This window comes from Niallia yueguangensis (genome assembly GCF_052663115.1).
In genome coordinates, this window is the sequence record NZ_JBQTCX010000002.1 from 230,686 (window position 1) to 288,356 (window position 57,671).

49 protein-coding genes and 3 pseudogenes (1 of these 52 running past the window's edge) are annotated in these 57,671 nt (G+C 36.1%); 34 read left to right on the forward strand and 18 right to left on the reverse strand.

What is annotated here, in order from left to right:
• Positions 1–14: 14 nt before the first annotated feature.
• The 7 genes from ACTYA4_RS02745 to adhP all read right to left on the reverse strand — a co-directional run bounded on the left by ACTYA4_RS02745 (position 15) and on the right by adhP (position 8,881).
• On the reverse strand, positions 15–1,640 hold the full coding sequence (locus ACTYA4_RS02745; protein WP_445505479.1) for an ABC1 kinase family protein: 1,626 nt from the start codon (positions 1,638–1,640) through the stop codon (positions 15–17).
• A 118-nt stretch (positions 1,641–1,758) separates the two neighbouring features.
• Complete coding sequence (locus ACTYA4_RS02750) at positions 1,759–2,910, reverse strand: cation:proton antiporter (RefSeq protein ID WP_443482106.1); 1,152 nt, start codon at positions 2,908–2,910, stop codon at positions 1,759–1,761.
• 259 nt (positions 2,911–3,169) lie between these two features.
• Positions 3,170–3,643: a GNAT family N-acetyltransferase gene (locus ACTYA4_RS02755; RefSeq protein WP_443482107.1), complete on the reverse strand. Its 474-nt coding sequence runs from the start codon at positions 3,641–3,643 to the stop codon at positions 3,170–3,172.
• 473 nt (positions 3,644–4,116) lie between these two features.
• Positions 4,117–4,803 (reverse strand): carbonic anhydrase, encoded by a 687-nt coding sequence (locus tag ACTYA4_RS02760; protein ID WP_443482108.1) that lies wholly within the window; start codon positions 4,801–4,803, stop codon positions 4,117–4,119.
• Positions 4,804–5,502: 699 nt separating this feature from the next.
• Positions 5,503–5,940, reverse strand: a complete 438-nt coding sequence (locus ACTYA4_RS02765; protein ID WP_443482109.1) for a hypothetical protein — start codon at positions 5,938–5,940, stop codon at positions 5,503–5,505.
• A 272-nt stretch (positions 5,941–6,212) separates the two neighbouring features.
• Positions 6,213–7,256: an RNA-guided endonuclease IscB gene (gene iscB, locus ACTYA4_RS02770; protein ID WP_443482110.1), complete on the reverse strand. Its 1,044-nt coding sequence runs from the start codon at positions 7,254–7,256 to the stop codon at positions 6,213–6,215.
• Between the two features lie 602 nt (positions 7,257–7,858).
• Complete coding sequence (gene adhP, locus ACTYA4_RS02775; RefSeq protein ID WP_443482111.1) at positions 7,859–8,881, reverse strand: alcohol dehydrogenase AdhP; 1,023 nt, start codon at positions 8,879–8,881, stop codon at positions 7,859–7,861.
• 332 nt (positions 8,882–9,213) lie between these two features.
• Between adhP and ACTYA4_RS02780 the strand changes: the two genes are divergently transcribed.
• From ACTYA4_RS02780 to ACTYA4_RS02800, 5 genes and pseudogenes are all read left to right on the forward strand, one after another.
• Entirely contained in the window at positions 9,214–10,062 is an 849-nt protein-coding gene (locus tag ACTYA4_RS02780) for an aldose epimerase family protein (RefSeq protein WP_443482112.1), read from the forward strand.
• A gap of 269 nt (positions 10,063–10,331) precedes the next feature.
• Positions 10,332–11,006 carry an ATP-binding protein gene (locus ACTYA4_RS02785; RefSeq protein WP_445505514.1) on the forward strand — a complete coding sequence of 225 codons (675 nt, stop codon included), beginning with the start codon at positions 10,332–10,334 and terminating at the stop codon, positions 11,004–11,006.
• Positions 11,007–11,175: 169 nt separating this feature from the next.
• A pseudogene (locus ACTYA4_RS02790) lies at positions 11,176–12,120 on the forward strand (LCP family glycopolymer transferase).
• A 492-nt stretch (positions 12,121–12,612) separates the two neighbouring features.
• Entirely contained in the window at positions 12,613–13,794 is a 1,182-nt protein-coding gene (locus ACTYA4_RS02795; protein ID WP_443482115.1) for a NupC/NupG family nucleoside CNT transporter, read from the forward strand.
• Positions 13,795–13,924: 130 nt separating this feature from the next.
• Positions 13,925–14,308 carry a hypothetical protein gene (locus tag ACTYA4_RS02800; RefSeq protein ID WP_443482116.1) on the forward strand — a complete coding sequence of 128 codons (384 nt, stop codon included), beginning with the start codon at positions 13,925–13,927 and terminating at the stop codon, positions 14,306–14,308.
• 24 nt (positions 14,309–14,332) lie between these two features.
• Here the strand turns inward: ACTYA4_RS02800 and ACTYA4_RS02805 are convergent, their stop codons facing one another.
• Positions 14,333–16,576 carry a methyl-accepting chemotaxis protein gene (locus ACTYA4_RS02805; RefSeq protein WP_443482117.1) on the reverse strand — a complete coding sequence of 748 codons (2,244 nt, stop codon included), beginning with the start codon at positions 16,574–16,576 and terminating at the stop codon, positions 14,333–14,335.
• Positions 16,577–17,096: 520 nt separating this feature from the next.
• Here ACTYA4_RS02805 and ACTYA4_RS02810 point away from each other — a divergent pair.
• From ACTYA4_RS02810 to ACTYA4_RS02840, 7 genes are all read left to right on the forward strand, one after another.
• Positions 17,097–17,798, forward strand: a complete 702-nt coding sequence (locus ACTYA4_RS02810; RefSeq protein ID WP_443482118.1) for a response regulator transcription factor — start codon at positions 17,097–17,099, stop codon at positions 17,796–17,798.
• The gene (locus ACTYA4_RS02815; protein ID WP_443482119.1) at positions 17,795–19,252 is read left to right on the forward strand and encodes a HAMP domain-containing sensor histidine kinase; all 1,458 of its coding nucleotides are present in this window, start codon (positions 17,795–17,797) and stop codon (positions 19,250–19,252) included. The genes ACTYA4_RS02810 and ACTYA4_RS02815 overlap by 4 nt, the downstream gene beginning before the upstream one ends.
• A 2-nt stretch (positions 19,253–19,254) precedes the next feature.
• A complete protein-coding gene (locus tag ACTYA4_RS02820) occupies positions 19,255–20,322 on the forward strand; it encodes a LolA family protein (protein ID WP_443482120.1) in 1,068 nt (355 codons plus the stop codon).
• 8 nt (positions 20,323–20,330) lie between these two features.
• Complete coding sequence (locus tag ACTYA4_RS02825) at positions 20,331–22,046, forward strand: M56 family metallopeptidase (protein WP_443482121.1); 1,716 nt, start codon at positions 20,331–20,333, stop codon at positions 22,044–22,046.
• A 23-nt stretch (positions 22,047–22,069) separates the two neighbouring features.
• Positions 22,070–22,216, forward strand: a complete 147-nt coding sequence (locus ACTYA4_RS02830; protein WP_443482122.1) for a hypothetical protein — start codon at positions 22,070–22,072, stop codon at positions 22,214–22,216.
• Between the two features lie 47 nt (positions 22,217–22,263).
• Positions 22,264–22,476, forward strand: a complete 213-nt coding sequence (locus ACTYA4_RS02835) for a hypothetical protein (protein WP_443482123.1) — start codon at positions 22,264–22,266, stop codon at positions 22,474–22,476.
• 515 nt (positions 22,477–22,991) lie between these two features.
• A complete protein-coding gene (locus ACTYA4_RS02840) occupies positions 22,992–24,050 on the forward strand; it encodes a glycosyltransferase family protein (RefSeq protein WP_443482124.1) in 1,059 nt (352 codons plus the stop codon).
• Between the two features lie 65 nt (positions 24,051–24,115).
• Here the strand turns inward: ACTYA4_RS02840 and ACTYA4_RS02845 are convergent, their stop codons facing one another.
• A complete protein-coding gene (locus ACTYA4_RS02845; RefSeq protein WP_443482125.1) occupies positions 24,116–25,234 on the reverse strand; it encodes a HupE/UreJ family protein in 1,119 nt (372 codons plus the stop codon).
• 384 nt (positions 25,235–25,618) lie between these two features.
• Between ACTYA4_RS02845 and ACTYA4_RS02850 the strand changes: the two genes are divergently transcribed.
• Positions 25,619–30,109, forward strand: a complete 4,491-nt coding sequence (locus ACTYA4_RS02850; protein WP_445505480.1) for a lamin tail domain-containing metallophosphoesterase family protein — start codon at positions 25,619–25,621, stop codon at positions 30,107–30,109.
• 426 nt (positions 30,110–30,535) lie between these two features.
• Here ACTYA4_RS02850 and ACTYA4_RS02855 read toward each other — a convergent pair whose 3' ends face one another.
• Entirely contained in the window at positions 30,536–31,348 is an 813-nt protein-coding gene (locus ACTYA4_RS02855) for a carbon-nitrogen hydrolase family protein (protein WP_443482127.1), read from the reverse strand.
• 551 nt (positions 31,349–31,899) lie between these two features.
• Here ACTYA4_RS02855 and ACTYA4_RS02860 point away from each other — a divergent pair.
• The 4 genes and pseudogenes from ACTYA4_RS02860 to hepT form a co-directional block, all read left to right on the forward strand.
• A pseudogene (locus ACTYA4_RS02860) lies at positions 31,900–32,151 on the forward strand (RNA-guided endonuclease InsQ/TnpB family protein); the annotation flags it as partial.
• Positions 32,143–32,463, forward strand: coding sequence for an FCD domain-containing protein (locus tag ACTYA4_RS02865; RefSeq protein WP_443482142.1), 321 nt, complete (start codon positions 32,143–32,145; stop codon positions 32,461–32,463). The pseudogene ACTYA4_RS02860 and the gene ACTYA4_RS02865, both read left to right, overlap by 9 nt.
• 255 nt (positions 32,464–32,718) lie before the next feature.
• On the forward strand, positions 32,719–33,126 hold the full coding sequence (mntA, locus tag ACTYA4_RS02870; protein WP_443482128.1) for a type VII toxin-antitoxin system MntA family adenylyltransferase antitoxin: 408 nt from the start codon (positions 32,719–32,721) through the stop codon (positions 33,124–33,126).
• Positions 33,116–33,520: a type VII toxin-antitoxin system HepT family RNase toxin gene (gene hepT / locus ACTYA4_RS02875; RefSeq protein WP_443482129.1), complete on the forward strand. Its 405-nt coding sequence runs from the start codon at positions 33,116–33,118 to the stop codon at positions 33,518–33,520. Before mntA ends, hepT begins: the two co-directional genes overlap by 11 nt.
• A gap of 105 nt (positions 33,521–33,625) precedes the next feature.
• Here hepT and ACTYA4_RS02880 read toward each other — a convergent pair whose 3' ends face one another.
• Positions 33,626–33,859 carry an aldo/keto reductase gene (locus ACTYA4_RS02880; protein WP_443482130.1) on the reverse strand — a complete coding sequence of 78 codons (234 nt, stop codon included), beginning with the start codon at positions 33,857–33,859 and terminating at the stop codon, positions 33,626–33,628.
• A gap of 89 nt (positions 33,860–33,948) precedes the next feature.
• Positions 33,949–34,734, reverse strand: a complete 786-nt coding sequence (locus tag ACTYA4_RS02885) for an SDR family NAD(P)-dependent oxidoreductase (protein ID WP_443482131.1) — start codon at positions 34,732–34,734, stop codon at positions 33,949–33,951.
• Positions 34,735–34,851: 117 nt separating this feature from the next.
• Between ACTYA4_RS02885 and ACTYA4_RS02890 the strand changes: the two genes are divergently transcribed.
• Complete coding sequence (locus ACTYA4_RS02890; RefSeq protein WP_443482132.1) at positions 34,852–35,313, forward strand: MarR family winged helix-turn-helix transcriptional regulator; 462 nt, start codon at positions 34,852–34,854, stop codon at positions 35,311–35,313.
• A 160-nt stretch (positions 35,314–35,473) separates the two neighbouring features.
• Here ACTYA4_RS02890 and hxlB read toward each other — a convergent pair whose 3' ends face one another.
• Both hxlB and hxlA read right to left on the reverse strand, forming a co-directional pair.
• Positions 35,474–36,031 (reverse strand): 6-phospho-3-hexuloisomerase, encoded by a 558-nt coding sequence (gene hxlB / locus ACTYA4_RS02895; RefSeq protein ID WP_443482133.1) that lies wholly within the window; start codon positions 36,029–36,031, stop codon positions 35,474–35,476.
• 6 nt (positions 36,032–36,037) lie between these two features.
• Entirely contained in the window at positions 36,038–36,670 is a 633-nt protein-coding gene (gene hxlA, locus ACTYA4_RS02900; RefSeq protein WP_445505481.1) for a 3-hexulose-6-phosphate synthase, read from the reverse strand.
• Positions 36,671–36,850: 180 nt separating this feature from the next.
• On the opposite strand from hxlA, the gene hxlR reads away from it, so the two are divergent.
• Positions 36,851–37,213 (forward strand): transcriptional activator HxlR, encoded by a 363-nt coding sequence (hxlR, locus tag ACTYA4_RS02905; RefSeq protein ID WP_443482135.1) that lies wholly within the window; start codon positions 36,851–36,853, stop codon positions 37,211–37,213.
• A 213-nt stretch (positions 37,214–37,426) separates the two neighbouring features.
• On the opposite strand, the gene ACTYA4_RS02910 is transcribed toward hxlR, so the two are convergent.
• Positions 37,427–37,792, reverse strand: a complete 366-nt coding sequence (locus tag ACTYA4_RS02910) for a cupin domain-containing protein (RefSeq protein ID WP_443482136.1) — start codon at positions 37,790–37,792, stop codon at positions 37,427–37,429.
• 479 nt (positions 37,793–38,271) lie between these two features.
• On the opposite strand from ACTYA4_RS02910, the pseudogene iscB (ACTYA4_RS02915) reads away from it, so the two are divergent.
• The 5 genes and pseudogenes from iscB (ACTYA4_RS02915) to ACTYA4_RS02935 all read left to right on the forward strand — a co-directional run bounded on the left by iscB (ACTYA4_RS02915) (position 38,272) and on the right by ACTYA4_RS02935 (position 45,375).
• Positions 38,272–39,506: pseudogene (gene iscB / locus ACTYA4_RS02915) on the forward strand (RNA-guided endonuclease IscB).
• A gap of 84 nt (positions 39,507–39,590) precedes the next feature.
• Positions 39,591–39,818 (forward strand): hypothetical protein, encoded by a 228-nt coding sequence (locus ACTYA4_RS02920; protein WP_443482137.1) that lies wholly within the window; start codon positions 39,591–39,593, stop codon positions 39,816–39,818.
• A 1,300-nt stretch (positions 39,819–41,118) separates the two neighbouring features.
• Complete coding sequence (locus ACTYA4_RS02925; RefSeq protein WP_443482006.1) at positions 41,119–42,321, forward strand: ABC transporter substrate-binding protein; 1,203 nt, start codon at positions 41,119–41,121, stop codon at positions 42,319–42,321.
• Positions 42,322–42,401: 80 nt separating this feature from the next.
• On the forward strand, positions 42,402–44,231 hold the full coding sequence (locus ACTYA4_RS02930; RefSeq protein WP_445505482.1) for an ABC transporter permease: 1,830 nt from the start codon (positions 42,402–42,404) through the stop codon (positions 44,229–44,231).
• A gap of 1 nt (position 44,232) precedes the next feature.
• A complete protein-coding gene (locus ACTYA4_RS02935; RefSeq protein WP_445505483.1) occupies positions 44,233–45,375 on the forward strand; it encodes an ABC transporter ATP-binding protein in 1,143 nt (380 codons plus the stop codon).
• 290 nt (positions 45,376–45,665) lie between these two features.
• On the opposite strand, the gene ACTYA4_RS02940 is transcribed toward ACTYA4_RS02935, so the two are convergent.
• Entirely contained in the window at positions 45,666–46,499 is an 834-nt protein-coding gene (locus ACTYA4_RS02940; protein ID WP_443482003.1) for a MurR/RpiR family transcriptional regulator, read from the reverse strand.
• Positions 46,500–46,624: 125 nt separating this feature from the next.
• Between ACTYA4_RS02940 and ACTYA4_RS02945 the strand changes: the two genes are divergently transcribed.
• The 8 genes from ACTYA4_RS02945 (at position 46,625) to ACTYA4_RS02980 (ending at position 54,472) form a co-directional block, all read left to right on the forward strand.
• Complete coding sequence (locus ACTYA4_RS02945; RefSeq protein ID WP_443482002.1) at positions 46,625–47,389, forward strand: PHP-associated domain-containing protein; 765 nt, start codon at positions 46,625–46,627, stop codon at positions 47,387–47,389.
• Positions 47,389–48,246, forward strand: a complete 858-nt coding sequence (locus ACTYA4_RS02950) for a Cof-type HAD-IIB family hydrolase (protein WP_445505484.1) — start codon at positions 47,389–47,391, stop codon at positions 48,244–48,246. Before ACTYA4_RS02945 ends, ACTYA4_RS02950 begins: the two co-directional genes overlap by 1 nt.
• Positions 48,247–49,263: 1,017 nt before the next feature.
• Complete coding sequence (locus ACTYA4_RS02955) at positions 49,264–50,031, forward strand: ABC transporter ATP-binding protein (protein ID WP_445505485.1); 768 nt, start codon at positions 49,264–49,266, stop codon at positions 50,029–50,031.
• A gap of 19 nt (positions 50,032–50,050) precedes the next feature.
• Positions 50,051–51,055: an aliphatic sulfonate ABC transporter substrate-binding protein gene (locus tag ACTYA4_RS02960; RefSeq protein WP_445505486.1), complete on the forward strand. Its 1,005-nt coding sequence runs from the start codon at positions 50,051–50,053 to the stop codon at positions 51,053–51,055.
• Positions 51,055–51,900, forward strand: a complete 846-nt coding sequence (locus ACTYA4_RS02965; RefSeq protein WP_443481999.1) for an ABC transporter permease — start codon at positions 51,055–51,057, stop codon at positions 51,898–51,900. Before ACTYA4_RS02960 ends, ACTYA4_RS02965 begins: the two co-directional genes overlap by 1 nt.
• 26 nt (positions 51,901–51,926) lie before the next feature.
• Positions 51,927–53,066 carry an FMNH2-dependent alkanesulfonate monooxygenase gene (ssuD, locus tag ACTYA4_RS02970; protein ID WP_445505487.1) on the forward strand — a complete coding sequence of 380 codons (1,140 nt, stop codon included), beginning with the start codon at positions 51,927–51,929 and terminating at the stop codon, positions 53,064–53,066.
• 266 nt (positions 53,067–53,332) lie between these two features.
• On the forward strand, positions 53,333–54,223 hold the full coding sequence (locus tag ACTYA4_RS02975) for a Brig3 family anti-phage DNA glycosylase (protein WP_445505488.1): 891 nt from the start codon (positions 53,333–53,335) through the stop codon (positions 54,221–54,223).
• Positions 54,224–54,298: 75 nt separating this feature from the next.
• Complete coding sequence (locus ACTYA4_RS02980) at positions 54,299–54,472, forward strand: hypothetical protein (protein WP_443481996.1); 174 nt, start codon at positions 54,299–54,301, stop codon at positions 54,470–54,472.
• A 219-nt stretch (positions 54,473–54,691) separates the two neighbouring features.
• Here the strand turns inward: ACTYA4_RS02980 and ACTYA4_RS02985 are convergent, their stop codons facing one another.
• Together ACTYA4_RS02985 and ACTYA4_RS02990 are read right to left on the reverse strand one after the other, a co-directional pair.
• The gene (locus ACTYA4_RS02985; RefSeq protein ID WP_443481995.1) at positions 54,692–54,826 is read right to left on the reverse strand and encodes a hypothetical protein; all 135 of its coding nucleotides are present in this window, start codon (positions 54,824–54,826) and stop codon (positions 54,692–54,694) included.
• 233 nt (positions 54,827–55,059) lie between these two features.
• Positions 55,060–55,350 carry an aldo/keto reductase gene (locus ACTYA4_RS02990; protein WP_445505489.1) on the reverse strand — a complete coding sequence of 97 codons (291 nt, stop codon included), beginning with the start codon at positions 55,348–55,350 and terminating at the stop codon, positions 55,060–55,062.
• A gap of 316 nt (positions 55,351–55,666) precedes the next feature.
• Between ACTYA4_RS02990 and ACTYA4_RS02995 the strand changes: the two genes are divergently transcribed.
• Positions 55,667–57,505, forward strand: coding sequence for a sensor histidine kinase (locus ACTYA4_RS02995; RefSeq protein WP_445505490.1), 1,839 nt, complete (start codon positions 55,667–55,669; stop codon positions 57,503–57,505).
• On the forward strand, positions 57,502–57,671 hold the beginning of the coding sequence (locus tag ACTYA4_RS03000; RefSeq protein ID WP_445505491.1) for an extracellular solute-binding protein. Its footprint extends 1,099 nt past the window's final position; only the first 170 of its 1,269 coding nucleotides appear in the window; its start codon is at positions 57,502–57,504; its stop codon lies off the right edge, out of view. Before ACTYA4_RS02995 ends, ACTYA4_RS03000 begins: the two co-directional genes overlap by 4 nt.

The following is a 57,671-nucleotide window of genomic DNA, read 5'->3' on the forward strand; positions in this document are numbered from 1 at the left end:
GATAATTCCATATCTCATCTATCTCTTCGTTTTTCATGCATGTACTTCATCCATTTTTTCAATTTATAACTAAAGAGAAAGTATCCGATAAAAGAGATGGCAGTTATTCCGGCAGACAGCTTCCAAATGAGAGCGTTAGAGATATAGATGCCTGCTATAACCCCTGCTAACCCAAATAATATTAATTGGAAAAGATGTTTTTTATTATTTTCATAAATCGTAAATTGAAATTGTCTTCTTTGCTCCATCTCCTTTAACTGTTCTAATTTTTGTGGTGTATTTAAAAATTCCGTAACAGAATGAAAAATTTTAAAGATCGGCTGCGACTGAATCCATTGCCAAACAAAGGCCCATTTCTGACTTCCTTGTTTGTTTAACCATTCCATAAAAACAGGTTTTCCTAAGTCGATGAGTTCTTCCTCTGGTGCTAGATTGAGGATAATTCCTTCAATCGTTACGAAGGAGCGGCCTAAAAAGACAAATCTTGTTGGAATCTGAATGGGCAGTGCTTGAATGATATCGTTCATCTCCAATTTTAATGCCAGTAGATCCATTTCTTTTAATTGGGAGGGCTCAAAGGACATAAATTCAGCTAATAATCGTTCCATCGTTCTTGATTCTGCTTCAGGGAGCAAAAATCCTAAATGTGATAAGCAATCAACTGCTTTAGCATAATTTTTTGAAAGAAAACTTTCTATTAATGCTTGAAAATAAATCGCATCCTTTTTGGTAATCTCTCCGATCATTCCAAAATCAAGTAAGATGATCTTTCCTTCCTTTGATACAAGAATATTTCCTGGATGTGGATCTGCATGAAATAAACCAGGCTCGAGCCATTGGGGAAGGAACACCTTGATAAGCCTTTGAGCCAACTCTTGTCGACTTACTGCTAGCTCATCTAAAGCTTCCGTATTGGTGATTCGTGTTCCTTCTACCCATTCCATCACAAGTATATTGGACGTGCTAAGTTCAGAATAAATAGAAGGAATCTGTACGATCTCCACCTCTTTAAATCGCTCTTTAAAATACAGGATGGTTTCGAGTTCCTTGGAATAGTCAAGCTCACGTTCAATTACTTCTTTTAGTTCCTTCAATAGGACTTTAAAATTAATAAACCCTTTTGGAATCGGAACAAGGTGATCAGCAAACCAAATGATTATACCTAAAATACGAAAATCCGTTTGTATAATGGAATCGATAGAGGGACGCTTTACTTTAATCGCAACTTCTGTTCCATCTGTCAAAATCCCTTTATAAACTTCTCCAATCGATGCGGAGGCAATAGCTGTTTTTTCAATGGAAAGAAAATGTTGATTAATGGATGTTCCCCATTTTGCTTCCAGAATTTCCTGAATCTCACTCCAGTTGGAAGGAGGAACTTTATCGGTAAGATCTTCGATTTGACGTATAAATGCCTTAGGAAGCAAATCAGCACGAGTGCTGAGAATTTGCCCGATTTTAATAAGCAAACCTTCTAACTCAAACAAAGTTTTTCGAAAGCGTTCTCCTATTTTCCCCCAAAGGTTTTCCCATTCCTCTTTCGGCTTTCTTCGGATTTTATACCAGTAAATTTGAAGGAAGATGATAAAGGACATAGAAAGCACCTTTGACATTCGCATCAGCTTATTTCTTGTTTTCATTATCAATCGTCTCTTTTCTTCTTGTTTTTTAAACGGTTAAGTAAATTCGTATTTCTAACTACGATTCATAATAATCTTTAGCAACTAAAACGGGCTAACTTTTGGGGAAAATTATTTGCTAAGCGGCACTAGTTCCCTTTTTCGTATTTAATTTAAAAAACCATTTCATCATTGGAGGGGTTACAATGGTTGTCACAAGCACCACCACAACAATCACGGCAAACATGTCTTGACTTAGCAGCTTTGATTCTAAGCCAATAGCTGCAATAATTAATGCTACTTCCCCACGGGAAACCATTGCTGCACCTATTCCCATTGAGCTGTTCCAGCCAAATCCAGCTGCTTTCGCACCAATAGCAGCACCAATTAACTTAGTTAAAATAGCTAATATACTAAGGATAATGATAAGCCCTATATTTTTTGTGATCCCAGTAAATTGTGCTGTAATACCGATTGAAGTAAAAAATACAGGAACAAAGATGGAATAACTGATTGTTTCCACTTTCTCAAAAACTTCATGTTTGAAATCTGTTACACTAATGGCTACGCCGGCAATATATGCACCAATGATCGCAGCAACCCCCGTAAATTCTGCTAAGTAAGCATAAACAAAACAGATAATAAGAGCAGACGAAATGACTGTTTCTGTTACTTTTAACGTGGAAAACTTGTTTAAAAACCAAGGAATTACTTTCCAGCCAATAAGGATGGCTCCTGCAAAGAATAAAACTTTCTTTAAAATAACAGTTGTTAATTGAACATCCCCACCAGCAAAACTCATTAAGAATGCCAATGCAATGATAACTACCACATCATCAATTACAGCTGCTCCTAATATAGTCATTCCTTCAGGTGTTTTTAATCGGTTCATCTCTTTTAGTGCCTGAACAGATATACTTACACTTGTTGCAGACAGCAATAGTCCTAAGAACCAAGATTCCATCGTTGTTAGATTTAATAGGGTACCAGCAAAATAACCTAAACCAAGTGGGATAAGAATCCCACCAAAACCTACAAAAGTAGAGGCTTTGCCAGTTCGCTTAAATTCATCTATATCCGTTTCCAATCCAGCAATAAACATTAATAATATAACACCTATTTGACTAAATTCAGCTAATGTTTCTGTCTCAGTCACTAATCCTAATATTGATGGACCAAGCACAATTCCAATTAGGAGTTTTCCAAGAACGGAAGGCTGCCCTAATCTCACACTAAGGCTGCCAGCTATTTTTGAGGCAATTAAAATAATGGCTAATTGAAGTATTAACACGTAAATTACCACCTTTCGCATGATTTTTTTATAAAAAAATACAAAAAGAGCCCGACAACCAAAGGACATAAAAATCCCTTGGTGACAGGCTCCTCCAAGTGCACTCTGTATTTTATTATTTATATTGTATCATATTTAGGGGCTAAAAGGGGAATTTTTTGTGATTTTTCATTTAAAGATAAAAAAGCATATATTTAGCTCAAAAGTATTAGTGAATGCTAGCAAAGGATAATAAGGAAGAAGCATAAGTAAGTTTATTTTATTTTTTTGCAATCTTTTTATAGATATCTTTTTGAGAAATTTCCATGAATAAATGTTGGTTTTCAATATAGTTAAAATTAAATTGACTATATAAGCCATGGGCATCCATAGTAGCCAATAATATTCTTCGTACTTCTTGAATTTCTGGATAGTTTATCATGGTATGCACTAGCCATTTACCTAAACCTAAACCTCTACATTCTGGTAATATGAATACATCCGCTAAATAAGCAAAAGTAGATAAATCTGTAATGATTCTTCCAAACCCTACTTGCCTCATTAACTTCTTTGAAGGATTTTCTTCTTCGAACACACCAAAAACAATGGAATTTTCAATCGATTTATTTACTAAATGTCTAGGTATTTCTTTTGACCAATAAGCTTCATTATGTAAATAATTAAAAATCATTTCTTTGTCCAAAGAATTTTTATCAGTCTCTATTTGAAACCCTTCTACACTGTATGGACACATAAATTTTCCTCCTTAAGCAAAGTGAGCAGCCGCTTATATAAATACAATCCTATCATATTTAAATTGAAATAAATACCAATATCAATTTGGCAAAAATAAAATAGTAATAGTTTATGTGAGAAATAAAGTTAAGAGGTGAAATAGTAGGATTGTATATAATGCAGCATTTGATACTTCCAAATGGCCTCCTTCATTTGCATTCGTTCAAGGGAGGCACGTAAGAAATACTTAATTAAGCGACCCATTATAAAAAGCGCAACGGCGGGGAAAAGGAGAGGCGGAGAAAAGAACTCCGTACCGCGGAAATAAAAAATATTGTAGCTCTTGTGCGAAAAGACTCAGTTTATTTGAAATGATAGGGTTCATTAAAAATATCATCCCTTTAAATGTTCATATTCTTTCTTTGTTTAGTGCTTGTCAAAAACAAAAGCCCCCTACTTAATTTTTGTTTAGTAGGGGAGTTTCAAGTATATTTATTCTTCGTGTTTTAATATTATACGTTCGTTTAATGGTTGAATGTCACGATTATTATTATTGTAATAGCTTTGGAAAGCTTCTATTTGTGCTTTTGAAACTTCTACTGGGTTTTTCATGATATACCATTCAACATTTTCTGAAAGTGGGGGAGTAGTCAATGAACCAAGGTAGTGATAATAACTTTTGTTGGAAGGAACCATTGTAGCAATATTGATTTCACCAACAGAAGTGTTTTTGTCCCCTTTTTTAATGCTATTTATCACTTTTTTAAATCCTTGGTTTTCTGCCCCTTCTTTGAAGAACACACCAATTACAGCTAGACGACCGTCTTGTGCTTTATTTACAAAATGAGCTTCAATTGGATATTCCTTACCATCAATTTTATGCTCACTAGGTGCATGAAAATGGAATTGTGTTAAATCAAAGTTGCGACCATCGATTTTTGCTGTCCCATTAACGTCTACTTGGATACTGTGGCCATTGTCCACTTCATCAAGTACAGCACTATTATAGTTAAGTTCGATTGCTCCACTGTCTTTCATTTTCTGTGTCTTAGTTGTGTCAATGTCGATTGGTGATTGTGTATCGCCTGATTCAAACTCCCAATTTTTTTGATCTTTGTAATTCACTTCATGTGCAGCAGTTTTCTTTTCTTCTTTTTCTTTTGTGTCTGTTGAAGTCATGTTACTACATCCTGTGATAAGTAGGGAAGATGTCAGTAAACATATCCATATAAATTTTACTTTCATGTTAAAGCCTCTTTTCTTAAAGATGATGATAGTATACTCTTTAGCAATAATTGTCACAATATGTTAATGTGAAATTAGGCCAAAAGATCCCCACACCTTCTAAAAACGCAATCATTTCCATAATGTCACTATAAATAGCGTTTTTTGAATAATTTTCCTTAGCTTGATGAGCATGGGGTTGGAGCATTCATTGGTAATAGGCATAGAGATTTTTGACCAGTCCCTAATTTAGTAGTTCTACGTCAATAATCTCTACTTTACCGGGATCTTTTGAACTTACTACTGCAGATTTCATGATAAACCCTCCTCTGAAGTTAAAAAATGTGATATATTTCACAATTTAATTATATAACTTTTTCCAAATAAACAACCCATATCCTAAATTGTTCAAAATTCTTTAACAAAACGGTTAGAAGGGTCGGACCCAATGTCATCAATCTAAACTTCAAAAAACAGGGGAATATGTAACTAAATAGGAAGTAAGGGTTTCCGTTCTGTTCTCCGAGGCTTCAAACAAACATTACTCTATCTTATATTTCCACTTATTGGTGCTGGGTTTATTGGTTGGCTGTTAACCCTTTAGTGCAGCAGCTAACTCTATGTATTAAATCAATTTTATGAAAAAAGTATATTTTATCCTTTAAATCTAGTTAGTTTTATATTTTCATCGTTCTCTTTTTTTTCTTTTTTTACAGAGTGGCCAATTGCAAAGCGTAATAGTCTTAGCGCAATATAAAATCCAAAAAACATAAGAAATCCATAAATGCCGACTACTGCATCAGCAAATTCCATATTGCCTCTACCTGTTATCCCTTGCTGTATTTCTATCGCAAATACTAAAACTAAAATTAACGTAAAAGTATAAATAAAGGAAATGCTTGTAATACTCCATTTTGCCAACTTTTTAAAAATAGCATGAACGATAAAAAAAGAAATGATTCCAATTACTCCAATTATCCATAGATGCAGATCCTTATCTGTAGCCTCCCAACCAATTCGAACTGCTATTTTCATAATCACATCATGCATAATATTTACTATTTCTGAAATAATCTTAATTATTTCTCTCATATTAACCTGGTCATATTAAAGTATAACAATTAATACCAAAACGTATTAAATTGACCAGGATTCACCTCCTTTTTCCGTGTTTTAATACCAATAAATTTTGTTGAATCTCCAAATTAATTTTAAAGGTTTTATCCCATATCTTTTCAGAATCTGCCCATCTATTGTTGTCATATTAAACTGTTTTCTTTCTGGGTATAAAGCGGTTATAAATCCAACATATTTTTCGCCATTTCTTTTGGTATAACAAACATAATCTCGATGCTTAAAACCTTCTACTTCTTTTGTTTTAGCTTGCTCTTTCTACGCATTGGTTTTATTACCCAGTCCTTTATTTCACACTTAGCCTTAGTGACCTCTAAATTTGTTGTAACAATGGCATCATTGCTGTGACTCTTTTCAATATTCCAATCAATCCGTTTATTCGCTGTGTCTCCTCCTGTTGTGAGGGTTAAAGGAGCCACCTTTTTTAATTCTTTCCGCAAATGCTTTTTCCCTTGCATCACATGCATAGCCGCTTTATAATCAATCTTTTTTCCATCAATGAGGGCATAAAATCGTTCGGCATGGTTCATTTCTTCCCCGTTAATCTGGTTATGGCAGGAGCTGCACAAAGTAATGAGATTTAAAATTGAATCCGCTCCTTTTAAACGTCTCGGTGTAATATGATGAACCTCTAATCTGCAATCGTTTTTCCCACAGCTTTGACATGTATACTGATCACGCATGAGGGCAGCGATCCGTAAACGTTCATCTAAACGGTTTGATTTTTGATAGTGCCATCGATATAGTTTTTTTCCTTCTCTTAATGCCCGAATATCGATTTGCACATCCTCTAAATAAATATGATCTATTTGGCACCATTGTGTTAATTTTTTGATGACACGAAGTGTGGCTTCTTTCTTTTGTTTAATACTAGGGGGGATTCTTCCTTTTCTTTTCGATACACAGCGATTATCGAATCGTTTTTTTCGATATTTTTTATGCGATCTTCTGTATTTTCGATGACCTCTCCTTACATCTATTTTGTCTTTGACATCTTGTCTATGCTCGATCGTCCCTTTAAACACTGGTTTGTTTTTGGTTGCACAATCTTGAACCAAAGCAATTCCTGTATACTTAGCTCCATCATCAATGCCTAGTGTAATCGGTGTTTTATCTATTTCCCCAAGTGGAATCTCTTTTAATAATTGAATCACCATTGGAAACTTATTGACTAGTTTCGCTCGATTTTTTCGAATTAAGTACCAGCCTTTGTTTTCTTTTGTCGGGCTCAAACGTTGACCGTTTAAGTCTAGTACAAAGCAATAAGAAGTCATCTCTGACCAACCTCCAAAAGGGTATTTTCCTTCTTGCTAAAGTCAAAGGGCGGACATGTGTTTTTGGTGTTTCGCTTCCATAACCTATGGCTAGCTTTCTTCCTCAACACTCACAGATCAGGAGACTGAAAGAACATCTCACCGGATACATTCCGTCAGGTGTGTTTTTACCGAACCCCTTCAACGTAGTTCATCGTGCTATCTTTCTTTCGAGAGACTACACTCACTTAAGCTGGAAAGCAATCAACCCTCCATAACCAAACCAAATGTTACGATTTGTTATGGTTTAATAATAGCTGTTGATAGCTCCTTTAAACCGTTGATTAATTATTGATTCATCCTTAGTTGTCAGTGAAAATTTAGGCTAGTTTTTTATATCATATCAAACAAGCGACATTTAGACAGTCTCGAAAAGGGGCCAAAGGACAAAATAGAGGTGAATATCCATTGAAGATGGACATTTTGTTATTGATGCGGTTACTGCAGTGTATGGAAATAGGGGGCTATGTATGAAGCGGGTCTCTCTAAACAGAAAATAATAACCGACTCCAAGATCAAAGGATGACGGTTATTATTTATCATAGGTGGTGACGGATGGGGGGTTAGATTTTATGCAGATCTATCACCATACGTCCATTTATTTTTCCTGCTTCCATTTCTTCAAAAATATCATTTATTTCATGTAGACATCTAGTTTGTACAATTGGAACTACTTTTCCTTCTGCACCAAACTGGAAAGCTTCCTCTAAGTCTTTCCTTGTCCCCACTAAAGATCCTACTATTTGAATTCCATCTAGCACTGTTTTCACAATTTCTAGATCCATCGTTTCTGGTGGCAATCCAACAGCGACTACTTTAGATGCCGCACGGACAGAGTTTACAGCCTCGTTAAACGCTACTTTTGAAACTGCTGTAACTACCGCCGCATGTGATCCCCCTACTTTTTCTTGAATCCACTCACCTGCATCCCCATCTTTTAGAGGGTTGCAAACAAGGTCTGCACCTATATTTTTTGCTAGTTCTAATTTATCGTCATTAATATCTATCGCAATCACTTTTGCATTAAATACATTTTTCGCATATTGAATAGCAAGGTTGCCTAATCCACCGCAGCCATAAATCGCAATCCATTGGCCCGGTTTAATATCAGAAACTTTAATGGCTTTATAACATGTTACACCAGCACAGGTTATACTGCTTGCTTGAGCAGGGTCTAATCCATCAGGTACTTTGACAGCATAGTCAGCGGCTACGATGCATTGTTGTGCCATTGCACCATCTACAGTAAATCCGGCATTTTTTACACTTCTGCAAAAGGTTTCTCTACCTGTCAGACAATATTCACAAGTGCCACATCCTTCATAGAACCAAGCGACGCTAACACGATCTCCAACTTTTAAGCTTGTGACATCATCTGCAATTTCTTTTACAATGCCAATGCCCTCATGTCCAGGAATTCGGCCCGGTACTTCTCCAAAATCACCCTTTACTACATGTAAATCTGTGTGGCAAACACCACAATATTCAATATCAACTAATGCTTGACCAGTCCCTAATTTAGGTAGTTCTACGTCAATAATATCCACTTTACCACGATTTTTTGAACTTACTACTGCTGCCTTCATCATAAACCCTCCTCTGAAGATAAAATATGTGAATAGTTTCACAAATTAATTATATATCCTTTTTTTAAATACACAATCCATATCCTAAATTGTTCAAAATTCTTTAACAAAGCGGTTAGAACGTAAAAAAAGATGATAAATATTTCTTTTGAGGCAGCTCTTTTTACCTTTCATTTTGTCTCTTTTTGTTGCAATTTGTCCTAAAGAAAAAAGCTGTATGGAGAAAATATATAGTAGAATAGTTCTGTAATAGTTTTTGGCAAATGTCCGCAATGGCAGGGGAAGATAAGGGAGAATCGTGCCCTTAAATTTAAAGTAAGGGGAGAAAAAGGTTGGATAAAACACAATTTCCTATATTTAAATTACAGGAGAAGCATACTAATTCATGGTTTTGTATTGCTCCAAAACGTGGAGGCATTGTTACTAGTATTGGCATAAGCGGTGAAGAGGTACTTTATTTAAATGAAGAAACTTTCCACAATAGCGAAAGTAATGTGCGTGGCGGTATACCTATTCTTTTTCCTATTTGTGATCGTCTAAAAGATGAAACATATACGTTGAATGATAAGGAATATAAGATGAAGAATCATGGTTTTGCTAGGAATTTGCCTTGGTCTGTTGAAAAAATAGACGAGGATAATAGTGCCATTACGCTTGTACTAGAGAGCAATGCCTATACAAAGCAGCAATATCCATTTGATTTCAAATTAACATTTGAATTTGTTTTAGAAGATGGAGTATTTATCATAAAACAAAGTTATCACAATAAATCAGACGAAAAGCTGCCCTTTTATGCAGGTTTCCACCCATATTTTAAAGCAGTTAACAAAAACTTATATTATCAATCAGATACTAAAACGTATTTAGATGTAAACGATGGAAAGACAAAGTCTGTTAACGGTTCGTTAGATTTAACAGATACAATAGAATCGCTTATTTTATTAGACAGCCAGCAGAAAAGCATTGGTTTTCCATTTAGTAAGGATAAGGAGCTTCTAATTGAATATGGAGAAGTATTTAAATATGTCACGCTTTGGTCAGAGCCAGGCAAACCATTTATTTGTGTAGAGCCGTGGATGGCAAAACCTAACGCTTTTAATACAAAGGAAGATGTGCAATACATACAACCGAATGAAACGTTGCATACTTTTTTCAAAATAAGTTTAAAGGATATAGATTAAAAAGGGGTCAGTCCCAATGTCATCAATCTAAGTTACAAAAAACAGGAAAATATGTGGCTAATTAGGAAGTAAGGGTTTCCGTTCTGTTCTCAGAGGCTTACCGCTCGCTTTCCACGGGGCGAGAGCCGAGCCTCCTCGTCGCTTTGCTCCTGTGGGGTCTCGTCTTTCTCGCTAATCCCGTAGGAGTCGAGCGGACACCTCTCCAAACAAATATATCTCATAGTTTACAATTTATAGAATCTTAAGTTGATGACATTGGGTTAGACCCCATAAGGCCAGGAGAAATATCTTTAGCTCACCGAGGTGTTTTGTTTCTAGATGAAATGGCTGAGTTCTCTAAGAAAACATTAGAAATGTTAAGACAACCAATTGAAACAGGAAAGGTAACCATAAGTCGAGTACGTTCCACTGTAACATATCCTGCTTCTTTTCTGTTGATTGGTGCTATGAACCTTTGTCCATGTGGATATTTAGGATCAAAATCCCATTACTGTAGTTGTACTTCTAAGCAAATTACATCTTATCAAAATCGTATTTCTGGACCTATCCGTGACAGATTTGATATTTCTCTTAGCTTACAATCTATTCCTATCGAAAAAAATACTGAATTGGTTCGTGAATCTTCCGATGAGATTAGAAAGAGAGTCATTTTAGCACGGGAACGACAATACGAGAGATATGGCAGCGAGATATGCAATGGCAGAATTTCCTATGAAACCCTTATGAAAACAAATAATTTTTCAGAAAAAATAAAGCATATGATTAAACAAATGACGCTGAAAAAGAAATGGAGTAACCGAGTTCAAATTAAAATTATTCGTATCGTACGAACTATATCAGATCTGAAAGGAGAACAACAACTATCAGAAGAAACACTATGGGAATCGATGTCCCTAAGCAGAACACAGGATGAACAACTAATAAAAAGGAGAAACAAAGGATAAGAGAGTCTTAATCCTCCGATTCTATTCAATAAATTACTCGATGTTCCAATTACAGTCCCTCATTGCAAATCCAAAAAATCCACTAAATTTTGAAAGAATAAATAGACGAATGTCGATTTTTGCAATAAAATGGAATAATAATACATTCTGATGAGAAAGTGAGAGCTGTATGAGAGCGAAAAAGAAAAGCAAGAAGAAAAAGGTTATGTTCACTATTTTATCGATATTGGCTGTTCTTGTTGTTGCTGTTGGTGCTTATTTCTATTATTTATACGATAATGTCGAAAAAGCAGTCGATGAGATGTATAAACCAATTGAAAAGGAATCAAAAGCTGAAACAAAACAAAAGCAAGAAACGATTAATAAAAGCGAACCTATTTCTATTCTGCTTATGGGAGTGGATGAGAGAAAAGGGGATGTTGGCAGATCAGATACACTTATTGCTATGACGTTAAATCCAGCTAAAGAAAAAATGCAAATGATTAGTATTCCTCGTGATACAAAAACAGAAATTGTTGGCAGAGGAACGGTAAATAAAATTAATGCAGCTTATGCGTATGGCGGCGTGAAAATGGCAAAGGATACAGTCGAAGCGTTTACTGGCGTGAAGATGGATTATTATATTCAAGTAAATATGGAAGCACTTAGCGCACTAGTAGATGCGGTTGGCGGCATAACCGTACAAAACGACCTCGATTGGATAGATGAAGGGTATTATAAAAAAGGGTATCATTATGAAAAAGGTCAACTGCAGTTAGATGGGCCAAAAGCTTTAGGATTTGTCCGCATGCGCCATCTCGATCCAAATGGGGATTTTGGCAGAAATGAACGACAAAGGGAAGTAATAAACGGCATCATCGATAAAGCAACAAGCGTATCCTCTGTCACCCATTTTAATGATATACTAGCGGCTCTTGGTGAAAATGTAAAAACAAATATTGCGTTTGATCAAATGATGGATATCTAAAAAAATTATCGTAATGTTCGTAATGATATCGAACAATATGAAGTAAAAGGACAAGGCACTCCTCCTGGTCAAACATACTATCTGAACGTTTCAGAGGAAGAAAAAACAAAGGTGCATAATATGCTAAGTGAGAATTTAGCGAAGTAAGTAGAAGGTAACGGAAAGTGAAAAGAACTTTCTCGTTGCCTTTTTTTATGCTCCTAGCAATTTTATTAAAAAATAACTCATCTTATAATATGAATAATTTGGTTATTTTAATAGTAGTAAATGAAAAATTGGAAAGAAAATTCTATCATTTCGAAATAGATACCAATACTTGTATATTCATTTCATGATGACAACCTGAATCATGAGAATCACTCTTTTTTCACAAATCTAGTGATGGGAAAACATTTATGGAGACAGACTTAAGTTTATATTAACAGGCATGTATTCGTGAATGTTTTCTTTTTTTGCGTTGATTCATTAAAAAAATATGATTATAATTATAATTTGTTAGACGTCCTACATCTTATATTAAAAATAGATAGAAAAATACTAGATGGAGTTCGGATAACCAAATCAGTTCTAGTAAATTTCAAAAGGAATGTTTACTGGAATAGTATCAAGAGACTTGCAAATTTCAATGTGGAGGCATTTATGAAATATTTAATAGGAATTTTAGGATTGTTAGTTGTTTTTGGATTAGCTTTTCTAGCAAGTAATAATCGTAAACAAATCAAATATAAGCCGTTAATTCTTATGGTTGGTATTCAGCTGTGTTTAGCAATACTGCTGTTGAATACAAAGTTCGGATTGACTATTATTAATGCAATTGCAAATGTATTCACTAAATTGCTTGGATATGCAAATGAAGGAATACAGTTTGTTTTTGGTGGTCTTGCAAATGAAGGATCCATGTCATTTTTCCTTAATGTTTTACTTCCAATCGTCTTTGTCTCATTATTAATTGGAATACTTCAGTATGTTAAAATCTTGCCATTCGTAATGAAATGGATTGGTTTCGGGCTTAGCAAGATTAACGGCATGGGGAAATTAGAATCTTATAATGCAGTAGCTTCCTTGATGGTTGGACAATCTGAAGTGTTCATCACCATTAAAAAACAGCTTGGCAAATTGCCGGCAAATCGTCTTTATACGCTGTGTGCTTCTGCCATGTCAACTGTTTCAATGGGTATTGTCGGTGCATATATGACCATGATCGAACCGAAGTATGTGGTAACTGCAATTGTTCTAAATTTATTTGGGGGATTTATTATTGCTTCTATTATTAATCCATATACTACGAACGAAAAAGAAGACATTTTAGAAGTGAAAGAAGAAGAAAAACAGTCTTTCTTTGAAATGGTAGGAGAATATATTTTAGATGGATTTAAAGTAGCCATTATTGTTGGCGCGATGCTAATTGGCTTTGTAGCATTAATGGCATTAATCAATAATGTATTTGAAATGATATTTGGTCTTTCCTTCCAGAATTTGCTTGGCTATGTATTTGCACCATTTGCTTTTATTATGGGTATTCCAGCAGAAGAGGTAGTACGTGCAGGCGGCATTATGGCTACAAAATTAGTGACAAACGAATTCGTTGCCATGATGAATTTATCGGAAATGGCTTCACAATTTAGTGCAAAAACATTAGGGATTGTCTCTGTATTTTTAGTATCGTTCGCTAACTTCTCTTCTATCGGGATTATAGCAGGGGCGGTAAAAGGTTTAGACGAAAACCAAGGGAATGTTGTGGCTCGTTTTGGTCTTCGCTTGTTGTACGGCGCAACCCTTGTTAGTATTTTATCAGCAGTTATTGTTAGTTTTATTCTGTAAAATTTATATAGAAAAATAGTAGCTAAGAAAAACAGAGAACGTTTTTCTTAGCTTATTTTATGTAAAAGGTTTGTGAAGGATCGGCCGGACGATAGAGGAAACCCGCCGGACGAGAGCAGAAATCGGCCGGATGGAAGAGGAAACCCGCCGGACGAGAGCTGAAATTGGCCGGATGAAAGAGGAAACTCGCCGGACAAGAGCAGAAATCGGCCGGATGGAAGAGGAAACCCGCCGGATGAGAGTAGAAATTGGCCGGATGATAGAGGGAATACGCCGGACGAGAGCAGAAATCGGGCGGACGATAGAGGAAACCCGCCGGACGAGAGCAGAAATCGGCCGGATGGAAGAGGAAACCCGCCGGACGAGAGCAGAAATCGGCCGGATGAAAGAGGAAACTCGCCGGACAAGAGCAGAACTCGGCCGGATGGAAGAGGAAACCCGCCGAACGAGAGCAGAAATCGGGCGGACAAAAACAAAAACACTGCACCACCAATTGTCAGTTTATAATTGGTGATGCAGTGTTTTTTTTATCAAAATTTTACTTCCTCGAAAGTTTAAACCTTGAAACGATCCGTCTCAGTGTGGAAACAACGAGCGAACTTTGCTTGGAATCAAACCGAGAATCTTGGATAAGATCGACCATTTTTGCAGTAGATTGATCAATGCTTTGTACGGCTTCTACATTCTTTTCATTGATGGTTGCGATATTCGTAATAATCTCCTTCATTTGGTCGGTTACATTTGGACCGGAAGCGGATGATTGAGCCATCGAGCTTAATACCCCTCGAACGACATTAACGTAATCAGACCCTTTTTCCACCTCTTCGCTGCTCTCTTGAATAGCCTTTTGAACGAGTGTGGAGCTTTCCTCAATTTCTTCTAATGTTTCGCTGATTTCTTTTGTTGCAATCGTGGTTTGATCAGCTAGTTTACGAATTTCCATGGCAACAACCGTGAAGCCTTTGCCATATTCGCCCGCTCTTGCTGCTTCTATCGTTGCATTTAAGGCTAACAGGTTCGTTTGCTGTGCAATTGTAATAATAGAATCCACAATGCGGCTGATATTGTTAGAAAGGTCGGTGAAATTGTTCGTTAAATGTAAGGCACTATGCACTTTCTCAACGATCTGCGTCATTTTCTCATCAATGCTTTCGACATGATTTTGGGCTTGTACTAATTGTTGCTGAGAAAGATTTTCTAGTCCTTCTAGCGTAGCACTAATTTGGTCTACTTGACTCATTGCTTGTCCTACGTCTTGCAATTGACGGTTCATTCCTAGCAGCATTTCTTCCATTTGATTAATAACAGAAGCAGAATCTTTTTCTACTAATACGGTTTTTTCTCTTAATGATTGGTTCGTTTCTTCTACATCAAGTGTAACCGATTTTACTTTACTCATCAGTTCATCTTGGCTGTCAATTAAATTATTCACCCACCGTCCTAAAGCGCCAGTTTCATCATTTAATAGCAGCTTTTTGTCTAGACGGATCGTTAAATCACCGCCGCCTTCCGCTATTTTTCGAATAATGTCTGTCATCTGCTGCAGCCGAGACACAATGGGAATAAGCGCTTTTTTATAAAAATATCGAATCGAAAATAGCGCATATAATACGTTAATTGCTAGAATATAGATAGAAGGAACCGGAACAATCATTGTAAAAATTGTGTTTAACATGATGGCGATGAATAGGAGGATGGCAAAGCTTTTCCCTAGCTTCCAGCTAAGAGAGCGATTTCGATACACTTCTTCTAAATCCCCTTCGCACATCATCCCCCAAATATCTTTTGATCCAGGGAGGTGAAAGGTGACACCCTTCCCGATAACGGGTATATGACGGTAGTCTGAATACCCTGGAAACTCAACGAATAAATTTTCCCCTATATGAATCGTATTCATGACACCTGGATGCAATTCGTTTGTTGCCGGATCTGTAAATCTAATTTCGAATTCGGTGTGATTCTTAATTTGCACCGTACCCCAATGCTTAGTGTGAACACCATCCTTTAGATTTTCTCCAAAAGTAAACGTCTGATCCTCGAATCGACTCCGTGACAACGCGATTCCTTGGGGGATTGTTGGGTTGAAATTGGACTTGGCCATGAATAAATAATTATCGCCAGAATCCTGATACACATGTCCTGCTTCCCTTTGGATTAAATCGCCTACGACGTCATTCGGAATCCGTCCAGCCAATATGTATTTCAACGATCCTTGATTGAAAACTGGCTGCAAAAACAGCAGTGTTACTTCATCATGGAATTTGGAAGTTCGCGGCCCAATTTCCAATGTAAGGCTATCTGTAAATGGTCCATACAATAAAGGTTCGCTGCTTTCGATTACATTATCAATTGCTTTTCGATAATAGTTATCTTGATGGTTTGTATAAGAAACTCCTTTATGCTGAAAGTAAGTAGAAGCTTCCACTTGTTTATCTGTATTTAGCAAAAATAACTCGGTGAAATCTTTGCTTTTCTTTAGCTTATTGTTTAGATATAAACTAAAATTTTCTTGTGAGATGCGATCCATTTCCATCGATGTTTTCGCCAAGTAATCCCACTGTTCATTCGCCCATTCTGTCAGGACCGCTAATCTTGTTTTGGCAATACCTTCAAAAATCTCCTCTACAGATGCAGTCATTTTTTTGTTTAACTTGCAAGACCACCAAAGCGGAAGGCCTTCACGAAAATCTAACCAATCAAAAAACCCCATATTTACCCCCAATCCATTTGTTAACAGTGCATAAAACATGAACAATCCATCATGTACAATCCTTTGTTCCATGAAAAATAGTTCATCATCTTTGCTTCGGAACTAACTTTAGTTTGTTTATTATTTATGTGTGATAAAAGCACCATTAAAATAGAACTAGTTTTTATTATATTTTGATTTTTCTAAGATTTCAATAGGAACTCCTAAGGGTCTGACCACAATGTCATCAAGATGAATTTCAAAAAACAGGAAAATAAGCAACTAATTAGGAAGTAAGGGTTTCCGTTCTGTTCTCCGAGGCTTACCGCTCGCTTTCCACGGGGCGAGCGCCGAGCCTCCTCGTCGCTTTGCTCCTGTGGGGTCTCGTCTTTCTCGCTAATCCCGTAGGAGTCGAGCGGACGCCTCTCCAAACAAATTGGGTATTTCTTTTACATAAAGGGTATCTAATTCCATGATATTTCATAGTTTTCAATTTATGGTATCTTAAGTTGATAACATTGGGTCTGACCCCTCAAAAAAAGTATAAAGTATTTATAAAGTCTGCTTTTTACTGTAATTTCATAGATATAATGAGTTCATGAAAGGAGAAAAAATGAAAGAAAATATATTAATCGTAGAAGATGATTATGAGATTGCAAGAGTGGTTCGTGATCATTTGCGAAAGGCCGGATTTCAAGTTACATGGGCGTCGACAGGAAAAGAAGGGTTTGAGGACTTTAAAAAGGCGGACTTTGATCTTATTTTAGTAGACTTAATGCTGCCGGAAATGGATGGTTTTGCCCTTTGTAAGAAAATTAGACTGGAAAGTGATATCCCTTTATTAATTGTAAGTGCAAGGCTTGAAGGGGAAAGTAAAATAAAGGGACTTGATTTAGGAGCAGATGATTATTTAACGAAGCCATTTAGTCTGGAGGAGCTTACGGCTCGGATCAACTCCCATTTAAGAAGATACAGACGTTATTTAAATAAACACGATGACCATTTAGCTCGATATGTTCATGGGTTGACGTTAGATTTTTCGAAAGAGATTGCTTATTTAAATGATGGTCCGCTTTCTTTAACGTCAAAAGAGCGGGATTTATTACTCCTTTTAGCTAAAAATCCTTTTCAAACATTTTCAAAAGGAGAGCTTTATGAACATATTTGGCAAGAGAAAGATGTAGACGGGAATAATACTGTGACGGTGCATATTAAAAGTTTACGATCCAAGCTGCATGATGGAACACGTTCAGCAAAATTTATCCAAACGGTCTGGGGTGTTGGCTACCGCTTCATTGGGGAGCCGATTGCATGAAAATTAAGTATTGGCTAATGATCAGCTATTTTATTGTCATGATTTTACCTGTAATGATTCTTTATTTTCTTTACCTAAGCATTAGCAGCTACGATCAAAAGCAAAATTTACTAGAATACATGAATGTCACCAAAAAAATAGATGAAATCGAGTCCGAACTACAAATCCCGTCCTATTACGATATACAACCAATTGACAACTATAAAAATGTATTGAAGTTGACCGATGAAAGTATAAAAATCTCCTTGTATCGTTTTGATGGGGCTTTGTTATTTTCTTCAATAGAGGACTCACTTATTAACAGCTCGAAAACTCCAGACGAATTGTATCAACATTTAAATGAGCTGCAAAAGAATTACCGGACATATTCGTTAAAAAAGCCAGTTTTCCATGATGGGAAATTAGTGGGGATTTACGAGATCACGATTGGACGGAATGATTGGATACAGGGAGTTAATCATCGTACTATGTATCTCTCTATTATATTTATTAGCTTTTTTCTATTACTCTATGTTGTTGTAATTAAGTTATTAAATCGTAAATTAAACCGCCCGCTTTTGTTGTTAAGAAAGCAAATGACAGCTTTTGCAAATGGAGAAACCGTTCCTAGTAATCTAAAAAAAACAACAGATGAAATGGGCGAGCTGGCAGTTCATTTTGAACAGATGAAATCACAAATCGAACAAACAAGGATAGAGCTGCATAAGCAGCAAAAGGAAAAGGAATTTATTGTCGCGTCTTTATCACATGATTTAAAAACACCCTTAACAGTTATACGAGCGTACACAGAAGCCTTACAGAAAGATAAGGGTTTGTCAGAAGATGAAAAGAGGGACTATCGTACAATTTTATTTGAAAAATTAGAGTATATGAAACAAATTATCGATGATTTAACGATGTATACAGCTTTACAGTCCTCACAAGAAAAAATAGAACTTGTTGAAGTGGATGGCGATGAATTCTTTGACATGCTTTTGTCAGGTTATGAAGAGCCATGTGCAAAAAAGGGACTTTTGTTAACAGTCGATCAATGTATTCAAGGCTCCTACGATGTCAACGTTAAGCAAATGATTCGTATAGTAGATAATGTCATGTCAAATGGGATTCGCCATACGGAACAAGGGAATCCCATTTGGCTAGCGGCTGTTTCACAGGAATGTTCATTACCTAAATGGATTTTTCCTCCTTTTTATCAAGAGGTAGAGAAGTGGAGACAGGGTGGAACCGTTATCTTGATTCAAAATCAAGGAAACGCCATTCCAGTGGAACAGCAATCAAGCATTTTTCAGCCATTTGTCCAAGGGGAAGGAGCGAGAGGGCTTGGCGGTAGTTCAGGATTGGGTTTAAGCATTGCTCAAAGTTTAATGGAACAACATAATGGAAGCATCAGGCTATGGTCCAAAGCTGGATATGGGACGTTAGTTGCATGTTGGCTACAAGAAAGGAAGGGTTAAATTTGAAAATAATAAATAGATTCGTAAGCATGATACTTTTATTGGGCTTGTTAAGCGGATGTTCAGAGACAATGACGGCATCTGCCGACGAAATGGTTACTAATGTATTAGACGCTAGCAAAAAAACGGAAAGCTATTACGGAGAAGGAGAGATAAAAGTTTACGAAGGAGATAAACTTACGGGGAGCATGGTGTTTAAAGACTATACAGGTGCAGATGGAAAAAGAAAATATGTAATAGAGGATTTGAAACAACATCAAAAGAGCGTTTCTGTAAATAATGGAGAAAACGTAATCACCTATGAAGAAGGAGGAGATACAGCTTATAGCATGTCTATTAAAGGGATGCCAAGCTTGGGGACTCCAAAAGAACAATTTACACAAATGCTTGAAGCAATCAAAAAAACCCATAGTTATCAAGTAGAGGGAGAGGAAGAGATACTTGGGTTAAAAACACATCATATAAAAGCTAGTGCAAAATCAAAAGACTCTATTTTAGGAGATATGGAATTTTGGGTAGATCAAAAAACATGGTTTGTTGTGAAATCTATTACAAACAGCGGGGAATCACGTTCTGAATTGGAATATAAGAAGCTTGACTTTTCACCTGATTTTTCAGAAAAAACTTTCAAGTTAGACTTGCCGAAACATGTAAAAATAAAGTCGATAGAAGAGGAAAATAAATCGAACATTGGGACAGTGGAAGAAGCAGAAGCCGCATTAGGACAGCCTTTTCTCCTTTTTAATGACCGTCAAGCAAAGCTGGGTCAAATTGTCATAGATGAATTAAAGGGCGAAATTAATCGAACAGAAGTCACAATCTCCTATTTGAACGATCAAAGTGGTTCCTTTACATTATCTATTTTTCCAACACCGGAGGGTGAAGAAATGAAGATTGGAAAGAGTAGCACAAAGGTGCGAGGATTCAATGCGGAAAAGATGGATGAAATCAACAGCATCAGCTGGGATGAAAATGGGCTTCGGTATACCATTATTGTTAAAAATCCAGATTTATCGGTTGATGAAGTAATTAAAATGACAGACCAAATGAAGCTAAGTTCGGAAAAGTAGGTGATGGCATGCTGCCAAGCTTTTGGGAAATTTGTTTGCTGCTATTTATAGGTATTTTAATTAGCGTGTTAGGAATGTTGATTGGAAAGTTTCATAAAAAAGCAGGGTATGTGGTGGAAATCGTATGTGCATTGGGAGTGATTGCATATACATTTTATTATTATCATTTTCCGGGAGGATTCACTTATATTGCCTTTATGGGTAATGGATACGCTTCTTTTGTTTTGCTTACGGTTGGACAAAAAAAATACGATGAACTAAAAGAAGAGCTTAAGCACAATCATGTACAAGAAATCACGCTTTATAAAGATGCAACAAGAATCATGATCGATTTAGCGATTACTCTTGTGATTCTTTTAGGTGGAATTTTATTTCTGATTTTTGGTCCTGAGACTAGCGTATTGAAAATATTAATTGCATTTGGATTTGTTACAGTCGTAACAGAGATGATCAAAAGAATGCTCATTTACAGCCAAGTAAAGGTGTATTTTTCCGAGTTGACAGGGACCTTATATGTTCTAACAAGACTTGAAGCAAGAAAAATGCCAATTAACGAGATAAAACAAATTCAAATCGAATCTTCCGTTGATCTTTTGAAGCTTCATCCGCTATTGACCTTATTTTCATCGAATCAGGATTTTACTACGGGATATGAAAAAGTATTAAGAATTACGTTTCCTGGTGAGATGATTTATTTGACTATGAAAGAATCTGAAAAATGGAAGAGTGTTTTTGAACGGGAAATTTCATTAGAAAATCCAGTGGATAAACCAATTGAAGTTCTACCTTTATTCCATAAGAAAAATATAAAACGATTGCTTGGAAAGCTGTATTTTGCTGTGACAGTCAAAGGTGTTTCTGCCTATTCAGGCTTGATGCTTCTTTTATATTATTTGAAGGTTTCGGAATGGATTATGGCAGCTGCAGGTGTAATGTATTGGATTTATAATATCTATATATCTGATCGTGTATTAAAAGCAGCGATGGATGCAAAGGAAACGACTAATCTAGAAGTGAAAGCTGCGGCAGAGCGGATTTTTCAAAAAGCAGGTATTCCAAAGGTGAAAGTGTATGAAACGGAGTCAACGCAATATAACGGATTAGCAACAGGCATGAATATTGGGCGGGCAATGGTGACCTTAACAACGGCTACGATGAAACTCCCAATGGAAGCGATTGAGGGGATTTTGGCTCACGAGGCAGTCCATGTGAAAAAAAGGGATGTTTTGTGGAGCCAGCTTATTAATGCACTTTTTCTAGGGATCATGTTAATTTTTGTTTTCTCTTTTTATAAGGAGATTCGCATTTTTGTTGAAGATCATAAGACATTTAGTGTTTTCATCATTTGGCTGCTGATGGTTCTTTTTCCAATTTACCGCTCTTTTTGCTCGCAGTGGATGGAAGTGAGAGCGGATCATTTAGGTGCTTCCTTTTTAAATGGAGGTTCTGCACAAATGGCTGAAGCCCTATCGACACTTGCACGGAAGCAGGATGAAGAGGTGAATAAAACGATAGCATTTAGTGTACCCGAAAAGGATAGGAAAAAACCGCTGGATACTCTTGAGCGAGAATCTTGGATTTGGAGAGTGCTAGAATTTCAATTTATGCCTCATCCTCCATTGTACTGGAGAGTGCAATCATTAAAAACTAATCAAAACGGTTGGGGAAAAGGAATTTGGTACAGATGGTTTGTTGATCGAGTGAAAGAATGTGTTACACGATAATACGAAATGAAAGGATGAGATGGTTGAAGCTTGCAAAAGGGTTATTTATTTTAGGAGCTTTTCTATTTCCACTTGGCATTTATATAGCTGGCTTTTCACCATTAGGCATTTTACTAAGTGTTATAGGTGGGGGCTTTATATTATTGGATGCTCGGATTTTGTTAGGGTAGAAGAAGGCGTTCATGGGGAGTGAATGAAATGAATAGAAGGTGAGGATATGAGTCCACAAACTTTATTTTCCATATTTACGATAATTATTATTTGCATGACGGTAATTGCTATTCATTGTGCATTGATTATTGGTTATAAAAAAGAGCAGATTTCTGTACGAAAAACAATTAGTTTTAGCATTATAACCTGTTTGATAGGCTATATAGTGATATTTATTTTGATGCTGATTATAAACTATCTGTTTGAAAAGCTTATGTAATTCGAAAAACTCGGATTATACCAGCACTTAAATTAGGAAGTTCAAATGAGAAAAGAAAAGGTTCATTTTGTTGGTATTTTTTTTAGGTTGTTTTCTCAAAGTTTGTTGTTATTTACGTAAAAAAATGGGAGAAGAAGTACTCAGCAGACTGAATACACGTAGACTCCTGTAGGAATGCGAGAAAGACGAGACCCCACAGGAGCGTATGCGACGAGGAGGCTCGACGCTCGCCCACGGAAAGCGAAGTGTATTCAAGCTGCGAGTTTATAAGAACAATCTATACGAAAACAGCCTTTTTTTAAATCTCCATAAAAAAATGTTTGTCTACAATGTAGTTGAAATCGAATTGGATATATAAACTATATACTCTGGAACGGCATAGGGTATTTAATGATATTTGCCTGTTATCAATAAATGTAACGTATGATAAACTTAGATTATCATAATTTACCAATTAATGTAGTTGATAGGGAATCACTTCTTGTTCAATTATCCAAGAAACATGGAGGCACTTTATGAAAACGATCGCTTATTATATATCTGACTATGGCTATGGACACGCTTCTAGATCTATTGCCATCATACGCGGTTTATTAGAAAGAAAGTCAAACATTCATGTTGTTATTTGTACCTCATTTGCAATCCCTTTCCTAAACCAATCCCTTCCTTCAAAACGTGTTTCTATTCGCAATATCAATACAGATGTTGGGTATTATGTAAATGAACAAACTATCAGACCAGATATAAAGAAAATAAACAAAGAGTATGATTTATTTATAGAAAATTGGACGGAGAAAGTGAAGGAGGAGGAGAATTTTTTAACAGAAAATGAAATCGATTTCGTTATTTCTGATATATCGCCTTTACCATTTGAAGCTGCTTCGAACTTAAAGATTCCGTCTGTCGGCATTTCCAATTTTACTTGGTATACAGCATATGAAAATATCGTAGACACAGCAAAGCTGGATGTTTTCAAAAGAGCGTATGACAAAATGAACCATTTCTTTTTATTAGCTGGGAATAAGGAAAGATCATGGAATGGCAATAAAAAATATTATTCCTTTTATGCTAGAAAGGTTGATGATGAAGAAGTTGTTAAAATAAAGAATGCAGTAAATCCAAATCAAGATAAAAAAATCATCTTCTTTGGATTAGGGATGAAAATAAATAATGTCGATGTTCAGTCACTGCCAATTTGGAGTAGTGAAAATTGTGTGTTTATTGTTTCATCGAATGTAAGTATTAAAAGGGAAAATGTTTTCTCCATCCCAGTGGATGATACCGAATCTCAACATTACATTGCAGCAAGCGATTTAGTAATAAGCAAAGCAGGATGGGGAACCATTAGCGAGGCTGTAGTCAACGAAGTGCCGCTACTAATCTTAAACAGAAAAGAACTAAAAGAAGATCAAAATACGATCCAATACATCAAAGAACATCATTTAGGTGACATAATAGAATGGGATGAGTTTAAGGAATATCAAGTTTCATTCGACAAACAGAGTCAAAGCAAACCAACTATTTTTGTAAATGAAGTAGATAGAATAGTGGAAGATTTGCTGGCTTTGGGGTGACGTATCCCATAAGCCAGCAAGTTGAAGAAATAGGTAATCCCGCGATAGTCGCGTACTTTTCTTATTCACAGGATTCTTTCAATGAGCCAATACAATCCAACCATACTAATTATAGATGAAACAGCATTTACAACCTGAGTTTGCCAACGAATTTTTTTAAGATACCAAATAAATGGAACCAAAATCATAAGGACAACAAGCTGTCCTATCTCCACACCAATATTGAAAGAGAAGAGTGGAAGAATAAATTGATCGCCTAATTTTCCAATTATAATATCAGCAAAACCAAAACCATGTATTAATCCAAAAAATAGTGTAAGGAGCCATCGCCATTTTATTGATTTCTTAAATATATTTTCAACCGCAACATAAACAATACTCAGTGCAATGAGCGGTTCGATGATAGTTCCAGGAATGATGATAATTTCTGCAGCTGCCAACGCTAAAGTTATACTATGACCGATAGTAAAAGCTGTTACTATTTTAAGGTATTCTCGGTATGTTCCACTCGCAAGTAATAGGCCGAATAAAAACAGTAAATGATCAAATCCTGACCAAATATGCTTCATTCCCAACACTAAATAATCCTTAAATCCGAGTATTCCTTCGTTATTGTTTTCTGTAGCCTTATTTTGAGAAGGGCTATTTGCTGTGTTGTCTTGACCTTTAAAAATATTGTCCGTTTTAGTAAATACATGTTCCATCACTTTATCTCCAAAATAAATGGAAGCGTAGTTATGGTGATTCACGTCAATATCATTTAAAAAAATATTGTAGTCCATTTCATACTCTTCAACTGGCTGATCAAATATAAATTCCAAACGAACATTGAACATCGAAAAATTAAATCTGTCCACTTGTTCTATAGTAGTCACTTTGCCTTTCCCTTTTACTCCATTATTTATAACAGTAAGGTTCTTAAGTACAAAGTTTTCTATTTCTGATGTGGATTGGGTAATTTCATTTTCTTTCATATAACCATCATGGTTTTTATCGATTTTTAACAACCCACCAAGAAGATCTGCAAGTAAATATAAATCATAGTTTACTTTATTTCCTTCTATTTTCACTTCAGAATAACCCGTTGAACCTGAATGAGCTTCTGCTTTTGGAGCTTGAAAGAATGACATAGAAATAAATAAGAGGAGGAATATCTTTACTATATGTTTTATTTTCCGGTGCATGTGATGTTTTTCTCCTTTGTTAATGGATTTCTTGGGATTGAAGTGGTATTTATAACAACACTTATGAAAAGCCTTATGATAAGAAAATATAATGGCAATCTTCCATATAACTAACCTTATTGACTTTTTGCTAAGGATTGATGAATGCATTGTAAAGAAATAATAGATTTTTGTAAAATGGCTTGATAGCAATAATGAAGGCGTAGTCAAAGGCAATTTACTTAAGAGTGATCTGGTCAGTTGCAAGGAATGAAAATCTCTTATTACAAATATCCAACAAACCTTTACATAGATTTATAGTATTTTACATTTGAATGAATTGTTATTAACAATTAACCTCTAAAATTATCGGTGAATGCCACCAAGGATAATAAGGAGGAAGCAATGAATAAGCAAAAAGCAACAAAATTAACGAAGCTTATTTTATTTGTTTTTATTTTTTCTATCATTTCAACAAACGTAAGTTTTGCTGTTCCGTCCAAGTTAGTTTTTGCAGAGGAAAAAGGTACGGAGAAAGTACAATCCTCCTATGGTTCACAAGAAGATGATAATCGATACCCTCAGCTGCTTATCACGGAATTGTCGCCAAATTCAAGTGGAGGAGGGTTAGATTATTATGAGTTTTTTGAGGTTTATAATAATTCGAATCAATCACAAACTTTATCAAACTATTCTTTTACATATAAATACACAGACACTGGAGTAGAAAAAAGATTTCAACTTCCTGCTGTAACCATTGAGCCGCAGAAAGCAAAAGTTTTTTGGTTTAATAATGGAAATCGAACGTTAGCTGATTTTAATCAAAACTATGGAATTTCGTTGACAAGTGATCAAGTAATTGCATTTAAGGATGTATTCCCAGGGTTTATAAATGGGGGGAATCGCGCCATTATCATAAAGAATAGATCAGGAGCAGAAATTGTTTCTGCCGGCTATCTTGCTGCTGAAAGTGATAATACAGGTGCCGATATTCAATACAAATATCCATCATCAGGAACGGAAATGGAAAAACATCAAGTATTGGCAGGACCAACGCCAGGAACGATTGATTCTGTTCAAATTCCAGCAAATCCTGTTAAGATTGATCCGATTCCGGCAGACACAAAAGCACCTGTCATTACGTTTACACCTGTAACGAATGCTAATGTTTTCTCACCGGTAAAAATAAAAGCTGTCATTAAAGATAACGTGGCAGACCCATTTGTGACACTTTATTATAAAAAAGAAGGAGACAAAAAATTCACTTCTTTAGCAATGGACGAATCTGCAAAAGGTTCAACGAAGTATTCTGGGGAAATTCCAAGCATGAGTGCAGAATCAAAGATCGTTTACTATATCGAGGCAGCAGATGGTTCAAATCATGCTAAAACGAAGAAATATACATTAACTATTAAAAAACCTAAAGTAGATTATCGCAAAATTCCATCCTTTCTTGTAACAGAGTTAGTACCTGATTCTACGAATGTAGGTTCAGGTGATGGGTATGAATTTGTTGAAATCTATAACAATACGGATAAGGACCTTAACTTTAGAGATTATAAGATTCACTACAGAAACGGGATAGACCCAAATACAGATATCATTTGGCCTTCAAGTCCAGATAATGTAGTGATTCCTTCTCGAAAAACACTCGTATTTTGGATGATGAATGGACAAAATGGTGATAAAACAGTCGCGGATTTTAATGCAAATTACAAGACAAAATTAGTGGAAAACAAGGAAATTGTTAAAATATATAGAGATGGAATGGCAAATGGTGCAGCAAAAGGCTTGGCTGTTGCCACCAATTCTAATCAAGAAATCGCTGTTTCTTACTATAATGATGAATTTAATGTAGATGATACCCGCTCAAATAAAGGAATCATGTACACATATCCTGTCGATGGATCTACTAGATTAAAGAAAATAAGTGCAGGTGTGAAAAATGCTACTCCGGGAAAAGTTGAACGAATCCAAGTACCTGAAAAAGTTATTCACATAGAAGAAGATAATGTAAAACCTACTATTAAAAATTTGACTGGGCTGAAAAAAATTGATCAAAAAAATGATATTAATATTGTTGCCGATGCATCTGATAATATTGGCATAAAATCAGTACGATTATTTTACAAAACAAATACGAATAAAAAATATAAGCAAGCCATTTTAGCGGAAAATTTTGATGATTCGATGTATCACTATACGATCCACCCACCTGAAATACTTGGAAAGAAATATGTGGAATATTATTTTGTCGTTTCAGATGGAATGAATAAAGTAACAAGCAATAAATTTAAAGTGAAGATTACAAGGGATCTCAATAATGCTAGCCTTCGTTTAAATGTGAAAAATGGTGATATTTTAAGAGGGGAAAAAATTCTGAAAGGGACATCCAAGACAGATTCACCTGATCATGTGAAATTATCGATTGATAAGTCTGAAGCAGCTGAAAATATATATAAATCCATGGAAAATTCAGCTTATTTCGCTTTTGAAGCGAGTGGAGTGAATACGTTTTTTCAAAATGGTGTAACAATTGGGAATGATATAATCCGAATTTTTGATGACGGTGTGAACGATTGGGACACCATTACGTTCCCTATTGATGCTGACCGTCTTCAATTAGGGGATAATATCATGACAATACGTGCGGGAAATAAAGTATCACCATTCCAATTAGACGTGTTGGAAGAAAATCGTGATAATTTTAAAATACGTAATGTGCGCTTAATATTGCCAAATGGAACCGTAATAAAGGATCCATCACACAAGGATGCAAAAAAATCGTATGATATGGGAGAAAGTCGACCATTTGAAGACTTCACCTTTACGATCCCTGAAAAGCATACACCTTCCAAATCATATAAATGGGATACGATGTCTGTTTCTGATGGAAAGCATGTTATTGGCGTTCAAGATGCGGATGAAAAAGCAAGAGTTTCCGTAAAAGTAGATAACACAGCACCAGTAATAAATACAAACATAAAGAAAGGGAAAGTGTACAAAGGGAAATTTACCATCAATGTAGATGCAACGGATGCAATTGCTGGTATTCAAACGCTTAAAGTTATGTTGGATGAAAAAGAAATTGCCGTTCCATTTCATACAGCGTCATCCAAGCTCTCACCTGGGGAACATAAGTTGACAATTGCAGCTTTTGATAAAGTAGGAAACAAAGCAGAGAAAACCGTTCATTTTTCTGTTGTAAATGAAAATCCGAGTAAGCCTGAGCTTATTTCATCTACTGCAAAAGCAGACGGGAATCCAACTTTAAAGGTAAAAGTAACGGATCCAACAAATGATGCTATAAATGTGTTATTTTATAAAGGTTTCCAATATGATGCATCTAAAACACAATATGTTAAAGCCTATAAAAATGCAGCGGATGTAGAACCGCCAAATACAATGGTTCCCAAAGGTGAACAATCTTTTACTGCGGAAGATATATCGCTTGTCTCTAAAGAAGATCAACAATATTTAATAACAGATTCGAAAACAAAATTCCCTTATCATCGATTTGATGTAACGGTCGATTCTACTGTTGATAAAACCGATGTTGTTGAATTGGTGTGGAAAGGGAAATCTTTAGAAGGCAGAAAAGTATCCATGTATGCTTGGAATCATTTGACCAATAAATGGACGACAATTGATTTCAAAGTTGCTGGCCAAGGAGACTTTGAGTTAAAAGGGACTGCCGAAGTTCGTAAGTTCGTGAAAAACAATAAAATAAATGTATTAATCCAAGATGAAATTCCAATTTCACCTAATCAGTATGATTATACTTTTGTTTGGATGTCTGATACGCAATACTATGCTGACAGCTATCCATGGATTTATGAAAGAGAGACGAACTGGATTGCCGAAATGAAAGAAGAAATGAAAATTAAATATGTCTTCCATACAGGGGATATCGTCGATAAATCCAACCAAGAGTATCAATGGAAAGATGCAGATAAATTTATGAAAGTGCTGGAGGACAATCATATTCCTTATGGTGTACTAGCAGGAAACCATGATGTTGATCATAAAACAAGTGACTATAAACAATTTAGCAAGTGGTTTGGTGAAGATAGGTTCAAGGATAAGTCTTACTATGGTGGTTCTTATAAGAACAATCGAGGACACTATGATTTTATTTCAGCAAATGGAAATGATTATATTATGTTATACATGGGATGGGGCGTTCAGGATGAAGATATACAATGGATGAGTGATATCTTAAAGCAATTCCCAGATCGAAAAGCGATATTAAACTTCCATGAGTATTTGCTAGTATCAGGAACTCGTAGTCCGCTAGGGGATAAAATCTATAATCAAGTTGTATTGCCAAATAAAAATGTCATCACTGTTCTGAGCGGGCACTATCATGACTCTGAAACATTGATTGATCCAATTGACGATAATGGGGATGGAAATCCTGATCGCCAAGTCTATCAAATGCTTGGAGACTACCAAAGTGGCCCTGAAGGTGGTCAAGGATATATGAAATTGCTTCATTTTGATCAAAAAAATAATAAAATAATGGTCAATACGTATTCACCGTATTTAGACGATTATAATTTCTATGATACCAATCTTTTTCCTGAAAAAGACGAGAGAAATATACAGGTAGATCTTCAGCCAAATGAAAAGCGTGTTGCTACCGACTACTTTGCTGTAAATATCTTTACAGATACAGAAATTGGGAAGGATAAAAATGTTCAAAGTGGCGGGACTGCTGAAACAGATTGGAAAGATTTAGCTGGGAATAATCAATATTATTGGTATGCGGTTGCTGAGGATGATTTTACAGGAAGAGCGGTTTCTGACATTTGGACATTTACAAAAGGAGAAATTACGTTGCCGCCTATCCAAGATGCGAACCAATCAGATCCTAGGTCCAAATATAATAAATAGTCAGAAGTAGTTAATGAATGGATAAATGTAAAAAACAGTATCTTCAGGCTGTCGACAAACGCTTGCTTTCTTTGTTATTCGCTTTGAAAGACAAATGTTTTTGATCAGCCTGAAGTTTTTGCAAAATGCTCTTTTCATATAGATTGTTGTTATGTAACCCGCAGCCTGAATACACTTCGCTTTCCGCGGACGAGTGCCGAGCCTCCTCGTCGCTATGCTCCTGTGGGGTCTCGTCTTTCTCGCTTTTCCCGCAGGAGTCTACGTGTATTCAGGCTGCTCAGTGCTTAATCTATGTTTATTATTTTATTCAAAAACAACAAACTTATAGAAAACAGCCTTGCAAAACGAACTTTGTCTTAATTTCCGAATTTTTCAGGTTGCTGAATGGGGAGTTTCCTTATTGTTTTCCTTTCAGCAGAATACATATTATTCTTCACATATTTGTTGATAGATTTCTGGCCTTCTTAATTCAAGATATTGGCTGGCCTCTCTTGATAGGGCAACTTCGCTACTATCAATTTCTGCGTAAATAATGCTTTCTTTATCATCCCCTTTAACAATAACATCTCCATTTGGACTAACAACGATAGATTCCCCTGCAAAATCCATATTTCCTTCCATTCCAACTCGATTGCACATAGTGATAAATAAATTATTTTGCATGGCAGCAATACGTAGTTCCCATTCAAATTTATCTAAAGGCTCCTCTTTCGTATTTGCGGTAGGAATAATAATGAGGTCTGCATTTTGTAAAGCACATATTCGATAGCTCTCAGGAAGATGTCTATCAAAACAAACGATGATTCCTATTCTGCCGATGATTGTGTCATAGACTAAAAAGCCTGTATCAGAAGGATCATAATATTCTTGTTCATGAAACTGATGGGCATCCGTGATATGGACCATTTTTGAGGAGCCCAAGATATGACCAGTATGATCAATCATAAGAGAAGTATCAAACTTTTTATTATTTTCTTTCAGGTATATATTAGGAACAGCCATAATATTAAACTTTCGGCATGTTTCTTGCATTTTTTTAATCTTTTCATCCTCAATGGAAAGTAAGAAGCCTGATGTATCGACACCTCTATATTGTGGGAAAAAAGGACTAAGTTGCAATTCCGGAAAACAAATCAATTGTGCCCCGTTTTTAGCGGCCTCTTCTATTAACTGTAATGACTTATTAAAGTTACTTTCAATACTTTCATTCATTTTCATTTGGGCTAAAGCAATTTTCAATTTAAGCACCTCATTTATTTTTTTTTTTTTTTACAGGACTTTAAAATGTAAGTTATGAAAGTAGGTATATGAAAAAAGCCCTTAATGATCCTTTTTGCAGATTTTTGTATGGAAAAGGGGACGGAGCTACGCCAATTTTAATGGAACAATACGAATAATGTTGCTTCCATAGTTTGTTTTTAATCCTTATTAAGGATAGAGTTGCTCCGCTCGCGCCGCCTTTATTAGGTTAGAGTCTGCCTTTTCCTTGTTAGATGGATTGATAAACCGGATTCATATAAATCCCTTGCATATAAACAAATAAAAAAAGCCATTATCCATCATTTTATCATATTTGCCAAGAGTACCCCTTCTTCAAAAACAAATGTTTTAAGGAGGGGGTGAATTGTTTTTTTTTTTTTTTAGAATATTAAGAATTTTTTCTTTTAAAAGTGTGAATACAAGACATTCGTACTTATCATTTGGTGAAATATACTTACAAACATATGTTTGAGTAGGTGGAAAATATGAAGGAGGAAAAAGAAAAACAATACAAAACACATCAAATTTGAATTAAAAAAGGACATTGTATGTATTCTTATTTTAAAAGTTCTTGTATGAATGCAAAAAATATGTACAACACGACTAACTTTTATTACCGACAAGTGTATACAAGTTTAACTCAAAATAAAGAACTGCAACCGCTTCAAAAAGAAGTGTTAAAGTTAATTGAAAAGAATATCGGTAAAATGAATGATGTTCAAAAGGAAGCTTTCGAAAAGAAGGCTGCTAAAGAAGAAACAAAGCCAAAAGAAATGGAAGAAACATTTCTTCCACAGCCCAGTCAAACGGAAGAAGAGGTTCTAGCTGTTAATTCAGGTGGTGATATCCATCTTCACTTAGCAGAATTAATAGCAAATAAACGCCTAATTAATTGGATGAATATCCTTAGTGAACAAATTCTTTGGTTAGGTACAAAAGCAATTGCCATTCCTGGGAGGCTAGAGGAAGTTATTGCTGAGCATGCAAATATTATTAAAGCGTTTAAAAATAAAGATAAAGAAGGGGCCTACAAACATACGATCGAGCATCTAGAAAAAACGAGAAGTGCTATTTTAACCAATTTTAAAGATTGATTTTATTGATAATACTTTGTTAAAAAATCGAGCTAACAAACTTATATTTCTTATGATATTTTTAAATGAAACGAAGCATGAACTTTCGATAGAAGTATAATATATTAAAGTCAGGTTTTCACTATGTGGAGAGCCCGACTTTATTAAAGGGCCCCTCCGTTTTATAGTGCACTGTCATCCCCTAAATTTTATGCAGAATAGAAATCCAAATGGAATTTGGTATAATATTCATATAAATGAATAAGGAGTGATCTGATGCAAAATGACATAGTTCAACTGATCACTGAATTTTTAACCCGAAAAATAAATCCTTCTTTTATTATTGTTTTTGGATCGTTTGCAAAGAACACAACACATAATGGCAGTGATATTGATATAGGTTTTTATACGAAATCCAAAGTAGTCACTAAATACGAGATTTTTATGATAGCTCAGGAATTAGCAGCATTATTGAAAAGAGAAGTAGACTTAGTGAATATTGCAGAAGCTTCTACCGTTTTTCAGGCGCAAATATATACGACAGGTAAAGTCATATTTTCGAGTGATGAAATGTTACGGATGACAGAACAAATGAAGGCTTTAAGCATGTATGCAAAATTAAATGAGGAAAGAAAAGATATACTTAATAAAGTAGATGAAAGCGGGACTATCTATGAAAAATGATGTGATTTTAAATAAAATAAGTGTGATAGAACGCTGTAAAAATCGTATTATGGACGTATATGAACAGAATCCGCAAAACTTGATGGATTATACGAAGCAAGATTCCATTGTTTTAAATATACAACGTGCTTGTGAAGCGTGTATTGATCTAGCGATGCATATTGTTGCGGAAGAACGCCTCGGCCTGCCTCAAACTAGTCGAGATGCATTTGATATGCTGGAGTCTCAATCTATTATTACAAATGAAATAGCAAACAAAATGAAAGCAATGGTTGGATTCCGAAATATTGCTGTGCATGACTATCAGACAATTCATCTTGAAATATTGCAGCAAATCCTAGAGAAACATCTCGACGATTTTACGATCTATACGAAACAAATTCTTCAATATTAACAAAGTAGAAAAAATCTCATAACATGTTGCAGGATAGTTAAAACACTGCAGCCCAATTGTTAGACACTGCTAACAATTGGGCTGCAGTTCGAAAAATAATCAAATCTAGTATAAATTCAGACATTCTAGATTTAACCTTTTTAAACTTTTATCAATCACATCTCCATTAACAATTCCGAATTTAGAAGCAATCATTGCTTTTGTTGTTCGCTTATAAAAAGTTAATGCCTTGCTTATTAACCTTTCATTATGTCCATTTCCGTACATATCTGCCGTATCCAAAAAATTTATTCTATAGTCAAGTGCATAAGTGAATAGTATAGATGGCTTCTTTTTCATCTGCTGTTCCGTATGATTGACTCCTTCCCATGCAGCCTAATCCAATCTCAGAAACCTCCAAATTCGAACTTAAAAATCTTGTTTTTATTTTATAGCCCGTCTTTGTCTATTCGTTTTGTCATAATATTGGAAACCAAGTTAGCCATCTGATTTCTAGGCAATAATTTTGGCAAAAGAACTGATGAAAAGATGTTCTGCTTCCCGTCAATCACACTGATTTTTTGCTTTTTAAGTCCTTTGAATGTTGTTTGAACGACATCTGAGGGTGTTCGTTTAATTCCAAAGGAAACTCCGCCATTACTGAAAAAGTTAGTATCTGTTGCTCCTGGGCAAACAGCAATAATGTCAAATCCATGTTGACGATATTCTTTGTTTAATGCTTCTGTAAAAGACAGAACAAAAGCCTTGGTAGCAGCATAGATGGACATATAGGGGATAGGGTGGAATGCAGCTGTTGAAGCAATATTAATAATCGTGCCTCCTTTTTTATTTTTTAATCTCTCTTTTATAAAAAGGTAGCATAAATCCATTACCGTAACCGAATTAAGCATTATTTGTTCGTGTTGATGCTGAAAATCGATATTTGTTAATCTTCCATTTGTCGCATAGCCTGCATTATTGACTACTATATCAATTTCGATTTGTTCTTGTTCAAGATAGTTGAAAATGTGATTAGCAGAATATTCTTTGGATAAATCTAGGGCAATAATATGAACTTGAATGTTATATTGTTCTATTAACAAGTTAGACAATTTTAAAAGTTTTTCTTCCGATCTGGCCACTAGCACGAGATTAAAGCCTTTGCTGGCATATTGTTTTGCAAACTCTTCTCCAATTCCAGAAGAAGCACCTGTTACCAATACATATTTCTTCATTTTCTCTCCTCCAATATTACATGTTGTAACATATATGTTTAGACATATAATAGGTGAATGAAAGATATATGTCAAGGCATATATTATGTTATACTTCTCCTATAAGGAGTGATTTTGTTGGAGGCAGTAGATAAATTACGTTACTTAATTCAATGTGTTCAGAGGGAAGGGAACCAACGATTTTCTAATCTTTTAATAAAAAATGGACTCGATCTTACACCGAGTCAGAGTGAGGTTATTACGGTTTTAGCCAAATTTGGCCCAATGTCCATTGCTGGGTTAGGAGATTTATTATTATGTAACTCTCAGCATCCAAGTCGTCTTGTACAGCGATTGATAGATAAGAATTTCATAAAGAAAGAAGCAGCTCAACATGATAATAGAAAAACGATTATTTCCTTAACACAAGCTGGAGAAGAATTGACGAGGCAAATACGGGAAGTAGAAAATATATTTAACAATGAAATCGTGGAGAAAATGAATGCCATAGAAAATTTTACTGTTGAAGATCTCAACTTTTTGCTTTCAGAGCAAATTAAAGAAACGCTTAGTGAAGAGAAGATATCTAGAAGATTTTAGAATAATAAGTCCTTAGAATCTAAGAACTAAAGGTTTGTTTTACCTTCATCAAGATGGATAATGTTTTTTAGTTCCGGGAATCTCTGAAGGTACTGGAGTTGATAATCAAGGAAAAGCGGATGTTTGTCTTGTAGGGAATACAAACATCCGCTTTTTTCTACTATTCTAAATTTGCATGTTTTCCATACATCGTATTAGAATCAAGCCCTTTTTTCTCCATGAATTTTAAAATAACACTGTCTAAAAAGAGCAATAAAAGTTGTTCAAATAGTGAGCCCATTGGTTGGATTGTTTGGAAGCTGCTGTCCGTTTTATCTTTTGGTGATCCTGGAAGTTTTACAGAATGATCTGCAAGGATTCCGATTGTGGATTCAGGAAAAATAGTAACAGCAATTACTTCTCCACCAATATTTTTGGCTTTCTCTGCTATGGAAACAAGTCCTTTAGTTTCTCCGGATCCAGTTCCTATAATTAAAAGATCTTCTTTTTCGAAGTTAGCGGTCACTGTTTCTCCTACAACATAAGCATCAATGCCCATGTGCATCATACGCATTGCAAATGATTTGAGCATTAATCCGGATCTTCCAGCTCCCGCTACCAACACTTTTTTAGCAGTCATGATGCTGTTCACCAGCTTTTCAGCATCATGATCAGAAATAAGAGTTGCACCGTGATTCAGCTCTTTGAGCACTTCTTGCAAAAAGTCTGTTGTTTTCATAAAAAATTATCCTTGTGCAATAAGTTCTTTAAATTGAGATGCTGCTTCTTTGATGTTTTCTTGACCTGTAATTCCTCCGCCAACAATAATTAAATCAGGTTGAGCTGCAATAACTTCTGATAATGTATCTAATTTAATGCCGCCTGCAACAGCTGTTTTGGCTTGTTTTACAACACTTTTAATTGCTTTTAAATCGTCAAAAGAGTTTTTTCCTACAGCTTGAAGATCATATCCAGTATGCACACAAATATAATCTACGCCTAATTCATCTAACTCTTGTGCACGTGTTTTAATATCTTTAACAGCAATCATATCGACTAGGATTTCTTTTCCTTGTTTTTTTGCTTCTGCAACAGCACCTTTAATGGATTCGTCTTCTGCAACAGCAAGAATCGTAACAATATCAGCTCCAAATGAAGTCGCTTGGCTTACTTCATATCCAGCAGCATCCATAATCTTTAAATCTGCTAATACTTTTGTATTAGGAAATGCTTCTTTTACTTCTTTCACAGCACGAAGTCCTTCGTTTATTACTACTGGTGTACCAATTTCTACAATATCAACATACTCTTGAACTTGGGATACAACCTCGATTGCTTGTGGAATATTTACTAAATCTAATGCTAATTGTAATTTCATTGCAGTACACTCCTTATTATTTTTTGTGTTTAGCTTGTAATAGAAGCTAACATTTAGTGACATATTTTCTGTACAAGATTGATTATACGGCTTATAATTTTTTTAAGTAAGTACGCACTTTTATTTTAGATAGTGTTTTAAAGTATACTATGTGAGAATAAAGGAACGGGAGGTTTTCTAATGGGACGTATGGAGAATAAAGAATTTAACTGTGAAAAAGAACTTACCTTAAGCATTATCGGAGGAAAGTGGAAGATGTTGATTCTTTGGTATTTGGGTAAAGAAGGAACCAAAAGGTTTGGAGAATTAAAAGCACTAATTCCAGAAATTACACAGAGGATGCTTGTCAATCAATTACGGGAGCTTGAAGAAGATCTTATCGTTCAAAGAGTCGTATATCCGGTTGTACCTCCAAAAGTAGAGTATTCTCTTACGAAAGAAGGAGAAAGTTTAATGCCAATTTTGGATAGCATGTACAATTGGGGGAAAAATTATATGGAAACGGTGCTTGATGCACCGCCATCCATTAAAGAAATACGATAGCATGAATTTTTGGTGAAATGAAAGAATCTAATAATTTTCTGTAAGCATAAAGAAGAGAGGCTTTCCCAAAAGGTTTTAAAACGACTTTTGAGACAGCCTCTCTTCTTTATTCTTTTGTATAAATGGAAATACAGCATAACAATTTTTAATACTAAAATTATGTTTTAATGTAAAAATATATCATTTCAAAACAAGCTGGATTTAGATAACACTTTATATTTTTTCAACGTTATATACAGATCGTTCACTTTGCACATTCCCGGTATTTAACAATTCATATGGCTCAATTAGGGCAACATAAGCTTCTTCTTCAACTACCGGCATATGTTCTACTCCTTTTGGGATAACAACCAATTCGCCCTCATTCAAATGTATATCATCCTGATCTTTTAATTTTATTTTCATTTGTCCTTTAATAACTAAAAATAATTCATCAGATTCGTCGTGGTGATGCCATATGAAATCACCTTTTAATTTTACTATTTTCAATGCTGAATCATTTACATTTGCAATACTCTTAGGCTGATAATACTCTTGAATCAGATCAAATTTGGACATAAGGTTTACCTTTTCAATCACTGTTATCCCTCCAAAACTATTAGTCATTTAAAGTATAACATAACAAATACTGTGAATGTTAACACCATCCAGAAGAGGGAATAAAATGAAACAAATGTTTTCTAGTTAAGCCCAAGTCCTTGCTATAAAAGGGATTAATTTATAAAATCATATTAAAGTTATGAAAGTATGGAGCTATCAACAGCTGTTATTAAACCATAACAAATCGTAACATTTGGTTTGGTTATGGAGGGTTGATTGCTCTCCAGCTTAAGTGAGTGTAGTCTCTCGAAAGAAAGATAGCACGATGAACTACGTTGAAGGGGTTCGGTAAAAACACACCTGACGGAATGTATCCGATGAGATGTTCTTTCAGTCTCCTGATCTGTGAGTGTTGAGGAAGAAAGCTAACCTAGGTTATGGAAGCGAAACACCAAAAACACATGTCCGCCCTTTGACTTTAGCAAGAAGGAAAATACCCTTTTGGAGGTTGGTCAGAGATGACTTCTTATTGCTTTGTACTAGACTTAAACGGTCAACGTTTGAGCCCGACAAAAGAAAACAAAGGCTGGTACTTAATTCGAAAAAATCGAGCGAAATTAGTAAACAAGTTTCCAATGGTGATTCAATTATTAAAAGAGATTCCACTTGAGCAAATAGATAAAACACCGGTTGCACTAGGTATTGATGATGGAGCTAAGTATACGGGAATTGCTTTGGTTCAAGATGGTGCAACCAAAAACAAACCGGTGTTCAAAGGGACGATCGAGCATAGACAAGATGTGAAAGACAAGATGGGTGTAAGACGGGATATCGAAAATACAGAAGATCGCATAAAAAATATCGAAAAGAACGATTTGATAATCGCTGTGCATCGAAAAGAAAAGGAAGAATTCCCCCTAGTATTAAACAAAAGAAAGAAGCCGTACTTTGTGTGATCAAAAAATTAACGCAATGGTGCCGAATGAACCATATTTATTTAGAGGATGTGCAAATCGATATTCGAGCATTAAGTGAAGGGGAAAAACTATACCGATGGCACTATCAAAAATCAAACCGTTTAGATGAACATTTACGAATTGCTGCTCTCATGCGTGATCAGTATACATGTCAAAGCTGCGGGAAAACCGATTGCAGGTTAGAGGTTCATCACATTACACCTAGACGTTTAAATGGAGCTGATTCGATTTTAAATCTTATTACTTTGTGCAGTTCCTGTCACGATCAGATTAACGGGGAAGAAATGGAGCACGCCGAGCGATTCTATGGCATCATCGGCGGAAAAAAGATCGATTTTAAAGCGGCTATGCATGTGATGCAAGGGAAAAAGCATTTGCGGACAGAACTAAAAAAAGTGGCTCCTTTAACACTCACGACCGGAGGAGACACAGCGAATAAACGGATTGATTGGAATATTGAAAAGAGTCACAGCAACGACGCCATTGTAACAACAAATTTAGAGGTCACTAGGCATAAGTGTGAAATAAAGGACTGGGTTATTAAACCAATGCGTAGAGAGAGCAAAGCTAAAACGAAAGAAGTGGAAGGCTTTAAGCATCGAGATTACGTTTGTTACACCAAAAGAAATGGCGAAAAATATGTTGGTTTTATAACCGCTTTATACCCAGAAAGAAAACAGTTTAATATGACAACAATAGATGGGAAGATTCTGAAAAGGTATGGGATAAAACCTTTAAAATTAATTTGGAGATTTAACAAAATTTATTGGTATTAAAACACGGAAAAAGGAGGTGAATCCTGGTCAATTTAATAGGTTTTGGGTATGAATTGTTATACTTTAATATGACCAGGGACTCTTATGGGAAAATGCAATATAGATCATTCTTACGAAGATGTAGTTAAAAAGCTAGAGAGTCAACAAAACTTACTACCCGAAGTTTTAGTTGAAGATTTATATAGCTTTCTAAAAAATAATCAATCACAGCAAATGTTAAACGAACTATTTCATCTTTTAAAAAAATACGATTTAGCATCTGAGGAAGAACAGAATAAAAGAAATAAAGAATTAATTCTGCTTACAAGCTAAATACAAGATTTCATCATCATATATTAACTGGCAGTATGAATGCTACCTCATATAAATTGACAATATAGACCTAAAGTGCACTTTTTTCAAGGGTTTCTCTTCTTGAAGTTCATTACTACCTGAAAGGAGTATTATGAGGTTCTTTCTATTTTGGGGTATATCAACGATGTGTGGTGATTTTTTTTATAGGGAAAAGTAAATTTTTAAAGGCAGTAGAAGTAACCAAAAACGTGCTACATGATTTTATTTTTATGTGTGAATCTCGTTCAAAGCCAACCTATTTTACACGACAAGGAAAAAATAAGTTGGCTTTTATCAGCACTATCCTTTTTATGCTAAATTTTGTAAAAAAGAGTTTTCAGATAGAGCTAGATGACTATTATAAGCTTATTGGTAGGATGCCCAGATGAAAAAAATTACATTTCATCCGCCCGGGCATCCTATTGCCTTTTTTATGATTCTATTTATGGGATACCCTTTATTTAAAAGAAATACCTCATTTGTTTGGAGAGGTGTCCGCTCGACTCCTACGGGATTAGCGAGAAAGACGAGACCCCACAGGAGCAAAGCGACGAGGAGGCTCGGCGCTCGCCCCGTGGAAAGCGAGCGGTAAGCCTCGGAGAACAGAACGGAAACCCTTACTTCCTATTTAGTTGCTTATTTTCCTTTTTTTTGAATCCTAGCTTGATGACATTGGGTTAGACCCCTCAAAAGGACATTAAAAAGCAATAATGAAATGGAATAAGGAGAAGCAAATGAGTGCTCTCCTTATTATTTTCCCTTTATTCCAGTCTTCTTAAACGGATTTAACTTTACATTAAAGATAATACCCATAATCATTAAAACGCCTAATATTACTAAAGAAAGTGGAATTAGATTATTACTTAAACCTTGATTATCAGGGTTTAAGTAAACAATTAAGGAAAAACTTAAATTAATCAGGATAAGTAAAATAAAAAATATTCGTAAGTATTTCATTAAAACTCCTTTCTATTCTTCATCTATTATTTGAAAGCGGATTCCTCATCTATTTTATCTTAGTAAACTACTTCACTAATAATCGCTGCAGAGGTACTAGCAATAAAGATTCTCTGTAAAAAATGTATTTTTTAACCATATTTATTATATCATATCTAATTTTAGTTCGTGTGATGACAGTCAACAATACTAAAATGAAAACTTTTTTTCAAAAAATAAATAAGAAAAATAATTTACATTACTAAAATATAACATTAACGTTTAATTAATGTTTGTCTTCTAAAATGAGTTTGTATTCGAAATTTAGGAGGTAGTTCAAGTAGTGAATCAGATCTTGAAAATTAGAAACTCATTTTTATTGATGTCAGTAGTTTTAGTCGTTTTATTAGCTGCTTGTGGCAAGTCAGATTCATCTGTAAAAAGTTCAAAAGAAGAGAGTGAGAATAAAGGGGATGAAGCGTGGCTTGAAAAAGCAGAATTGGATAAAACAGAAACTCCAGAAGAACTTTACGAAAAGGCAAAAAAAGAAGGAAAAGTGACTGTTTATTCGCAATCGAGCCGCATTAAAGATGTAAAAGCAAGCTTTGAAGCGAAGTATCCTGGAATTAAAGTAGAAGCTTACGATATGGATACAGCCGAAATGGTAGAGAAAATAGTTCGCGAGCAAGATTCAGGGTTGTTTAATGTCGATATTGCATTTATTAAGGATGCGGGCGGAGTCGTCTCTAATGAACTTGTAAAAGATGGACGATTACATAAATATTTGCCGAATGATATTAAAGAAAAGCTTGCAGATCCGTATAAAAATGAACCAGGTTTAGGTTTTTATTTTTCAACAAGAGCGATTTTCTATAATACGGAGAAATACGATAAGTCTCCAATAAACAACTGGTGGGATTTAACAGATCCAAAATGGAAGAGCAAAGTGGTGATGGACGATCCGATGATTTCTTCCGATACGCTTGATTTATTAGTAACGATTGTACAAAACGCTGATGATATGGAAAAGGCATACGAAGAAAAATATGGGAAGCCATTAAAATTAGATGGAACAGAAAATGCAGGGTATGAATTTTTGAAACGATTGCTTGCGAATGATCCGATTTTTGTAAAGTCAAGCGACGAAGTTGTCACAGCTGTAGGAAGCGCAGGACAACAAAATCCACCAGTTGGAATTGCAGCTTCAAGTAAAGCTCGAAATATTAAAGATGAAGGCTTAAAAATGGATTTCGTCTACGATGTTAGTCCGAAGATGTCTGTTCCTGGGACTTCGTATATGTACATTCCTGAAAAAGCGAAGAATGTTAATGCAGCAAAGCTGTTAATTCGCTGGATGGCAGGCGAGGCGGATGGAAAAGCAGAAGGTTTCCGACCGTATAATGTACTTGGTTCTTGGTCAACGAGAACGGATATTGTTTTACCTGAACAGCGCCCAAGTAAAGAATTAAATCTATGGCCTTATGATGGTGAATTTTTATATAAAAATACGCCAGCAGTAAAAGACTTTATTCTAGTAAACCAGTAAAGGGAAATACATAAAGAATCAGGTGGATCTCTCAGCCACCTGATCTCTTTACGAGTTAAAAGAAAGAGAGGTTCCGATTATTGAATAAACCACCATATTCAGAAGTCCCTGTATCTTCTCCAATGAGAAGAATACGATTCTTTAATAAGAGCAAACAATTTTTTCATAATCCCATCCATGTAATTAGCATAATTTCCCTGTTGTTTTTATTTTATACCATTGTTGTTCCGCTTTGGGAAATTATTGTTGGAAGCTTTAAAACAAGTGCAAGAGATAGTGGGGCAGAGGCTGGAGCATTTACCCTTGATTATTGGCAGCGCATGTTTGGCAGTGAAATTAGCAAGTCTTTGTTTTATCAGCCAATGTTAAATTCTTTAAGCGTTGCTGTTGGAGTTTCGATTCTGTCGCTATTAATTGGCGGATCGTTGGCATGGCTTGTAACCCGCTCAGATTTTAAATATAAAAAAGCAGTCACCTTTCTTGCTTTGCTGCCGTATATGCTTCCTTCATGGGTAATGGCATTTGCTTGGATCTCGGTTTTTAAAAACGATCGTATAGGCGGAAGCCAAGGAATCATCCAGTCTTTTTTCCACATCCAGCCGCCGGATTGGATTGCCTATGGATACTTGCCTATTGTCATCACGTTAACGTTCAATTATTTTACTTTCTTCTTTTTGCTTATTTCCGTTGCTTTAAGTTCGATTAATAGCAGTTTAGAAGAAATGGCTGAAATCATTGGAGCAAGTAAGCTAATGACTTTGCGAAAAATTACGTTTCCGCTTGTTATGCCTGCCATTATCTCGGGGTTTATCCTCACATTTTCCAAGTCATTAGGTTCATTCAGTGTGCCTGCTTTCCTTGGATTGCCGACAAAGTATTATACGATCTCCACGATGCTGAATAGCAGCATGCAAAACAGGATGATATCGGAAGCTTATATTTTAAGCATTGTTTTGCTTATGTTATGTGCCTTTTTGATTTTTTTTAATCAAAAAGCAATTGGCAAAAGGAAAAGTTTTGAAACGATTGGCGGAAAAGATGCACGCAAGTCATTTTATTTGCTTGGAAAGTGGAAAAGGCCGTTGACGTGGATCGTGCTCGGCTTTATGGCTATCGTAGCGTTTGTTCCTGTCATCATTCTTGTATTGCAGTCGTTTATGATGATGGATGGTCGTTTCCTGCTCGACAACTTTACGACTCATTTCTGGATTGGGGATTCGAATCCTTTTATTGCTTCAGGAGAAGTAGGGATATTAAAAAATGATGCCATTTTGTCCTCAATTAAGAATTCACTATTGGTTGCCTTTCTTGCAGCGATTTGTGCATCGATTATTGGATTGTTGTTTGGATATGTCATTGCTAAAGGAAGAAAAAATACGACGGCAAAGCTAGTTGAGCAGTTGTCCTTTTTACCTTATTTAATTCCAGGGATCGCTTTCTCTTCTATTTATTTATCGATGTTTGCAAAACCATCGATGTTCCTGCCGGCGTTGTATGGTTCCATCTCGCTGATTATCTTAATTTCGATCGTCAATGAACTTCCGTTTGCGACACGAGTTGGAGCAAGTACGATGTATCAAATTAGCGGAGAGTTAGAGGAAGCGGGACGAATGCAAGGTGCTTCATGGCTGAAAAGATTTATGAGCATATTGCTGCCCCTTAGTCGCAGGAGTTTGTTCAGCAGCTTTTTGCTTCTGTTTATTAGTGTAATAAAGGAACTCGATTTAATTATATTACTTGTGACACCACAGACGGGAACGATTCCGACATTAATGTTTAGATATGCTCAGTCAGGCTTTCAGCAATATGCCAATGCTTTAATGTTAATCATTGTTGTTATCATATTTGTCACGTATTATATTGCAACTAAAATTGGGAAGGTTGACTTTACAAAAGGAATTGGAGGATAACATGAGCATCATTCAATTAAAAAATGTCAGTAAATTCTTTGATAATAAACAAGTTTTAAAAAATATAAACCTTACGATTGAAGAAGGAGATTTTATGACCTTCCTTGGTCCATCTGGCTGTGGGAAAACAACGACGCTTCGGGTCATTGCAGGATTGGAGAATATTGAAGAAGGCATCATTCATATCAATGGCTCTACAGTAGCGGATGCAGCGAAGCATTACTTTAAAGACCCTTCTAAGCGAGATTTAAATCTTGTGTTTCAAAGCTATGCACTGTGGCCCCATATGACTGTTTTTGACAATGTTGCTTTTGGTTTAACCGTGCAGAAAATGCCGAAAAATCAGATCAAAATAAAGGTAGAACAAGCACTGAAAAAGCTGCATATGGCAGAATATCAAGACAGATTTCCATCAGAATTATCAGGTGGACAGCAGCAGCGTGTAGCAATAGCAAGAGCAATCGTGACCGAACCGAAAATTCTGTTATTGGATGAACCTTTGTCAAATTTAGACGCAAAGCTGCGCATTGAAATGAGAACAGAATTAAAAAGGCTGCACCGTGAATTGAATACAACGATTATCTATGTGACGCATGATCAAATCGAAGCGTTAACGATGTCAACAAAAATAGCGGTTTTCTTTGAAGGAAAATTGATTCAAGTAGATAACCCATCTGATTTGTACCGTTATCCAAATCATCTTAAAGTGGCTGATTTTATTGGCAATCCGAAAAATAATTTTGTTTATGGAAGATATTTAATAGAACAAGGGCAGTCGTATGCAATATTACCGTTTGGAAAACTGAAACTCCCAGTTGTAGAAATGCCGGAAACGGAAGAAATTATCGTAGCGGTTAAACCGGAAGACATCCTAGTTTCCGCAGATCCAATAGCAGATGGGATCCAATGTCGTGTTACATCTGTGATGCCTGCGGGTTCAGAAACGCTTATTCAGCTTGAAAAAGATGGAATTACGTTGCTTGCAAAGGAAATGGGGGAGGCCGTTTATCCTTTAGATGGGATAGTTTGGGCTACAATCCCATCCGAAAAGATTAATGTCTATAATAAAAAGTCTGAACAACTGATTTCATCTAAACCTCATTCTAAAAATGAGGAAAAACAGGTTGCACAAACCGTCTTGTAACGTAAAGTGTGTGTTCAAAAAGGGAACAAATTAGAAGCAAGTCAACACAGAGATTCGTCGCTTTCATTTGGTTATTTTTTGAGAAGATAAGAAAGTTTTTTGAACTTTGACGGGTGTCTAGCTCCGACGTACAGGATGTACTAGTGCCGGCGTCGCCACAGGACGTGGCGCATTAGCCGGCCAGCGCCTAGCTCTTGTGAAAAATAACCCCATGCCTCTAAAAGTAAAAAGCACTTTTTGAGTCATGTGAACATTTTTCTTCAGAGCTGAACAAGGCGCCTACGCTTTTCTTAAAAGGAACTGTATTGCTTTCTCAACTTATTTAAATGTTCAAGCTTTGCTAAAGACGTTTGTTCGTTTTCCATACCGACACCAACAATCAAGCTTTCAATTAAGATGGTAGGAGCGACCATCGAATGATATTCCCATTTTTGACCACGGTATGTGTGCAGAACGATGTCAGCATCTTCTATTAATTCCGAAACGAGAAGATCGGTAATTAAAATCGTTTGATACCCTGCTTTTTTCGCATAGTCGAAAATAATCTTCGTTTCACTTGCAATATTGGAAAAAGCAAACACGATGACAAGATCCATGTTCGTCAAATGCATAAGTGTTTCGAAAATTTCATTGTTTTTCGTTTCCATTAAATGAATGGATAAGCCGTTGCGGCGTAAACGATATCGTAGCATTTCTCCTAATGAGTTGGAATATCCAGGAGCAAAAATATGCGTATTGCTTGCATGCAAGATTGCCTGAATCGATTCAGAAAAAGCTTCTCTTGAAAGCCATTCGGATGTTTCGGTTAAGTATTGTATGCCAAGCTTCATCATATTAGTCGGCAAGTCATCGCCGTCGCTGACTTTTTTTATAAAGTTGCTCATTTTATGAAAGGGAGTAATTCCTAACTTTTCACTTAACTGCTGCTTAAAATCTTTCAAATTTTTGTAGCCGCATGTTTTCCAAAAACGGGAGACAGAAGCGATGCTGATATCTAGTTCATCTGCTATTTCCTGAACCGTTAAATACGGAATGCGGTTTATATTTTTTTCGATATAGTCAGCTATTTTTTTTTGATTGGTAGACATTTCTTCTACCTTCCAAGTAAACATTTGACGAACCAATAGAAAAACCTCACTTTTTCTTCAATATATTTATTATACGTGAACAGAGGGAGAGGTAAACGTCAATTTTATTTCAAGGATGTAAAGATTAGATTAATAGATTTTATAAAGAGGAGATAATAGATATGAAAATCGATTTTCACTTACACGTAAAGCTTAATAAGAAGGTAGACTTCTCGGAAGAATATTTTACTAGCATGATTAATGAGGCGAAGCAAGAAGGCCTGACAGCTATCACTTTAACAGAGCATTTTAATACAAAACGGTTTTTGGATATTTATGATTTTTTAAACGAGCGCTATGAGTACAAGCAAGATTATTATGATATTGATGGATTCCGTCTTTTCCCTGGTATGGAGGTGGATGTAAAGGAGGGGGGACATATTCTCATAATCGGAGATAGAGAAGATATTAGAGCCATTCGTTTACAATTAATCGGTTATGAAACAGAAGATACGTTTGTGTCGATGAAAACACTATTAAGCATATGTCAACCTTTTGATATTCTTTGCATCGGGGCTCATCCTTTACGTTCATCCAATCCGCTTCTCCGTATTCCAGAGGAAGACTTAATGCAAGTGGATTGCTTTGATTTAAATGGGAAGGACTTGAACTACGGTGGTGTGGAAGAAATGCGCGAGCAAGTGTATCAGTTTGCTAAGCGCTATGATAAACCGGTTGTAGGAGGAAGCGATACACACTACCCGATGCAAGTAGGCAGTATTGTGAACGTTTTTGATGAGGAATGTACGACGGTTAAGCAACTGAAACAAAGCATTGCTAATGGAGCGTATAAAATAGAGATTTCCCCTTGCTTACCGACGAAAGTACGAGCTGCGGATATGATTAAAAAGATGCTCGTTGCAGAGCAAGTAAAGCAGCATTCATAATGAAGGCAGTAGAGAGTGTCAAGACTTGTCAGGATACGCTGCTTGTGTCAGATCTTGATGGAACATTGTTAAATCAACGGAAAAAAATTAGCGCAGCGAATAAAGCGGCAATTTTATCTTTTATAAAAAACGGTGGCTTATTTACATTTGCAACCGGTCGAATAGAGCAGTCGGTCGCTCCGTTTGTGGAGCAATTAGGAATTAATATCCCACTGATTTTGTATAATGGGGCAAAAATTTACTGTCCAGTCACCAAAAATGTATTATATGAAAAACAATTAAAAATAGATAAGTTTGCTTTTGAAGCTATTTGCTCTCTGCACAAAGAAGAAACATCTGTATTCATTTATTATCGCTCTAACATATATACACCATTGCGAAATAGAACGGTGGAAATCTATGAAGAAAAAGATGGAGTAGAATGCAAGGACTTAGGCGGATCGTATCATCCGGACTTTGTCGAATTAGATGCAAGTGCTATTACAAAAATAGTAATCATTGGTTCTGATGAGGAAAAGGTGAAAGAGGTAGAACAATTTATTGTTGGTCTGGAAATAAAGTGTGATCTAGTTTATTCAGAAGCAAATTATCTGGAAATCTTGCCAAAAGGTGTGTCGAAAGGCGAGGCGTTGATGCATCTAAAGAAAATGTTGCAGGTGGAAGCATATAAGACAATCGCAATTGGAGATCATCTAAATGATGTAACCTTGCTTAAGAAAGCTGACATTGGGATTGCAGTTGATAATGCACATCCTGGATTGAAACATGTAGCTGATACAGTGACTGTTCATCATGAACAACATGCAGTGGCTGCTGTTATCAGTAAAGTATTAAAAGAAGTTAGACCCCTATTCTGAAATTTTATTTATAATTAACTCAAACTTCGCACCTTCAAATTCATTTGCAAATCTTGATATGACTCGGTTTAGAGCAATAAAAAGGGAGGCTTGTTTTTTATTGTTGAGGTTGCTTTCCACTACGGGTTGCTTCGCTTTCCGCGGGGTGGGAGCTGAGCCTCCTCGGCGCTGCCTTGCGGGGTCTCAGCTTTCTCACATTTCCCGCAGGAGTCTTCGCACCCTCCGTTACAAGCAACCTGTTTTAGAATAAGTTCTTTTTTTCGAATTTCATTACAAGGTATTATTGCTAAACAATAGTAGCGTTGATTTTTTTATGGTATTTCGTCTATTCGCTATTGATGCGTCTATCCTTGAAATGAACAATTCGAAAAGGTTAAAGGATGCCTTCGGGGTTGCGAAAGGCTCGTCTGTAGAACTTGCACGTGCAATGGCATCCTATTGTCTTTTTTTAGATCCTATTTATTGGATATCCTTTATGTAAAAGAAATACCTCATTTGTTTGGAGAGGCGTTCGCTCGACTCCTACGGGATTAGCGAGACAGACGAGACCCCACAGGAGCAAAGCGACGAGGAGGCTCGGCGCTCGCCCCGTGGAAAGCGAGCGGTAAGCCTCGGAGAACAGAACGGAAACCCTTACTTCCTAATTAGCTACTTATTTTCCTGTTTTTTGAAATTCAGCTTGATGACATTGGGCTCGGCACTCGTCCGCGGGTTAAATAAAAACAATCTATACGAAAAGAAAATTAATTAAATAATTATTTTGAAAAATGCAACAAAACCAAGTTGACAACGTGGGAAACTTTGTATTACAATGCTATTCAAGAAATCTTAATAGCTGATCGGAAAACCGAAGGCATATTTTCTCCATTTAGATGGCGGAAAATATGTCTTTTTTTATAAGCTATAAAGGGGAAGGGGAAAAATGGCTTTAAAACCGATTAAATTTATCGAATTAATTTGTTTTTGTTGAAATACATACAGTTTACTTTTATTGGAGAAGTAGAGAGGGGCGATAAAATGGCAATTTCAGTGGTGGTAAAAAATAAATCATTTACTCAAGGAAGTAAACAAGTAAAGGCGCTGGAAACTATTAATCTAGCAATTGAGAAGCAGGATTTCCTTACGATAATTGGTCCAAGCGGATGTGGGAAAAGCACCTTGCTAAAAATCATAGCCGGTCTTGATACAAATTATGAAGGGACAATTACGATTAATGACCGAATTGTAAAAGGAGCCGGCATTCAACAAGGATTTATTTTTCAAGAACATCGGCTATTTCCATGGCTAACGGTGGAAGAAAATATTGCAGCTGACCTGTCTTTAAAAAATAAAGAAGTGCGAAGAAAAGTGGATGAGCTGATTGAGATTGTAAGATTAAAAGGTTCAGAGAAATTGTATCCGAAAGAATTGTCTGGCGGCATGTCACAGCGGGTGGCAATTGCAAGAGCGCTATTGCGCGAGCCGGAAGTTTTATTGCTGGATGAACCATTTGGAGCACTGGATGCTTTTACTAGGAAGCACCTGCAGGATGTTCTGTTGGATATTTGGCAAAAGAAAAAAATGGCCATGATTCTAGTAACACATGATATCGAGGAATCCATATATTTAGGAAACAGATTGGCGATTATGAAGGCAAAGCCAGGAAAGGTTTACAAAGAGCTGAAAATTCCATTATCTTATCCAAGAAATCGAACTTCGCCGGATTTTCAGACATTCAGGCAAAGTGTTTTAAAAGAATTTGAACATACGGAGAACGAATCTTATATAGAGGGACTAGGCATCTAACTAATTGGGGGAATCAACGATGAAAAAGACAACTATTATTTTTACAGTATTTCTACTTTTGCTTTTAACAGGATGCGGTGCTAAACAAAGTGCCGGCAGCAAGGAAAAGCTAAAAGTGATTAATATCGCTATCCAACAAAGCTTAACGCCGCTTTTGTTGGCGAAGGAGAAAGGTTGGTTTGAAGAAGAATTTAAAAAGGATGGCATACAAGTAAAGTGGACGGAGTTTCAAAGTGGTCCTCCGCAATTTGAGGGAGTTTCAGCTGGGAAAATTGATTTTGCAGGTGTTGGAAATTCACCAGTTATTGCTGCACAGGCAGCAGGAATTGGATTTAAAGAACTGTCAGTTTATCAAGATGGTTTAAAAGGAAATGCCATTTTAGTAAATAAAGATAGTGATATTAAGAGTATTCAAGATTTAAAAGGCAAAAAGGTAGCAGTTGCAAAAGGAAGCAGTGGATTTGATTTTCTTTATAAGGCGATCGATAAAGCAGGGTTGAAGCCAGATGATGTACAAGTAATTCAATTACAGCCAGATGAAGCGAAGCCAGCTTTTGATAGTGGTTCAGTAGATGCGTGGTCAATATGGGAACCATTTATCTCTATTGAAACCATTAATAATGGGGCAAAGGTGCTTGCGAATGGAGAAGCACTAGATAACCTATACTCTCCGGCTTTCTTGCTTGTTCGAAGTGACTTTTCCGATCAGCATCCTAAGGAAACGGTGAGATTTTTACAGGTGATACAAAAAGCAGTAACTTACCAAAAAGAACATAGAGAAGAAGTCGTCGATATTTATGCAAAAGCAAAAAAACTAGATAAAAAGATAGTAGAGAGTGTTTTAAATAATACAGAGGCAACGAATAATCCTGTGACGGATGAAATAATCCAAGCACAACAGGAAACGGCGGATTTTCAATATCGCATTGGTGCGATTCGCAAAAAAATTGATGTAAAAGAAGTAGTTGATAATTCGTTTATTGAGGAAGCACTAAAGTCTTCGAAAGAGGAAGGTGGAAAATGATGAGTGACGTAAAGGCAATCGCTGGTCAAGTGCAACCAGTAAAGGTTACAGCAAGAAAACGAGAGAAAGGGAAAAAAGGGATTGCGCAAACGATTCTAAAGGGACTGGTTCTTCCTGTTATTATCCTTGCTGTTTGGCAATTAGTTGGAACTTTGCAATTAGTTTCTCCCATTGTACTGCCCACGCCACAAGAAATCGTTCTATCGTTTAAAGACCTAATTGTTTCAGGAGAATTATGGGCTAATTTGAAAATAAGCATTTGGCGTGCTGTTGTTGGTTTCTTATTAGGGGGAGGCATAGGAATTATTTTAGGAGCAATCGTCGGGTTTTCCAGAAAATCAGAGGATTATTTAGATCCTTCTTTGCAAATGCTGCGGACTGTTCCGCATTTAGCAGTAACGCCTTTATTCATTTTATGGTTTGGATTTGGCGAGATTTCTAAGGTTTTATTAATTAGCATGGGTGCTTTCTTTCCTATATATATAAACACTTTTCAAGGAATAAGAGGGGTCGACAAAAAATTATTTGAAGTGGCAAAAGTATTGGAATTTAGTCCCTTAAAACAGATGACGAAGTTGATTTTGCCAGCGGCACTTCCAAATATCTTATTAGGAGTTCGCTTATCACTTGGCGTTGCATGGCTAGGGCTAGTCGTTGCGGAACTGATGGGCTCAACTGCTGGCATTGGCTATATGATTATGGATGCAAGGCAATTTTCACAAACAAGTGTTGTTTTTGTAGGAATTATTATTTTTGCAGTAGTAGGGAAGTTAACAGACTCCTTTGTCAGAGTATTGGAAAAAAGATTATTAAAATGGCGAGATAGTTACCAAGGGAAAAACTAATTTTTAAAAGGATGGGAGAGATGAAAATGGAAATACTTTGGTTTATACCTACTCACGGGGACGGTCATTATTTAGGTACACCTACAGGAGGAAGATCTTTTAAATATCCTTATTTAAAACAAATCGCGCAGGCAGCAGATCAATTAGGCTATACAGGGGTGTTATTGCCGACAGGACGATCCTGCCAAGATCCATGGATTACTGCTTCTGCATTAGCAGCTGAAACAAGATATCTTAAATTTTTAGTAGCGGTGCGGCCAGGATTAATGCAGCCACCAGTTGCGGCAAGAATGGCTTCTGCTTTAGATCATATTTCAGAAGGAAGATTACTGATTAATGTTGTAGCTGGTGGGGATCCTGTTGAACTAGCTGGTGATGGTGTTTTCTTATCGCATGATGAACGCTATCAACAAACAGATGAGTTTATGAAAGTATGGAAATCTCTTTTAGAAGGAGACGATGTAAATTTTGATGGAGAGCATATTAGAGTAGAAAATAGTAGCTTGTTATTTCCTGCGTATCAATCTCCACGGCCGCCAATTTATTTTGGAGGATCATCAGAAGCAGGACAGGAAGTGGCGGCTGAACATACAGATGTTTACTTGACTTGGGGGGAGCCGCTTGAACAAGTGAAAGAAAAAATTGCATCAGTAAAAGCGAAAGCGGAGAAAAAAGGCAGAACGGTCCGCTTTGGCATCCGTCTTCACGTGATTGTCAGAGAAACAGAAGCGGAAGCATGGGAAGCTGCAGAACGATTAATTAAGTATGTAGATGACGATGTGATAGCAAAAGCCCAAACAACACTTAGCCGTCAAGATTCAACAGGACAAAGAAGAATGTTTGAACTGCATAAAGGCGACCGCAGTAAATTAGAAATCAGCCCTAACTTGTGGGCTGGGGTAGGATTGACACGCGGTGGTGCGGGAACAGCATTGGTCGGCAGCCCTGAATCTGTGGCAGCGCGAATTAAAGAATACCAAGAAATAGGGATTGAGTCGTTTATCTTCTCCGGATATCCGCATTTGGAAGAAGCGTATCATTTTGCTGAATTGGTTTTTCCATTGCTAAATTTTAAAAGAAATAGGGGAAGTAATGATTCGTTGGCTTTCTTGCAGGGAGAAACAGTGGGTAATGATTATTTTCCACAACGAGAAAAAGTAAAATGAAAGAGGGGGTGCTCAGAAATGGGCGCCCTTTTATGATGTAAAGAAGGGAGACTGGATAGCAGCCATTCGGGGCATCTACAGAAAGAAAGGTTGTCGTTTTGCAAAAAGAGGTGCGACGGCGGAAAAAAGCAGAGAAACGCGGAAAAACTGGAAGTATCGCGGAAAAAGAAGAATATAAACAAATGCACGAAAAAATATTTTTAAGGGACATAATAATAGGAAGGAATTGCTCGTAGTAAAAGCGAAATATAAATATTAAGAAAATAATGATAACTTTGCAAGTAGTTTGTAATAAAATTGAAAGGATGATTTTTATTGTTATTCAAGAGGCAAAACTAAACCATTTAATTAAAGCGTATTGGGACATGTATGAAACACACAAAGATTTTTCGTATGTAGTTAAACCTTCGATGCCAATTTTATATTTTGGCAACAGCAAAAAATATTTTGAATCCCCTATTCGTATCATAACAGTTGGTCTGAGTCCTTCAAAGAGGGATTTTCCTAAAACAGACCCTTTCCAAAGATTTCAATCGATGAAACAAGACCATTATTACCATTTTGATCAACAATACATTGACGCGTTAGAGCATTATTTTGAAGAAAATCCATATAAAGATTGGTACAATTCTTCCTTTGAATATTTATTGAATGGATTGGATGCTAGTTTTTATGCTGGTAAAGAAAATATGGCTCTCCATACAGATATTTGCTTACCGTTAGCAATTCATCCTACCTGGGATGATTTAAGCAAAAATGTACAAAAAGAACTGCAAACAAAAGGTGTTCAACTTTGGCATCAATTAGTCGATTATCTACAGCCTGATATTATCTTCATTTCAGTTGCTGGAGAACATCTTGGCAAAATCCAATTCGAATCAGTAAGTGATTGGGAAACTATCTATACATTACAAAAGGATAGGCCGTACTTAATTAATAGTAAAAAAGTCAAGTTAAGCAACAATAAACGAACAACCATTTATTTTGGTAGAGCGGCTGAATTGCCTTTTGGACTCGTTTCAAATGAAAATAAAAAAAATATTGGAAGACAGATTAAGGCGCTAATGGGAAAGTCTAAGGATAAATCGACCATCGTACCATTTTTGCCAGAACAGAATGATGGTGAAATTTTCAATTGGAATGAAGAGGCGCAGTAAAAAGGATAAAGGAAGAGGCAGTTATCTAATTGCTGTCTCTTTCTTTTTGAAATTGTAAAGTGGGAGGTGAAAGAAATGCAAGAGGAAAGACTAGATAGAATTGAGAATGTGTTGACGCAATTAGTTAAAATGGTAGGAAACACGAATCAAAAACTACATGTGATAGAAATGAAAATTGATAATAAACTAGAGGAGATGGAAAATAAGAATGAAGAACGTCATGGCCAAATCTTAGAAAAACTAACATAATAAAGATAGATCAGGACTTTATATGGGAAAAAGCAGTGCGTAATGAGAGAGAAATTGCTATTTTTAAAAACAAGTAAAGGAAGGAAAGGATCTTTGTTTACACCACATTCTTCATAACAATTCATTTAAATTCCTCTTTATATCACAAACAAAAAAATCCCATTACTCCCCTTCCTATACAAGCACTATCGTAAAAGAAGGGGAAAATACAACCTAAAGTTATTTATCGATCAAACTAATCCCAGCTTCATGGTACCTCTCACCAGCGGCTGCGCCAATTGGGGCTATTTCATCTAATTTATTTTTGATGTCCTCTGGCAAAAGAACATCCACTGCACTAATGTTTTCCTGCAAATATTGTATTCTTTTTGTTCCTGGAATTGGTAAATGTTGTCGCCTTTTGCTAATAGCCAAGCAAGAGCTAATAGGGTAGAGGATATGTTTAGCTGTTCTGCTAACTCTTCAATCAGCCTTACTAACTGTAGTTGTACTTAAGTTATCCCCTTGAAACCTTGGCGATTTTCTTCTAAAGTCGTTTGAATCAAGTTCATCAACAGAAACGATTTTACCTGTTAGAAATCCTCTGCCTAGTGAACTATAAGGTACCCCATTGTAATGCCTAGTGTCTGGCAAGTAGGTAATATTTCTGTCTCTACATCTCTCGTCCAAATCGAAAACTCAGATTGTAATGCGGCGATCGGATGAACTTTATGCGCTCGTTTTATCGTTTGGGAAGAAACTTCTGACAGTCCAATATGACGCACTTTTCCTTCTTCGACTAATCGTTTCATTGCGACCACTGTTTCTTCAATTGGGACTCTTGGATCTAAACGATGCAAATAGTACAAATCAATGTAATCGGTCTGCAGTCTTTTCAAACTAGCTTCACAAGCGCTTCTGACATACTCAGGACTTCCGTTGATTTCTAACACAGGATAAGTATACATACACTGCGGTATTAAGAAAAAATTGGCAACTAGTTAGTTTGATCCGCCATACTATAGTAAAGCTGTTTATTTCTGCTTATTTGGAAAAAGTTTCGAAAACTGTAAACCAGAAAAAGAGGGCGATATACTCAGTGAAAATACATATATAGTAGAAGGTTCTAGTTCATTTATCATCTTATTTAAGTACCTTTAAATTTTCCTGACATTTCATGTATACTTGGAGAAAACCAATAAAGGTGGACTCTCCATGATTCGAACGCTCAAGTTTTCCAACCGCTTTGTATTTAAGATAATACTAGTTTTTTTATTTGTTATCTTATTTCCTACCTTTATTTTAAGTTTTGCTTTTAATATAGAATCTACTTCCGTTGTGAAAAAAAACGTACGGGAAAATACCATTCAAATTGCAAAACAAACAGCAGAGTCTCTTTCTTTTATTTTTAAATCGGGAAGTGATACATCGGATCTAATCTTTAGCAGTACAGACATTCAGGCCTCGGTTATGAATATAAACAGAAACGAGGTGGAAGAGCAGGGCGAGACTTTTCAATATATGAACAGCATGTTAAACCAAGTTGTTTATTCGAATTCCTTTGTTGAAAATGTTTATGTATGGAAAGAAGGGGAAAATAACTGGGCAGGAAGCGTTTTTTCCCCATATATGTATAATTCGTCCATGTACAAGCTAATACGGATGCGTGCTTCTGATCAGGAGTGGATTGAAGAAGCTAAACAGAAGGATGGCGGTCTGGTTTGGCAAGAGCTGCAGTATGACCGCTTAATTGGAGGGGGAGCTAATACTGAACTGATTCTTCCTATTGGGAGGGTGCTGAAAAATTTTAAAGATAGAAACCGCATCGGATTTATTCAAGTAAATTTGAATGGCCGTTCTATCTTAAATGTACTTGATCAGTTGCAGCTGGGAAAGACGGGGAAATTTTTCGTTGTCGATTCAGAAGGGAAAATTATGATCCACCCTGATCTTAAATTAATTAACAAAAGAGTAGAAATCCCTAATTTGCGCAAACATATTATGGACAAAGATTTTGCCGAATTTGAATATACCTTGAATAAAACTCCTTATTATGGAATCAAGCAGCCGCTGAGCAACGGATGGATGATTGTAGGTACAGTGCCTGTTCATGAAATCACGGGAGAATTGGATCGGCTTCAGATTTTTCTCTTCATTTCCTCCGGTTTTCTTGCGCTGCTTTCCATAGCAGTTGGACTGCTAATGGTTGGCAGGATTACAAAGCCTATTAATCGGCTTGCCCTTGATATGCAGAAGGTCAAGAATGGTGATTTAACAGTAAGGACAAATGTGAGATCCAATGATGAAATAGGTCTCTTGAGCCAGCAGTTTAACAGTATGCTTGAAGAAATAGAACAGCTTATCTTTCAGGTGAAGGAAGAGCAGGGGGAGAAGCTTCAGGCAAAGCTGCGGGCTGCGATGCATCGTATTCATCCCCATTTTCTGCTGAATACCTTGAATATGCTATGGTGGTTTATTAAATCGAATGAGAATGATAGGGCGTCAATATGCTTGAAAGCATTGATCAGCCTCTTGGATTCCCATATGGGCAAAAGCGGCATTATGATAACGTTAGAGGAGGAATTGGACTTTTTAAAAAAATATATTGCCATTTTGGAGATGCGGTACGAAAAATCTTTTATTTTAGATATTAATGTAGATGCGGAAGCGAAGGAATTGGTAATTCCTCGAATGCTCCTTCAGCCATTGGTGGAAAATGCCATTTTTCATGGTATTGTTCCTAAGGAAACGGACGGCCGCATCATGATCCAAGTACGGACAAGAAAGAGAGGCTACACGGAATTTACCGTTTCGGACAATGGTCTCGGAATCTCTAAAGAAAAGATAAAGATATTATCCAATCAAGAGGACGCTATAGCGGAAGGGGAAATGGGCATCGGTCTGCTTCATGTCTACGATACGCTGCGGTTCTATTATGCTCGCTGCTCTAAGTGGATGATTACAAGCAGTCTTGGAGAAGGAACAACTGTCCGCATTATACTTGGAAAACCTTTGGCATCCGATAGCCAGGAAGGGAAGAGAAAGGCAGAATGATACTTAGATGGATAGTTATTATTATGCTGGTTGTTTTAGTCGCTGGATGCGAAAAATCCAAGATTATTACAAAGGAAAAGGTCCAACCATACAATAAAAATAATGTGCAAACGATCGAGTTTTGGCATACTTACAGTGATAAAGAAAGCCGAATTCTAGAACGACA

Excerpts from the sequence above, each read along its gene's own strand:
- ACTYA4_RS02805 (WP_443482117.1), bottom strand. The coding sequence starts at position 16,576 with ATGGAACAAAGGATTGTACATGATGGATTGTTCATGTTTTATGCACTG.
- ACTYA4_RS02965 (WP_443481999.1), top strand. The coding sequence starts at position 51,055 with ATGAGTGACGTAAAGGCAATCGCTGGTCAAGTGCAACCAGTAAAGGTT.
- ACTYA4_RS02865 (WP_443482142.1), top strand. The coding sequence starts at position 32,143 with ATGGAAGAAACATTTCTTCCACAGCCCAGTCAAACGGAAGAAGAGGTT.
- ACTYA4_RS02960 (WP_445505486.1), top strand. The coding sequence starts at position 50,051 with ATGAAAAAGACAACTATTATTTTTACAGTATTTCTACTTTTGCTTTTA.
- mntA (WP_443482128.1), top strand. The coding sequence starts at position 32,719 with ATGCAAAATGACATAGTTCAACTGATCACTGAATTTTTAACCCGAAAA.
- ACTYA4_RS02815 (WP_443482119.1), top strand. The coding sequence starts at position 17,795 with ATGAAAATTAAGTATTGGCTAATGATCAGCTATTTTATTGTCATGATT.
- ACTYA4_RS02975 (WP_445505488.1), top strand. The coding sequence starts at position 53,333 with ATGATAACTTTGCAAGTAGTTTGTAATAAAATTGAAAGGATGATTTTT.
- ACTYA4_RS02850 (WP_445505480.1), top strand. The coding sequence starts at position 25,619 with ATGAATAAGCAAAAAGCAACAAAATTAACGAAGCTTATTTTATTTGTT.
- ACTYA4_RS02995 (WP_445505490.1), top strand. The coding sequence starts at position 55,667 with ATGATTCGAACGCTCAAGTTTTCCAACCGCTTTGTATTTAAGATAATA.
- ACTYA4_RS02845 (WP_443482125.1), bottom strand. The coding sequence starts at position 25,234 with ATGCACCGGAAAATAAAACATATAGTAAAGATATTCCTCCTCTTATTT.
- iscB (WP_443482110.1), bottom strand. The coding sequence starts at position 7,256 with ATGACTTCTTATTGCTTTGTACTAGACTTAAACGGTCAACGTTTGAGC.
- ACTYA4_RS02935 (WP_445505483.1), top strand. The coding sequence starts at position 44,233 with ATGAGCATCATTCAATTAAAAAATGTCAGTAAATTCTTTGATAATAAA.
- hxlA (WP_445505481.1), bottom strand. The coding sequence starts at position 36,670 with ATGAAATTACAATTAGCATTAGATTTAGTAAATATTCCACAAGCAATC.
- ACTYA4_RS02800 (WP_443482116.1), top strand. The coding sequence starts at position 13,925 with ATGGAAGAGGAAACCCGCCGGACGAGAGCTGAAATTGGCCGGATGAAA.
- ACTYA4_RS02760 (WP_443482108.1), bottom strand. The coding sequence starts at position 4,803 with ATGACTTCAACAGACACAAAAGAAAAAGAAGAAAAGAAAACTGCTGCA.
- ACTYA4_RS02745 (WP_445505479.1), bottom strand. The coding sequence starts at position 1,640 with ATGAAAACAAGAAATAAGCTGATGCGAATGTCAAAGGTGCTTTCTATG.
- ACTYA4_RS02945 (WP_443482002.1), top strand. The coding sequence starts at position 46,625 with ATGAAAATCGATTTTCACTTACACGTAAAGCTTAATAAGAAGGTAGAC.
- ACTYA4_RS02765 (WP_443482109.1), bottom strand. The coding sequence starts at position 5,940 with ATGAGAGAAATAATTAAGATTATTTCAGAAATAGTAAATATTATGCAT.
- ACTYA4_RS02810 (WP_443482118.1), top strand. The coding sequence starts at position 17,097 with ATGAAAGAAAATATATTAATCGTAGAAGATGATTATGAGATTGCAAGA.
- hxlB (WP_443482133.1), bottom strand. The coding sequence starts at position 36,031 with ATGAAAACAACAGACTTTTTGCAAGAAGTGCTCAAAGAGCTGAATCAC.
- ACTYA4_RS02755 (WP_443482107.1), bottom strand. The coding sequence starts at position 3,643 with ATGTGTCCATACAGTGTAGAAGGGTTTCAAATAGAGACTGATAAAAAT.
- ACTYA4_RS02835 (WP_443482123.1), top strand. The coding sequence starts at position 22,264 with ATGAGTCCACAAACTTTATTTTCCATATTTACGATAATTATTATTTGC.
- ACTYA4_RS02825 (WP_443482121.1), top strand. The coding sequence starts at position 20,331 with ATGCTGCCAAGCTTTTGGGAAATTTGTTTGCTGCTATTTATAGGTATT.
- ACTYA4_RS02920 (WP_443482137.1), top strand. The coding sequence starts at position 39,591 with ATGGGAAAATGCAATATAGATCATTCTTACGAAGATGTAGTTAAAAAG.
- ssuD (WP_445505487.1), top strand. The coding sequence starts at position 51,927 with ATGGAAATACTTTGGTTTATACCTACTCACGGGGACGGTCATTATTTA.
- ACTYA4_RS02955 (WP_445505485.1), top strand. The coding sequence starts at position 49,264 with ATGGCAATTTCAGTGGTGGTAAAAAATAAATCATTTACTCAAGGAAGT.
- ACTYA4_RS02795 (WP_443482115.1), top strand. The coding sequence starts at position 12,613 with ATGAAATATTTAATAGGAATTTTAGGATTGTTAGTTGTTTTTGGATTA.
- ACTYA4_RS02950 (WP_445505484.1), top strand. The coding sequence starts at position 47,389 with ATGAAGGCAGTAGAGAGTGTCAAGACTTGTCAGGATACGCTGCTTGTG.
- ACTYA4_RS02980 (WP_443481996.1), top strand. The coding sequence starts at position 54,299 with ATGCAAGAGGAAAGACTAGATAGAATTGAGAATGTGTTGACGCAATTA.
- ACTYA4_RS02840 (WP_443482124.1), top strand. The coding sequence starts at position 22,992 with ATGAAAACGATCGCTTATTATATATCTGACTATGGCTATGGACACGCT.
- ACTYA4_RS02880 (WP_443482130.1), bottom strand. The coding sequence starts at position 33,859 with ATGAAAAAGAAGCCATCTATACTATTCACTTATGCACTTGACTATAGA.
- hxlR (WP_443482135.1), top strand. The coding sequence starts at position 36,851 with ATGGGACGTATGGAGAATAAAGAATTTAACTGTGAAAAAGAACTTACC.
- adhP (WP_443482111.1), bottom strand. The coding sequence starts at position 8,881 with ATGAAGGCAGCAGTAGTAAGTTCAAAAAATCGTGGTAAAGTGGATATT.
- ACTYA4_RS02885 (WP_443482131.1), bottom strand. The coding sequence starts at position 34,734 with ATGAAGAAATATGTATTGGTAACAGGTGCTTCTTCTGGAATTGGAGAA.
- hepT (WP_443482129.1), top strand. The coding sequence starts at position 33,116 with ATGAAAAATGATGTGATTTTAAATAAAATAAGTGTGATAGAACGCTGT.